Raw genomic sequence first — 52,992 nt, 5'->3', positions numbered from 1 at the left:
GGAAGTGATCGGCACGTTCACGCTGCACGGCGTGACGAAGCCGCTGAACCTGAAGATCGACTCGTTCAAGTGCTTCCAGAACCCGATGCTCAAGCGTGAAGTGTGCGGCGCAGACGCATCGGCGCAATTCGACCGCGCGGATTACGGCGTGAACTGGGGCCAGTCGTATGGCTTCAAGACGGCAACGACGCTGCAGATCCAGGTGGAAGGCGTCAAGGCAGACTGAGTTGGCGCGCGGCATGGGCCGCGCCTCGCTCGATGCGAAAAAGCCCGTGCGTTGTTGGCGCACGGGCTTTTTTGTTGCATGCAGCGATAAGGATGACGAAGTATCGTCAGTGAATGGGCGACGTTGCATGCGTGCTGCGCGGCGACAGTGCGATATCGACGACGTGCGAATGCCAGATACCGCAGGTGGCCTTCACGGGGACCCAGGCGTACTTGCCGCGTACCTTGGCGAAGGCGTGCAGGTGGATCAACGTGTCGACGGATGTGACAGGCGTGAGCGCATCGCTTGCGGCGGGCGCGGGCGTGACATTGCCGGGCGCGGGCTGCTCGATCTTCGCCGAGAGCGCGCGGCGGTCGGGCACGAGCAGCGAATCGTAGCGCTGCGCTTTGCGCACCCACTGATCGAGCGCGGAGACGCAATTGACGACGGCGTCCGGCACGCGAATGCGGCGCAGGTATTCGTAGTCTTCGGGTTGCGGTTGGACTTGCGCATGAACGCGCAGACTGAGCCAGAAAAGCGCGAGCAGGGCGCAGGCAAGGGTCGTGAACTTCATGAGGACGTGGCCTGTGCAGCAGGGGATGGGACGGCGAGGGAGGGGGGAGTATACATGCTGGGCCGGTGGCCGCGCGCTGAGGCTCTCAAGGCCAGTTGCCTGCGAATTGCCATGCGCTGCAAAGCAAAAAGCCCAGTCCGGAGACTGGGCTTTTCGTTTGATTCTTTGGTAGGCCGTACGGGATTCGAACCTGTGACCAACGGATTAAAAGCCAAACCAAGCAGCTTGTACGTTATCGCTAATCACTTGAATTTACAAGAGATTTTATGACTGGCGATCACTGGGCATCATAAGATCTCACTCCCCGATTCCGGCAAAATTCCGGCAGAGGAATAGCGTCCCTTGGATCCCAGCAGTTGCTGGAGAGTATTCAACTGTTCGATCAGATCTTCGGGCCAAACCGTCGGAATGATCGGCAGGGTACCGGCCGGGGCATCACAGATTGCTCGAAAGTCCTCCGAAAGCCTTTCGCGACTTCGCTGCCAGCCCTCGGGAGAAGTTCTTTTGCGCTCGTCCTGAATGCGTCGTTGCCAAGTCAATAGCCAATTCCTTTGCGCATCAATGTCGAACCCTTTGGCAGAGCTGAGTTGACCAGCCCGAACCAGCGAGGGCCACATTTCGGCATGCGAGATCAGGTCGCGCAGATAGGTGCTCTCGAGTTGGGGGTAGTAAAGCTCTATGTGATTTGACCTGATTCCGCGCATCTTCACCTTGCCTGGTTCGCCGAAGGGCTGAAAATCCCGCGGAGGCGCGCCTACCCATAACGGATCTGTATCAGCGTCGGCAAGCTCGGAGAAATTCCAGATAACGACTGTCTCACGTGGTCGCCCGACAATGTCTGCAACCCTGTTTTCTAAGGCCTGGATTCGTTCCGCGAGCATTCCACGGGACTGAGGGTGGTCCGGTGCACGCAGGTACTTCTTATATGCATCGGAAGAGAAGCACAAACCACTGCCTTGCGATACGAGCTCGCTGTGCAGCCTCTTGTGAGTCCATCCGGTTCTTGCTCTGGCCTCGCGCAGCAACATTGCTGTAAAGCGCACCAGCTCGGTGCGGAGGGCTTGCTCACGATCGTTTACCAAACTGTCCCCTAGCGCGTGCATTTCCCTAATTCTAAATTCACTGCAAATCAATCTCAATGATTGGAGGTTTGCATGAAACCGCCGGAAATGGACTTTAGGGTGCAGTTTGGAAAAATGCCGGGGAACGCCGTAATCAGTAGGACCGAGCTTGCGCAGTTGCTTTGTACGACCCCGGGGTCCATCTCTCAGCTGGCGTACAGGGGGCTGCTGCCAAAGAGAGCATTTCCGAATCTGCGGCGGGCGTGCTGGTTTGTCAGCGACGTCCGCGACTGGCTGGCTGTGCAGGCTTCGCGTGCCGGGCAGAACATGCCAGTGGCCACGTCCGCTGATGAGGCCGGAGGAGCGGAGCGTCGCCGCATTGGCCGCCCTCGTGTTCAAGCCTGATGGTCCCGGAGACATCAGTATGAGCACAAATCTGGCGTCGCTGGTTCCCGATGGAATCGCTGGGGATTCCAAGGTTGAGGCTGATCTGTGGTGGCTGCGAATCATGCGCGAGCTAGTCGCAAATGGCACATGGAAAGAAATGAAGCCGTACGCCGCAGCAATCTATGTTGTGGTGAAAGCTTACGCCAATGGGAAAACCGGTGAGTGCAGCCTGAGCCAAGAGAAACTGGCTGACTTATCCGGCATGTCGCTTGCGCAAGGAAAAAGAGCGCTCACCAAGCTGGTTGAACTGGGTTTGCTCAAAGTCAGGAATGTCGGCCGTTACCGGCGATACGTGGTCGTTGAGCGTGTGTCATTGCGGGGGGCGGATGGTGTCGTTGCTACCGCGACGTGGCCATACATCCCGACTATCGCTGAGGCCGCAATCCGTGAAGTCAAGCGACTCGTGGAGGCAGAGAGTTTCCAGGGGGCCGGTACGTTCGTGAAGATCGAGCAGCTACAGGTGGTTATTGGTAACAACAACATTGTGGCTGGAGGCCACATTATGCTCAGCACCACGGAGCAGGGTAGTCAAGCATCTGCAGCTCTGGTCGAATTTGTTCACAGCTCCAAGGGAGCTAGATAATACACAGCTCCTGCTGAGCTATATGGCGATTTGATATGGCTCAGATTGAGCTAGATCGAGCCGCCGAACCCGGGGCATACAGCTCCAATGTAGCTACCAAAGAGAAGTTAGATATTTATAGAGATTCGGTCGCCGTTGGGCGAGCCGGATCGTCCGCTCTGCGGGCGGCCGGCGCTCTCACCAGGTCTACGGCTCGGGTGCCTCTGCTTGTACTCATCGAATGACCGGCACAGTTCGACCCACTTCAGCAGTTAGCGCGTTTCGCCGGCAACGCCGTTTGCAAATGCGTAGCGCCATTCGACACCATTCGCGAGTTCCGCGATCAGCATCCCTGCCGCGGTGTGCCCGACCACGCGTTGGCGCTGTTCGGCCACGATGGAGGCGGCCAGCTTAGGGTCATTCCGTGCGATCAGGTGGCAGAGCGCACGGAATCCACTAGCGGGCGAAGTGCATGCGGCGCGCATAGCACATGATGAATCCAGTCATTCACGCATCCCGGTGTTGCTGGCATCGCCGGGTCCTCCGCGTGCAGTTCCCGCCCCCACACTATGACGCGCGTTCTCGTGCGTTCGGTCATCATAGCCAACGGCTAGTAGGCAGGGTCGACGAGCTACATACAATATTTGGAGCATTCCTGAACAAGGCGAGGGCCATAATGATAAAACCCTTCAACTTGAAAGCACTCGTGGTCGGCGCGTTGCTGGCGATTGCTGCCGTAGGCACGCACGCACAATCCGTCGTCGTGCAGTACGGAAACCTTGTCTACCAGAACGCCTCAGGCGCAACCGAAACGCTCACGGAGACGGGTGCCGACGGGAATCCGGTGATCTCCCCGGATGGAAATCTGATCGTCTTCACGCGACTTCGCCTGGGTGAGCAGGAGAACTCGGCGGATGCGGGGAGCGGACCGCTGCGCGACGTGTATGTGATGCGCCTCTCGGATCATGCGGTGACGAGGATCGTTTCCGCGGCGCACGCGTCTAAGCCGGAGGACGAACTTTCTGGCATCAACTCGTTGGCGTTTTCGCCCGACGGCTCGATGGTCTACTTCAACACCGCTGCGTGGGCAACATCCGAGGCTATCCATGCCGTTCCGGTCCAGGGCGGTCGCGAGCGGTATGTAACGAACGGCAATGGCTTCGCGGTTGTGAAGCACGGCAAATATGCGGGCTACCTAGTGACGCGACAGCACCGATATATGGAAGGCCATGGATCATGGAATCCATACGTACTGGTGAGCCCAGAAGGCAAGGAAATCAAGGTGCTGGGGGAGTTCGGCGACGACGAGCCGCGCGCGGAGACGGCCGCACTTCAGAGCGTGGAGGGTAAGGCTGCGCCTCGTCCAGCAGCGGCGGCGGTCAATGCTGCTGGGTCAGGCTATTTGGACAAGGTGCGCCGACGCGTGCGCCCGAACATCACTTGGTCCGGCGAGATGTCGGGCCTTGAAACGGAGATCGCGGTGCGATGCTCGCCGACCGGCACGCTGCTTTCGGCGACGATTTCGCGCAGCAGTGGCAACTCGTCGTGGGACGACGCTGCGTTGCGCGCGGTCCAGCGCTCGGATCCGATGCCGGTCGACACCGACGGCAAGGCGCCTTCGAGCTTCAAGGTTGTCTTGCGCCCGGCGCGCTAACGGCGACCACGAAGCGCTGTTAGGTTGAGGAAAGCCAGCCGTTGGATGGCCGGATATTCGTTGCGGATTGCGTGGGCTTCGCGTGCTTGGTCACCTTGGGCAATGTTCAACGGCGGGCGCATCTCGACCCAACATAGATAGTCCGTTCCCGGCATAACGAATTCAAGCACTACTAGGTCTGCCTCTGGAGCTTAAATCTGATGCCTATATCGCTGATGGGAACTGTCCACGCCGAAAGTGGACGCGCCAACGTAGCAGAATTGCTGACGATCCTTGAACGCCTTCAGCCGGACGTCATCTTTGCTGAAATTCCCACTGCCAATCTTGCTGACTATCTCGACGGCTCTCACGGCAATCTCGAGTCCGCTGCCGTTGCCCTCTATCGCACGCGCCGTTCAGTCAACGTTGTGCCGGTGGACTTGAACAAACCAGGCGATGAGTTCTTCAGCAAATCTGAGGAGATGTTCAAAAAGGTCGAAAGGACGAGCCCTGAATATCGCCGTCTGATGGACCAGAACAGCCTCGACACGCGAGATCACGGTTTTCCATACCTCAACAGCGATCGCTGCGCCCAAGCATGGGCAGCCATCTACGATGAGGTGCGTGCAACCGTCGAATGGATCGGCGACGACGGATTGCGACAGATCTACGCTCTATGGAGCGAGACAAATGACCGTCGCGAGACGGGAATGCTAGAGAACATCAATGGCTATTGCATCCGCGGCGCGCTCTCTCATGGAGTGCTTCTGCTTGGCGCTGGACACAGGAAAGCCATGGTGGAGAAGGTGCAGGAGCAACGAGGCGTCGGTGCACCAGGAGTCTCATGGAAGCTTGAAAGTTCTCTGGATTAGGCGATGCGAGGAAATGTCCGCTTCTGGGCGGTAACCGGTCCGACGATGAGTCGACGGAGTGCCCGGTCGGCAGTGGTGGCGGTACCGACGAATACACTGTTGCTGTCGGCGGCGTGGTGGTCGGTGGTCAATGGCGTCGCGCTACGATAGCCACCATGCGGAAGTTCCGCTATCGTGTCAACTCGCTTTTCTTGTAATGAAGCGTCAATGCATCTTTGCTGGGGCGGTTCTTGAGATCGGAAGGAAGGCGCAGCTTCTTTCCATGCAGTGCATCATATTCGGTCGAGCGCAATGCTTCCGCGACCACCACAATTTCGGCGCTCGGTTCGATAGCCAACAGTCCCAGATCGAAGAGAGTGTGCAAGTCTGTGCGTAGTAGAAGGCCGTTGCTGACATGGTTGGTTTCTGGTCCTTTGTAGGGAACAATGTGCGCCGCCTCCAAGACTTCCGGCACATCACAGCCGCTGATCGCACAACGATTGCCATATGCTCGCAGCAGATTGCTTCTGAATGCTGGCTGGCCTTGTCGTCGAACGATAGCCGCCAAGGTCTTCCTTCGCGCATCCTCGACACTGTGCGGATCGAATGCACCTTCTGCTTGCGCCTCGTCTTGTGCATCGTGCACTTCGACACTTATTGTCTCGTTGTGCTTCTCGCTGCTTAGTCTTTCAATTCGAAACCCCATCGCTTCAAGCTTTCTCTCAACGGTCTTCTCTCCACCGGAAAATTCCTGCGGAGTCAACGGCCCGAGGTCGGGGAATTGATAGCCGTGAGCCCTTCCGATGATGGCCTTGGAGTCGTATCGCTTGCCATCGACGACGAGAAAGTAGCCTGTGGCCTTGCCAAAGCCATATTTCTTGAGGAATTCGTCTCGACCAATACGGTCGTACTCCCGTACCGCCTCTAGCACAGCAGCGCGGTTATTCACATCAGCGAACGCCATTTTGCTCCCCTTGATGACGACGTTATCCCATTAGGATAGCCCAGAGGGTCGGTCAGTTTTTCGTTGAGTCGCCGGGAATCGTTTGGACGCCCGACACTACCGGGCTGACGCCATGCACAATTTTCTGTCTGTCGGTTCGAACCGGGCATGGTGTCATCGAATCTGCCCTGTGTGGTTTCGGTTCCGAAAGCGTAATCTTCCGGCCCTAACCGAACCGGATCATGCAAACTACTCAATCAGAGATGGGCGTCGCTACCGAGCCAGACTGGCTAGCCGCGTCTTCGGCAGGTTGCGACAACTGAAAATCCTCCCATCGGTCGGACAGTGCGGCCAGATCGGGACCAGATGTGCCATTTAGGAAAAGGGGCTTGCCGTCAAATTCCTCGTAGCCCGCTGCTAGCACGTCGGCATGCAACTTGACGGTCAGGTTCGAGGGATCGATAGCCAGTAGGTCGAGATCGAACAGGGTGTGCAGGTCACTTCTCAGTAGCAGTCCGTTGTGCGCTCCGTTGTCATTCGTCTCGGCATACGGCCGAATGTGAGCGGCTTCTACCAGCCCCGGGAAAGCGCAACGGCTTATCTGACAGGCGGCGCCGTATCGGGCAATAAGCCGATTTCGAAACTTCACCTGTCCGCGTCTCTGATTCACTTCCCGAAGTACCCGTCTCCGCGCTTCGATGACCGAGTGCGGTGGATCATCGTCCGCAGCATTGCCCACGGTATCAATGTCGATGCCGGTGACGAACTTTTTCACCAACGCGTTGCAATCGGGATCATCTCGTAGCCACGGTTCTATCCGTGCCAAGTCGATTTCTTTGATCGACATCTGGTCGTTGGGTCGAACTACCGCGGCAGCCAACCGGTCCAGCGTCAGACCGGATGGTGCGGGCCGGAACGTCTCACCGTAATGCGCAGCGAATGTTTCGACTGTCACTTTTTCACGCGCCGGTTCCACGAATTCGTGCCGGTTCCGGCAGATCCACGGCGGTTCGATTGTCGTCCGGCGCTTGATGTCGCTGACGGCACAGATTGGACAACGCTGCCGCTCCTTCTCACCCTTTCCCAGTTCAATGTCGGTGATCTGCGCAACGCCAAGCACCCCCGACGATGACCGAATGACGATCACGTCTTTTTTTGCGACTTGCTGATGGTTTGCGACGAAGCTGTCGTATCGATACACCTGCGACGGATCGTCTTGGTAGCCGGAGTTGCCCCCGTATTGTCGGGCGCCATCAACGGCGAGTAGGGACCATGCGCGTGGATTACTCATTGATTTTATCTTCATTGTTCGCGGAATGATGGCGCACTCGTGGTAGCGCTCGACTTACCGTTCGTCTTCGTCAGACTGAGGTAGCGGGCATTCCACCGAGATCAGCCGCTTCCTCGCAACCGCAAGCTGTTCCTCCGTGAACAGATCGCGCCATGGCGTCTGAAGAACGAGATATTCAACGCTCAGGCGGAGATTCTCTCGGCCTCGGAGAAAAAGCTCAGTGAAACCCTCTGACGGCTTGTTCGTCGCGAGCAGCCGATTAGCCGTTTCCTTCCCGCCGTGTTCGTTCACCATCCGCAGGAAGTAGGCTGCGCGGTATGGTGGCTTCAGCTTTAGGGCCGCGTCGTAAATGCCGCGCATCGCTTGGTCGAATTGTTCGAGGGTCCGGTCGGTCATGGTCTCTCCCGCTGTTGATGGTCAGTACGATCTTATCGCGACAGGCATGCAACGACATGGCAAATCAAGTTGCTGCTGCAATGCGGAAAATCGATGTTCCGGGGAGTGCCTTCCGGGTGGTGGTGTAAGCGAACCTGTGCGGTTCCGCTTCGGAGAGCGCAATCTTTCGGCCTTGTCCGTCGTGGGAACGTACAAATCCAGTCCGATTTCAATGCGTTCGGTGCGGACGAATCCGGCGACATCATGTCCGAAATCGTTAAGGATTATTCGATGCCTACCATTGGCCGCAGGAATGTGAATGCCTCCGCGCGTGTCGGCAGGCGTCGAATAACCCTAAACGAGTGCCGCCGGATGCGATTGGCATGCGCGACCGGACGGCATTCCTGGCTGTGAGCGGCAGCACGCGACCCGTTCCCGACCCTCAGTTGGCTTCTATAAACGTCATCACCCAGCTACAAAGCGGCCGTTCCGCCTCACGCCGCCCGATCATGCTCACGAAGGACGATCCACAGGCGTTATATCAACAGTGCGGACCAGTCGATTGCGACTCGCACAACGAGGATGACAAAAAGCCAATAAGACTGCCAGTGCAATTGAGCAGCGCTACAATGAAAAGCGGCCAGATGATCGCATTGACGGGGTGTCCCTGCCCCACGCGTCGACGGAGGTACTCATGCCTGACGAGCCGAACCCGGCACCGAAACGCAGCTATCAGATGGGCGATGTTGGCGCCGGCGCCCGCGTCGCGCAGGGCGAGAACATCTCCTGGGTGGAGGGAGTCGCTCGCCTGCCGGAAGGCGAGACGCTCACCCGGCAATTCGCCTCACTGCTAGAGCGGATCGACACGGACACGTCGCTCGATGAGGACACGCGCGCGCTTGCCAAGGACAAGACGGCTGCGGTTGCGGAAGGCCTTGCCAAGGCTAAGGAATCACCCAGCGTGCTCCGTCGCGCGCTGATCGACGCCAGGTCGTGGTTCGGCAGCACCGCGTCCTGGGTTGGCAATGCGCTCGGCGACATCCTCAAAAGCGAGGCGGCGCAGAAGACCATCGGCACGGTGTCCGAGGCGGCCACCAAGGCGGCCATAGAATCGTTTGTGAAATAGCGCCATGCCCTCTGAGCTGCGGCAATACCGGATCGGCGACGTTGGCGACAGTTCGTACGTGCTCCAAGGCGAGAATCTTTCTGTTTTCGGATTCAGCGCGGCACAGGTCGCTCGGCTCATCGAGGCGGAACGCGATGGCCTTGTCCAGCAATATACGCCGCAACTTAAGGAATTAGCCGAACAACTGGGGTTGACCCGCGAGGCGGTGCGCGTGACGCTGCGCATCGCCGGGCACGGCGATGTCCCGCCGGAGCGCTGGTCAGATACGCTGATCGCCATCGCGACGCAGTATTGCGCCATGCATCAGGCGCTGACCGGCAGTGACAACTGTGACGATGGGGAGACCGCGGAACTCCGACGGCGGGCGGTGGCTGCTCTGGATGCAGGTGCGTTCGACGATGCGACACGCGTCCTCAACGACATTCGTGCGCGAAAGAGCGCGGTCACCGAGCAGAAGCGTAGCAGGGCGAAAGAAGCCCAGGATGAGTGGTTCTCCGGACTAAAGTCAGAGGCCGAAACCTGTGCCCTACTTGGCCGGGCCGCCTTGGGGCAACGCAACGTCGCCGACGCTCAAGCGCAGTTCGAGGAGGGCTTGCGCGTGCTTGCGCCCCTTGATGATCCCGAGCCGCGCTGGTCATACGCGTTGGACGCCGCAACAGCACTATGCAACTTCGGCCGTCGTGCCGGGCGCAACGATGCACTTGTCGCCGCGATTGCGAGCTGCCGCCGCGCGCTCGCCGACGCGTCGCGCGAGCGCGTCCCGCTTAACTGGGCGATGACGCAGGACAGCCTCGGCAACTCGCTTTCGCGCTTGGGCGAGCGTGAGAGCGGTACGGCCCTGCTTGAAGAAGCGGTGGTGGCATACCGTGCGGCGCTCGGCGAACGCACGCGCGAGCGCGTCCCGCTGGACTGGGCGACGACGCAGAACAACCTCGGCACTGCGCTCGTGCGCCTGGGCGAGCGCGAGAGCGGCACGGCCCGGCTGGAAGAAGCGGTGGCGGCGTACCGCGCGGCGCTCGGAGAACGCACGCGCGAGCGCGTCCCGCTGGACTGGGCGATGACGCAGAACAACCTCGGCGGTGCGCTCTCGATGCTGGGCCAGCGCGAGAGCGGCACGTCCCGGCTGAAAGAAGCGGTTGCGGCGTACCGCGCGGCGCTGTGTGAACACACGCACGTACGCGTTCCGCTGGAATGGGCGAGAGCGCAGAACAACCTCGGCGGTGCGCTCTTGCGCCTGGGCCAGCGCGAGAGCGGCACGGCCAGGCTGGAAGAAGCGGTGGCGGCGTTCCGCGCGGCGCTGGGCGAACGCACGCGCGAGCGCGTTCCGCTGGAGTGGGCGATGACGCAGAACAACCTCGCGCTCTCGCTCACCACACTGGGCCAGCGCGAGAGCGGCACGGCCCGGCTGGAAGAAGCGGTGGCGGCGTACCGCGCGGCGCTGGGCGAACATACGCGCGAGCGCGTTCCGCTGGAATGGGCGAGGGCGCAGAACAACCTCGGCGGTGCGCTCTTGCGCCTGGGCGAGCGCGAGAGCGGCACGTTCCGGCTGGAAGAAGCGGTGGCGGCGCATCGTGCGGCGCTCGGCGAACGCACGCGCGAGCGCGTCCCGCTGGACTGGGCGATGACGCAGGGCAGTCTCGGCAGCGCGCTCTTGCGCCTGGGCGAGCGCGAGAGCAGCACGGCCCGGCTGGAAGAAGCGGTGGCGGCGTTCCGCGCGGCGCTCGGCGAACATACGCGCGAGCGCGTCCCGCTGGACTGGGCGATGACGCAGGACAGTCTCGGCAGCGCGCTCTTGCGCCTGGGCGAGCGCGAGAGCAGCACGGCCCGGCTGGAAGAAGCGGTGGCGGCGTACCGCGCGGCACTCGGCGAACGCACGCGCGAGCGCGTCCCGCTGGACTGGGCGACGACGCAGAACAACCTCGGCGGTGCGCTCTTGCGCCTGGGCCAGCGCGAGAGCGGCACGGTCCGGCTGGAAGAAGCGGTGGCGGCGTACCGCGCGGCACTCGGCGAACGCACGCGGGAGCGCGTCCCGCTGGACTGGGCGGCGACGCAGAGCAACCTCGCGCTCTCGCTCACCACACTGGGCCAGCGCGAGAGCGGCACGGCCCGGCTGGAAGAAGCGGTGGCGGCGTATCGCGCGGCGCTCGGCGAACGCACGCGGGAGCGCGTCCCGCTGGACTGGGCGGCGACGCAGAGCAACCTCGGCGGTGCGCTCTTGCGCCTCGGCGAGCGCGAGAGCGGAACGGCCCGGCTGGAAGAAGCGGTGGCGGCGTTCCGCGCGGCGCTCGGCGAACGCACGCGCGAGCGCGTCCCGCTCAACTGGGCGACGACGCAGGACAGTCTCGGCAGCGCGCTCTTGCGCCTGGGCGAGCGCGAGAGCAGCACGGCCCGGCTGGAAGAAGCGGTGGCGGCGTTCCGCGCGGCGCTCGGCGAACGCACGCGCGAGCGCGTCCCACTGGACTGGGCGACGACGCAGAGCAACCTCGGCGGTGCGCTCACGATGCTGGGCGAGCGCGAGAGCGGCACGGCCCGGCTGGAAGAAGCGGTGTCGGCGTTCCGCGCGGCGCTCAGCGAACGCACGCGCGAGCGCGTCCCGCTGGACTGGGCGACGACGCAGAGCAACCTCGGCCACGCACTTTCGAGACTGGGCGAGCGCGAGAGTGGCACGACCCGCCTTGAGGAAGCAGTGAAAGCTTTCGAAATGGCCCGCAGCGAATATCACCGGGCGGACATTACAAAGTTTGACGCTTGCTTGGACGATGCACTTCGGTCGATCTCGCAATTGCTCGACGAACGCGGGCGACGGCATGACCACAAGGTCAGCACCGTAATTGCGCATTGCTTGTCCCAATTGTTTCGCATACGGGGAAAAAATCTGTAGCTAGAGGCTACGTTCACCTGGACTGATGGGAGATTCGCGCAGCCACGCGCTCTCAGGCTATGAACGGACCTTCGACTCTGGCGCGACTGTCTTGACACCCCACTATTCGACGTCGGCTGTGTGCCGGACTCCGGTCCTTCAATATCGCTGGTCAATTGTCCCATGATGGCCAATTGTGTTGAAAAACTCTGTTCTCTGCGGAGCAGGACCGGCTCGCGAAAAATCGGGCCTCTCAGATCGCCTCACAAACCGCTCGTGAGCATCGGTTAGTGGTAAGAGGACCCCTCAAAACCGGACTGAACACTTGCTCGATGAGTTTTTCAACACAATCGACCGAACTGAGTCAGCCGATCTGACGCTGCCTGTTTGATCTAGTCCAACCTTTTATAGATGATGGAATAGGTGGTGTCGGCAAGCTGGGGGTTGCCTGTAACCGACCGACATCGGCACCTAGGAGCACGACGGTCGCAAATGACGGAGCGCACCGGGCCCCAATCAGTTCGCATCACCCCGTCCCGGGCCCATCAGCCTCGACCTGCTGGAGTTGAACCGATGTCGTTTCCAGCACCCGCTCCCGGCGTATCCACAGTCGCTCCTGCCGAATACGCTCCGCGAGTTCTGGATTGCTGACGCGGAAACCATGCTCCGCGGCCAGCCTGACGCACATGGTTTTGTATTCGTCATTGCCGATCACCCGAAAGCTGCCCCACTTCTGAGCGGCCAACTGCAAGGCGGCAAGCAGGCTATCGTAGTCACGCCAATCGTGGATGTCGATCTCTCGCCCCTTGTCCACAAACGCAGCGCGTCCAGCCAGTTCGCCCGTGCCAATCCGGATGTAGTGCACCTGCTGACCGTGCACTTCCGGCACATAGGCACGAATGTCGCGCGGCGTCGGCGACTCGGACTCGTCGCCCTCAATCCGCGGTATCTTGCCTGCGGACTGCCATCGTTGGTTCACGGAATCTCTAAGACCGTACTGCGTTTGCCATACGGCCAGATCCGGAAAAGGTCGATACTGATCACGTAATCGCTGACGCTCCCGTTTGTGACGCTCCTTCAGGGCAGCTTTCTCCGCCGCCTGTTCAGCGGCAAGCATGCTTTGCGCGGCGTTTCGAAGCGCGCCCCAGCCTTTCCAGTCTCCCTTCAGAGTCGCTTCCCTCCGCACTTTCTGACGCCCGGCCAATTGCATACGCTCGGCGTCCTGACGCTGTTTCTGCAGAGCCATGGCGGCCACCCTGGCAGCATGATGGGCTTTCCGGTCCGCGATGTAGCGCTCCCAACCCGGCTCGTCCGCCGTGACCGGCAGTGGTACTCGCGCGGCGATCTGCTGAAGTTCGGAGGAGGGCTCGTAGGCACCGAGCCGCTTTTGCAATTGGATGAGACTCGCACTACGGTCAGCGCGGCTGGCCTTCACCCCGATGTCACCGACGAAGAGGGTAGCGCCGCTTCCGGTTTTCTCGTATCTCATGCCCAAATCGGCCAACTGCTGGTGCAGATCCTGCCAGCCGGTCGCGCGACGGATAATGGGCGCCGCCTCCTCGATCGCAATGCGCTCGGCCGACTTTTCGCCGGTTCGATGCTCCATGCCGCAACTCAGTTGGTCTGGTTGTTGTCGCCGGTCCGAGTCTGGGCGTGTCCGCCGGACCCCTTCGGCAAGCACCTGATACCGCCCGTTGTGCTCACGGCGCCAGCCCTGTCGATTTTCAATGATGGCGACCGCCTCATGCACGGCCTCAATGTCAAACCCGCGATTGGGTTTTATGACCTTCAGATGGTCCGGGTGCACCCGGTTGACCACCAGATGCAGGTGGATATTGTCGGTGTCGGTATGAAGCGCGTAGATGACCTGATGGCCCTTCAGCCCAAGTTTGTCCATGAAAAGGCCGACGGCCTCCTCCACCTGCTCCGGGCTGGGATGTTCGCCTTCCTGCCAGCTCAGCACATAGTGGCTGATGGTGTCCGCGCTCCGCACGGCCTCCTGCGACAACGCCAGCATCTCAGCTGTCTGGCTCTCAGGAGCATCCGTCAGGAACCCGCGTGCACCAGCGTAGCTACATTTTTCGCTTCCACCTTTGGTCTCCGGGCAGCGCACATAGGCGACAAGCGTGTAGATACGGGTGGCTTTGGAGGCAGATTTCCGCGGATTCTTAACCTTTTTGCCGATCACAGCTCAATCTCTCGATGTAGGCCGTCACGGCGCGGAGCGCTCCTGCTGTTGCCTGACTGTGAGCACCACCGCTCTCGTTATGAATGTGTTTCAGCTGACCTCCAAGCCGACGCAACTCCTTGATCGTCACGACGTCCGCGTTGGCAATAATTGGCCGGCCAAAATAACGTCGTCGCACCAGCGCCGACATACTGATTCCCGCAAAGTCGGCATCTTCCTGCAGCCTGACTTTCTCGGACACAGTCAGACGAACATTGATAACCGCATCCAGCGGCTCCACAGCTGATTTCTGAAATGGCATTTTTTCTCCAGTTGGACATGCGACAGATGTTCATGGAAATCAGGAAAGCATCGGCACGGAGCAACCCGGGGCACGCTAAGCCCCCGGCAGGATGGGATGAGCCAGATTGTGAGAAGCGCAGCGCCGAACGGGCCGGCGTCCCTTGACTCCACATGCGGCAGCATGTGTGTGACAAGGGCCATCCTGTATTAAAAAGAATATCGTTGATTCGATTGCTTGTCGGTAACTTTAAATTATGAGTAATATTTTCTATCGAATCTCAATGTTCCGTATCGTTGCGCAATATTGCCGTTTAATTCGCAATGTTTCGTAGTGAAGTCTCCCGTGAGACTTCAGCGTCCCAAACGGTCTGCACGACGTCGAATAGGAGCCGTCGAAAAGAATGGTCCGCAAAGGCCTGCTGCTATTCCCGCCCGCCGTGGACAACCCCGCTATCCACACCACACGGGTGTGGATAGCCGCTGTCGCGGTGCCGGGGTATGCCCACCGCTCCCCGGCCTTGCCTTCGGCCTGACGCGGCCCCTGCGGACCTTGCCTGTTTGAGAGAGACAACCTTATTTCCCATTGCGGCTGAAGCCGACGGCCACAGTGCCTGATGCGGAGTAGGGCAAAGGTATCCTTTATAGTTTCCCCGTATGAGCTGCAACCATCGTGAACGCTCCCGCGAGGAAACCAACGCACTGCGCCGGGCCTTCTATGAACGGCTCGACCTGGGCGAACTCACGCTGCAGGATGCCGCGAGGCCGATGCGCGGGATGTCGGCATGACACAGGCCGCGTTTGCTGCGCATCGGGGCGTGAGCGTGCGGACCATTCAGGATCTGGAACGGGGTGGCGACGCCTCGATCGAATCGCTTAACCGCATCGTGAGCCGCTTCGGGCTGGAGGCTCGGCCCGTGCCAGGCGGCATGCCTGCGCTCGCCCGCAGCCCGCGTGAGGCGGCGCCGGCATCGCATGTTCCCAGCCCGATACCGGGCCTGCGAAACCGGCGCGCAGAAGACTGCACGTGCCCGATACGGACCTTCGTGAGCCTGTCCAGCGGTACGCGCTCAATACCCATGGCCGGGACTTCGTGGTGGGTGACGTTCACGGCTGCTTTTCAATGCTTGACGCCGAGCTCGCCGCTCGCGGGTTCGATCTTGCACGCGATCGCCTCTTTAGTGTAGGAGACCTGATTGATCGTGGCGCGGAGTCTCCCGCCGTACTCGATGCCGTTCGGCATCACGACATCAGGGCGGTGCGTGGCAACCATGAGCAGGGCATCCTCGAATGGGCGCTGCGTGAAGACATCGACCCGGTGCACATTCAGGCCATGGGCAACCATCCCGACCAGGCGCTCGCGGAGTGGGCCTTTGCCGATGGCCGCACAAGCGAACTGGTGTACAACGGCGGCGAGTGGTTCGTTGAGCTGTATTGCGCCGAAGACAGCGCGGTGAGGGCCCGCGAAATCGTGAGCTACTTCTCCGCGCTGCCCTACGCGATCGAGGTCGAAACCCTGCACGGCCTGATCGGCATCGTGCACGCCGAAGTGCCCGGCGCGCAGTGGCCGGACGTGACGCGTACCCAGCAGGCGCATCGATCCAGCGCGGTACGCGAGACCGTGCTGTGGGATCGCAGCCGCTGGACGGGCGCTCACGTACCCGAACGCATCGAGGGGATCCGTGCCGTGATCGTCGGGCATACCCCGCATCGCGAGATCCGCCGGCATGGCAATGTGATCAACATCGACACGGGCGCGGTGTACCGCTACCTCGGCAACCGGCTCACGGTGCTCGATCTGGCCGACATTGCGCAATGGCTCGGCTGACCAGTCCTGCAGGGCAGCGCTACCTCCGCCCCACAATCCGGTCGACAACCGCCTGCTGACGCTTGGTGGGCCTGTCGGTCAGGCAGGGCTCGGCATCGAGTTCGCACTCGAAGCACTGCCAGACCGAGCCGGGTATCACGCCTGACCCGTTCGGTGAAAGAAACACACGGATCTGGTTCGCGCGCGAGATCGTGGCGCGCATCCGGTGGATTTCCCAGAGCAGTGCGAGCACGACCGGCTCGGGGTGCTCGTCCCAGATCTGCGCCAGACGCTCGGCGGTAAGGGGTGGGCGATGTGGCATGGAAACCGGAAATACTGTATAAAAACACAGTATAACGAAGCCACAGCTTACCCCCGTGCGGATCTTTGCCGGGGATGCCTCCCGGGTGATTTCCTCTCCGATGCACACGGGTAACGGCTCCCGGGAATTCTCACCTCACACAAAAGGCTGGACATTTGGAAAACTGGCGGCCAGAATGTCCGTCAAAATACCCAGCGAGAACAAGCAATATGACAACGGCGGATTCGCACGACCTGCTCACGCAGGCGCTGAAGCTCTATACACAAGGCGAAATTGCCGAACGGATCGGAAAAAACGTACGGACCATCCGCCGCTGGGAAGCGGACAAGGCGCGCTGTCCCGTCATCGCAGAAGCCGCCTTGCGCGAGATGCTGGACGCGAAGACGCGGAAGGCCGATCTGGCGCGCGAGCCCGAATTCCGGTTCATCGACCTGTTCGCAGGCATCGGTGGTATCCGGCGGGGTTTCGAGGCGTTCGGTGGTCAATGCGTCTTCACCAGCGAGTGGAACGAGTTCTCGAAAAAGACGTACCAGCATAACTATGGCGATAGCGACGACCGCCACCAGTTCATCGGCGACATCGTGTCCTTTTCCGAGCGCGCCGTCCCGGCGCACGATGTGCTGCTTGCCGGTTTTCCCTGCCAGCCGTTCAGCATTGCTGGCGTCAGCAAGAAGAACTCGCTCGGCCGTCCGCACGGCTTCGAATGTACGACGCAGGGCACCCTGTTTTATGACGTTGCACGCATCATCGAGGCGAAGCGTCCCGCAGCGTTCCTGCTGGAGAACGTGAAGAACCTCGTTTCGCATGATCGGGGCAACACCTTCAAGACGATCCTGACGGTGCTGCGCGACGAACTGAAGTACGACGTCAAGTTCAAGGTCATCGACGGGCAGCATTTCACGCCGCAGCATCGTGAGCGCATCGTGATCGTTGGCTTCCGGGAGAAAACGGATTTCAGTTTTGATGATCTCCGGCTTCCGGCTGAAGGGCCGCGCCTCGGGAAGATCCTGCACAAGACTGATGGGTCCGAACCTGTCCTTGAGCACGACGGCGACCGTTTTTTCGATCACGAGACGGGCAAGGTACAGTCCAAATACACCCTTACCCCCAAGCTGTGGGCGTATCTGCAGGCCTACGCCGAAAAGCATCGCGCAGCGGGAAATGGCTTCGGCTTCGGACTGGTGACGCCGGACAGTGTCACCCGCACCTTGTCCGCCCGCTACTACAAGGATGGTTCGGAGATCCTGCTTTCACAGGGCAAGGGAAAGCGTCCACGGCGCCTCACCCCGCGTGAGTGCGCGCGACTGATGGGATTTCCGGACGACTTCGAGATCCCGGTGAGCGACACGCAGGCCTATCGTCAGTTTGGCAACAGCGTCGTGGTTCCCGTGATGCAGGAAGTGGCCCGCGCCATGACGCCGTTTGTGAAAGAGCTCCTTGAGCAGGAGCGCAACGGGGCACAGCAAAGGCTTCCGCTGCGGGTCGAGTGATCGACGTCGTTGACAGCGCGACCCGCAGCCGGATGATGTCCGGCATCCGGGCGCGCAACACACGGCCCGAGCTGCTGATACGCAGCCTGTTGCATCGGCGTGGTTACCGGTTCCGCGTGCATGTCGCGGACCTGCCAGGCAAACCTGATATCGTGTTGCCGCGCTTTCGTGCGGTCGTTTTCGTACATGGCTGTTTCTGGCACGGGCACGACTGCGCGCTGTTCAAGTGGCCGGGAACACGTGCGGAATTCTGGCGGGAAAAGATCGGGCGCAATCGCGGCCGCGATCAGGAGGTGCGCGAAGCACTGCTCGCGAGCGGGTGGCGGGTGGCGGTGGTGTGGGAATGCGCGATCAGGGGCAAAGCCAGAGAGCCAGCCGCAGTCGCCGACGCGCTTGTCGCGTGGCTGGAATCTGATTCGAACAAATGGGAGACCAGGGCGTGAAGCGCGGGTATCTGTCCGAATACTTCGAGGGGGTCGCGGCAAAGCGGTTACGCGCCGTCGAGGCAGACGTCATCCACTCGAACCAGCATGAATTCAATGGCGTGGAAGCGCTGAGGGGGATCCTTGGCGAACCGGATGGCAAGGTCCGCTACGACGCCAAGCTGCTTTACCTGTCGGATCAGGACGACGATCCGATCATGGAAGATGCGGTATTCACGTGGTACGACGCGCGACAGCGAGCCCGCGAACAGCGCAACGTGCAGCGCTGGGAGTATCGCCTCTACTTTCCGACGACCAATGTTTCCTTGAATGCGGCGGTCGATGATCTGCTTGTCATCGCCAAACGTCGGGACGGCGGGTTGCTCGTCATCATTGCGGAGAACGGGTCCAGCATCGCACGGCAGATCGAATGGCTTTTTGGATTTGACGATCTCGCCCATCCCGGGTTTTCCGTCAAGGCCGAGCTGGAGACGGAACAGGACCGCATCGAGTTCGCGTCGCGGTTCATCCTGGAGAGCATCGGCATTGCGGTCGAGGCGTCGGAGGAAACGTACCTCGAAAAAATGCTCGACCGCTTCGAAGGCAAGTTTCCGACGACCCGCATTTTTTCCGAATACGCCCGATCCACGTTACCGGACCTCAGTGCCCGCGATGATCCCGATGCAGTGCTCATGGCATGGATGGAGCGCGAAGAAATTCTGTTCCGTACGCTGGAGCGCTACCTGATCGCCGACCGCCTTTCGGCCGGATTCGCGGCAGACGCGCAGAAAAAGGTGGATGTAGACGGATTCCTCGCGTTTTCCCTCTCGGTGCAGAATCGACGCAAGAGCCGGGTAGGCCTGGCGCTCGAAAACCATCTTGAGGTGCTGTTCGCCGCCAACGATATCCGGTATGCCCGCACTGCCGCTACCGAAAACAAGTCAAAGCCCGATTTCCTGTTTCCCGGCAGCAAGGAATATCACGACGCGGCTTTTGATCCTGTGCGCCTGACCATGCTTGGCGTGAAATCAACGTGCAAGGACCGCTGGCGTCAGGTATTGGCCGAAGCGGACCGGATTCCCGAGAAGCATCTGCTCACGCTGGAAACGGCCATCTCCCTGACGCAAACAAACGAGATGCGCGCCAAGCATCTGCAACTGGTCCTGCCCACGAAGCTGCATGAGAGTTATACCCAGGAGCAGCGGGGATGGCTTAAAAGCGTTGCCGAGTTCATGGCAACGGTTCAGGCCAAACAATCTGCCCAATGATGCGATCTTGAGGGGCACACGCGGGCGCGTTTCGCGCGTGCTCGCTTGCGGCGCCTTGCGGCTCTGTTCTATAATTCGCCCAGCCGTTCACTCGGCAAGCAGGACAGGAAGTTCGATCAAAAAGTTGTTGTTGCGGCAACGGCCAGGCAGGTTCAGGCCAGCACCGCACACAATGAGTCGTTTGCGACCAGCAGGTCCGGTCAAGAACGCACTCAGCAAAAGTCGTTCGCGGCAGGCAGTTTTCGGTCCGCGACGAACTATCAAACGTCGTTTCCGGCCGGCAGTTTCGGCTCAAGGGACGATATCAATGTAGCTCATGACCGGCAGGTTGCGGTCCGGGCGATCAAGACTGCTGCAGTCGAGAAGGTTTCGACCCAGCCAGGTCACATAAAACGTTACCAGCATAGAAGGCACCTCGGCTTCGCGACAGGTCTCAGTCGTGCGTCCCGCTGTGGCAGGGCCCTGGTGTTCGTCGTACCGCAGTACCGCAGTACCGATTTACAGCTGTACCGGCAACCTGGCTCGTCCAGTTGCCTGTATTACCCGTCTTCACACTGACCGGGCGTTTCTGCCCGGGGGCGCAGTGAGGGAGCGGAGCGCATTCCAGCGAGAGCCCGGCAAGCCCTGCCGGGGGCAGCCTCGCGCGTTCCGTTTCCAAGGTCGGCTGTGTTTGCGTCATCTCAAAACCGGAGAGACCACATGGTCGGAAGTTCGCACCCGCATCAGAGCAAGCGGCCTCACCAGGGGCCGGGCACGTCGGCTGTCTTTGCGCTCACCACGATTGCCCAGACAGCGCATCCGTCGCAGGCGGTCCTGGCGCTCATCGTCGTGGCGATTGTCACGGTGGGGGTTTTCGCGCAACGGCGCTAGACACCCACTGTCACACCGCAGGCGAAGTCGTTCGCGCGGGCCCTCTGTGTGGGGCCCGCGTGCTGCTGCTCGCCTTCAGAGTTCATCGGGCCGGCGGTTACGGCCCGCACAGCCTCCGTGCGCATCCAGTTATGCACGGACCTTGCGCCCGGGCGTCTTCACGATCGCGGCCGGGTGGTCCACGCCGGCGACCTCCGCTGCATCGGCCAGTGCGTTGCGCCGCTTCATGTGTTCTTTCTGGTCTGGCCGCGTCCAGGCCGGAGCCTTCGGTGCGCGCGTGTCCCACTCCGCGATCGCGAAACGGCCAGTCGTCACGCCGAGCTCGCGCACGACCTTGAGCGCGGCGCCCGGATCACGGAAGGGGCGACGCTCGCGGCCATTCGACGTCACGAGCTCGGCGATCCCCGCCTCACGGGTTTCGAGCTCGACATAGAAAGCGCCTTTCTCGGCACGCAGGATCGCCGAGAACACGCCGCCCGCCTCGACGGCGGCGCGGGCCTGTGCGACATCAAAGGAAACACGTGGCATGGCTGATCACTTGATGAGGATTCCGTAACAAATACTCAACCGTTCACCGGCCGGGGCGTTTGCGTGCCAGCTGCGCGTCCTGCACGGCCTTGAAATGCCCGTTGGTCGCGTCCGACAGCGCATTGATCCCGTCGGACAGGGGGGAGTACGCGCAGGCGAGGCCCATGCGGTACAGCAGGTTGATCATGGCGATCGACTGGTGGTGATGGACGAACGCCATGCGGTAGTCCTGCTCGGGATCGTCGCTCTCGTGGGCGGCCTGCTGCAGGTGCCAGTCGATTTCCTTCTCCACGAGCTCGCGCAGCTGCGGGTAGGTGAGGGCGTGGCCGGGGGAAGGCGTCGGGTCGGACATGGGGTCTCCGGGGGTGGGGAAATTCTCACGAAATATTGTATTCGGTTCCACGCAATTTGGTATTGCGTTGTTTTCAGGGGTAAGATGCATTATCAGTTCGCAGTGAAAGCCTTGCCAGGCAAGGGTTTGCGGCCGGTATTTGACATAACACCTGTTGTCAGTCGGTCTGTCCCTCGCCTCGCCCGCGCCGTCTGCACCGGGCACGACGTACCAGGGTAAACCCCTAGTCGATTTCGACCGGATTTTCGCTTCGCACGCTGCGCGCAACCATAAATAAACATACCCCTCACCCTTCCCCGTTTTCGGGTCGGGCCGCGATTCACGCTGAGGGCGTCACTCTATAGGAGAACAAAATGAAAACGAAACAAGCTCATCACGCTATCACCTCACCCCTGACAGGCACCATCGTGCGCTTCGATCCGAACGGCCTGCCGTTCATCAGCAACGAGAACGCCGTGTGCCTGTTGTGGACGCCGCGCGTCTGCTACGTGCGCCTGCGCTGAGCATGACAGGCTGAGCCAGCTGGCCCGATCGGGCCAGCGCCGGCACCGCGACCCGGTGCCGGTCATCTTCTGGCAAGTGCCTGATTTCATGCGCTACAAAAGTTTTGTAGCCGCACAACACCGGCCCGGTGCCGGCAACATGGACACGATACGATAGGGTGTGGCTCACCCGGTGAGCCACCCACGCTGCGATACTGCCGGACATCATGACGGTTGACGGAGGACAGCATGCAGCGCAGCCAGGCATACCGCGACGGCTATCGCGGCTATTACGACGGCGAAGCCCAGCAGGACAATCCCCATGCCGAGTTCACGCCCGGCTGGTCCGACTGGAACAGCGGCTGGCGTGAGGCCTCGGCAGACCACGAGGACAGCAAGGCCCGCGAACGCTGGCCGGATGATGACGCGTAACGCCACGTTCTCCACGTCCGGAGTACGCCCCAAGGAGCCCCACGCCATGAGCCCGGAACTGACCACGCAGCTGTACGAGCGCTACCCGCTGATCCTTGCGCGCCGCCCGCGCCTGGGCTGCGGGGATGGCTGGTTCGACCTGCTCGACACGCTGTGCTGGAGCCTGCAGAACGAGACCACGCACAACGGCGGCCCGCAGGTCATCGCCAGCGAGATCAGGGAAAAAATCGGCGGCCTGCGCTTTGGCGCGGGTCCCGCCAACGAGTACCAGCGCGGCATGATCCAGATGGCCGAAGCCACCAGCAGCCGGATCTGCGAGGTATGCGGCGACCGGGGAAAGACCATCGGGCCGGAGTGGTTCCGGACCCGCTGCGAAGCTCACGCGCACAGCGAGATTCACCATGACCACGCGTCACCCGGGCTTTCATAGGCCCGTCCCCGCGCGAAGCCCTGATCATTGTTTTAGCCCGCCATGCTGCTCTTTCTCGACACGGAATACACCGGCCTCGGCCAGTCGCACCCGAAACTCATCAGCCTCGCGCTCGTGGCCGAAGACGGCGCGCGCGAGTTCTATGTCGAGCTGGCCGATACCTGGACACCCGCCGACTGCACCCCGTTCGTGCAGCGCGAAGTGCTGCCGCTGCTCACCGGGCCGCGCCTGCAGCGCGCAGAGGCCTGCGCAGCGCTGCGCGAATGGTTCAGCCACGCACCGCGCGCCGTGCAGGCCGCCTGCGATTCGGAAACCGACTGGCGTTTCCTGCTCGATCTGCTCGGCCAGCCGCTGCCGGCGAACCTGGCCGCACAGTACTGCGATCTGCGCCCGCTGGTCGACACCACGGTCTACGATCGCACGGTGGCCGCGTACTACGGGACGCACGCCCGCGAGCACCATGCCCTCGCCGACGCGCAGGCTTACCGGCACGGCTGGCTCGCCTGGATGGATGCCCGCAAGGCTGCCACGGCGAACGCAAAACCGTAAATCATTGATTTTTCGGACTGATATAGTATGGCAAGATGCCTCCGCTGCGGATCGCTTCGCGGAACCTGACCATTCGCAGTACAGAATAAACCCCACGCATCATGAGCCGAAGCCGACGCAAAACTCCGATCTTCGGGCACACCACACACGAGAGCGAGCGCGACGACAAGAAGCGCTGGCATCAACGCTGGCGAGCCCGTGAACGTGCCACCCTGGCGAGCGCGGCGCCCGAGGCGCTGGCCGATCATGTGACGCTGCTACTTAATGAAGCGGGTAACGTCTGGAGCATGAGCAAGGACGGTAAGACCTGGTGGCCGCCCGGCAGCCAGGTGCTGACGGCGGAGCGGATCGCCCGCGAACTGGGCCGCACTCCGCGCGAACGGGCTGCGCTGAAAAAGCGCCTGCTGCGTAGGTGGATGACGAAGTAACGGACGTTGCACCTGCTGGGCACGCGCCACACATGCACGTGCGATCTCCGTTCCGGCAGGTGCCGGATGTCACGCGTCGGGATAGTATGGAAGGCCAGGGGCGCGGCCCGTATCGGGCCACCCTCGCGGCTGCGTGTGATGGGGGCAATGATGGACAGGCTGACTGATCTGCGTGATGAACTGATGCGCGACGACGCGTTTCGCAAAAGCTATGAAGCACGCACAAGGCTGGTTGAGTACGGACACAGGGTTCGCCATGTACGTGAAATGAGGCAGCTGACTCGGGCACAACTGGCCGCGCAGCTGAACATGACCGAATCCGGGATCACCCGTCTCGAAAATGGCGAGGGTGTTGACGGACCGACCGCCGGGATGAGACAGGCGCTGGCCCAAGTGCTGGGCACGCCGGATCTGAACGACACACCATAGGGAATGCTCACCATGCAAGCTGCACCGACTGCACGCCAGTGGGACCAGGCGCGCCTTCGCATCAAGAACGTGATCGAGGGGCCCAATACCGACATCGACCGCATGATCGCGGCCGTGCTGGAAACCGGAGCGCTCACACCCGCGCTGAAAACGGAATTTCCGCTGCTCGCGCGCAACGAACTGGCCCAGCGCGTGGAGGCCGCGGTGCGCGCGGCCATTCCATTGCAGGCACATCACTGAGCGTTAGGCACCGGGAGAGCGCCCCGTGCCGGTCGAAGCGATGAACGAGGCCATTGCAGCGGCCACCGTTGCGGGCGCACTACCCGCTCGCGCGGGATGTGAAATTCTGAAAAAACATCCTTTCCAATCAGGGACTTCGAAGTTTGAATTCCCGGGATCGGACCGTCGATCACGCGGCCTCTTTCGCGGCCGCGATGGCGTGAGCGGCAGGATTACAAAAAAAAAGAGCCTTCAAAACATGGGCTTAATAGTTTTAAGTCACACGATCATGCGCGTTTTCGTCGACTGCGAGTTCACTGATTTCATTGAGTGCGAGCTCATCAGTCTCGCGCTCGTGGCCGATGACGGCCGCGAGTTCTACGGCGAGCGCTCGGACTGTTGCGCGGCGACAATCATTTTGGCCGACCGGCCAAGCTGCTTGACGCTATCTAATTGGTCTCACGACTAGCTACATCCGGGGATGTACGGCGTCAACTATAGGTGCTTGCGGTCACCCTAGTTGACGTCGTTCAGACAGGTTCGCTATCCAAGTTTCACGAGCAGGTCGGCGGGGTTCAGGTGGGTGTAACGCTTGAGCATTTGCATGGACCGGTGGCCGGTGACGCTGGCGACTTCGAGCGGGTGTAACCCCTTCTCGAAGAGCCGGCTCGCAGCTTCATGACGCAAGTCGTGCCAGCGTAGGTTGGGGAAACCGTTGTCGCTTTTCACAACACGCTTCCAGACCAGCAGGACGGCATTGCATGTTGTGCCGAAAACTGGACCGGTCAGCTCGCCTAGATCGACGTTCACTGGGCCGAATCGGCACAGTTCGGGATTGGTAAGCCTGTCACGTTGCCAGAGGGCAGTAAGGGCGCGCAGCACGTCCACTGCGCGACGAGTTAGCGGTAGCCGAGCTGGCACGCCCTTGTTTTCGGCGCCACGCGCCTCGGGCGGGAATTCGATCATGCGAGCCGGAAGCTTGATCCATTCCCAGCGCAGGATGAATAGCGTGCCTTGGCGCAGACTCGTTTCGATCGCCAGTTCGAACGCAGGGGCGGCCCATGGGTTCAGACTGGCCGCAAGCCGTGAACGGAGGGCCTCGAATTCGCCAGGGAGAAGGCGGCGATCCCGTGCGCGGCTGCCAGATGGCTTTCGAATGTTCTTCAGGGGATTCATGAGCGTCTCAAATCCCCATTCCTTTCGCGCAATCTCGAACAGGTGGCTGATGATTTGGAGTTCGAGGCGGATCGTGTTTTCGGCTCGGCCGGCTGCCCGGCGGGCGTCCCGATATTTCGCGAAGTCAGTGCCACGCAGCACGGCCAGCGGTCGCCACGCTAGGTCGTTTTTCTTCCAGCGCGCGATGCGGGTTCGTTCTTGGCCGGGGTAGCGTTTGGTCGGCACGATCTCCCGGGCGTATCTGTCGAGTGCATCGCCCAGTGTCGTGCGCTCGGCTTCGGAGCGGTCGACAAAGATGCCGATGGAGATTTCGGCCTCGATTCGCTGGGCCCACTCCCGGGCTTGCTGCTTGGTGTCGAACGTGCGGTAGATCGGTTTGTGTCCGCGCTTGCGGACTTCGGCGCGCCAGTAGGCGCCACGCTGGCTGATGTATGCCATTCTGGAGACTCCATGCGAAAGATTGGTTTCGCTTGGTCTGGATTCTCCGCTCCGGCAAATTTCCGGCAAAGGGGACAGTTAACGCACTGACCGCCCAGGTTCGAGACGAAAAAAAAGCACCCCGATTACTCGGAAGTGCTTGATTTTCCTTTCTAACCTGCCCGAAAGGGGAGGTGGTAGGCCGTACGGGATTCGAACCTGTGACCAACGGATTAAAAGTCCGCTGCTCTACCAGCTGAGCTAACGACCCAAAAGAGAAGCGGGATTATAGCGGCGTATGGTCGATGCGTCAACTACTGCGCCACGAAACCAAAGGAAAGTGCAAAGGAAAAGGCCCGGAGCACGCCGTGCCCCGGGCCTTCCTTGTACGCGAGAGGCGCATTTCGCGGCATCGGCAATACGCCAGTGCCACATCACGCCAAAACCAGCCAGCAGCGCTTATTTGAGCTGTGAAAGCTTGCTCTGCGCCGTCTGGGCGACATCCGAGTTGCCGTATTGCGAAACGACCTGCTCGAGCGTGCGCTTGGCTGCAGCCTTTTGCCCCTGCTCGATCTGATTGTTCGCAATGGCCAGCAGCGCCTCCGGCGCGCGCGGATGCTGCGGGTACTTGCTGACGACGTTCTGCCACGTCGCGGTCGACCCCTTGTAGTCCCTCAGCGCATAGAGCGCGTTGCCGAGCCAGTACTGCGCGGTCGGCTGGTAAGGACTCTGCGGGAACTTCGCGATGAAGCTGCGAAACGATGCTGCCGCGTTCTTGAAGTCGCCGTTGCGGAACTGCTGCGAAGCGGCGTTGAACGCTTCCATTTCACCCGGCTGAACCGTGCCTTGCACGCCGTCTACGGTCTCCTGCTGCGGCTCGAACTTCTTGAGTCGCGTGTCGAGATCCGTGTAGTAGTCCTTCTGTTGCTTCTGCAGGGTTGCCAACTGGTTCGCCATGTCCTCGTTCTGTCCGCGCAACGTGGCGACCTGCTGGTTGAGCTGGTCGAGTCGGTTGGACTGGTCGAGGATCGTGCGTTGAGCGGCGGACAGCTGGTTGGACAAGCTGTCCGTTTTCGCGCGCAGGTCGAGAATCGCCTGGCGCGCCTGATCGTCATCGAAGATACCCGCGTGAGCCGGCAGCGCCGCAAAGGCGACGCCAGCCACGCAGGCGGCTGCGGCTACGCGCAGCGGGGAGAAACGGTGCGACATACGCCCCTTCATCCAATGCTCAATTACTGTTGATACACGAGGTCAGCACGGCGGTTTTGCGCCCACGATGCTTCGTCGTGGCCCGTTGCGACCGGCTTTTCCTTACCGAGGCTGACAGCTTCCATTTGCGAATCGGGCACGCCCATCAGCGAGAGGGCGCGACGGACTGCTTCAGCACGCTTTTGACCCAGCGCCAGGTTGTATTCGCTCGTGCCGCGCTCGTCGGTGTTGCCCTGGATCAGGACGTGACGTTCCGGGTGCGTCTTGAGGTACTGTGCGTGAGCTTGCAGCAGCGACTGGTAGTCGTCCTTGACGGCGTAGCTGTCGAAATCGAAGTACACGCTGCGCTTGGCGAGCGGGCTGTTCGGGTTGTTCAGCTCATCGACGTTCACCTGGGCGACCGCGTTCGGGTTCGGCTGGGTGTTCATCGCGCCTGCGTTCGGGTTCGTTTCCTTGACACCCGACTTACACGCTGCCAGGGCACCGATCATCAAAACGGCCAAGGCCAGGCGTACTTTCTTCGACATCATTTTTGCTCTCCTGAAGTGTTATTGCATAAAAGGACCCCAGGACGGCTCGCGTACGCTGCCGCCCTGAACGGACAGGATTTGCCGCGTACGACCGTCGGTCGATACAGCAGCCAGCACGCCACGGCCGTTCACCTGTGTGGCGTAAAGAATGTACTGACCGTTCGCCGCGAAGCTGGGCGATTCGTCATGTGTCGTGTCAGTGAGCGCCGTGGCGACACCGGACTGCAGATCTTGAATGTACAGCTTAAATCCGCCACCCGTGCGTGAGATGTACGCCAGTTGCTTGCCGTCCGGGCTGACCTTCGGGCTCGTATTGTAGTTGCCGGTGAACGTCACACGCTGTGCCGCTCCGGTGCTTTCGCCCTGGGCCGGCATCCTGTAAATCTGAGGCTGGCCGCCGCGGTCGCTCGTGAAATAAATCGAGCGTCCGTCAGGAGAGAAGTTGGGTTCGGTGTCGATCGTCGTGCCTTGCGTGAGGCGGTGCAGGCCGGAGCCGTCGGCATTGACGGCGAAGATCTGCGTGTTGCCCGTGCGCGACAGTGCTACCGCGAGCGTGCGGCCATCGGGAGACCATGCCGGCGCCGAATTGTTGCCCTTCTGGTCCGAAATGATTACGCGGCGACCCGTAGGCAGGTCATGCACGTAGACGATCGGCTTCTTCTTTTCGAAAGAGACGTAAGCGACCTTGGTGCCGTCGGGCGACCAGGCCGGCGAGATGATCGGCTCGGGGCTCGAGAGCGCGATGTGCGCGTCTTGTCCATCGGAGTCCGAAACCTGCAGTTGGAAGCGGCCGCCCGTTTTGATGACGTACGAAAGACGCGTGGCGAACACGCCGCGGTCGCCGAGCAGCTTTTGATAGATGTAGTCCGAAACCTTGTGCGCGCTCATGCGCAGGCCGCTTGCGGGGCTCGTGAGCACGAGGCCGCCGAGGCTTTCGCCCTTCACGGTGTCGTAGAGCTTGAAGCGAACTTCGTACTGGCCGTTGGCGAGCTTGTTCACGCTGCCCGCCACGAACGCATTGGCGCCCTTGGCCTTCCAGCTGCCGAGGTCGACGGAGTCGTTTTCCGAAATCGGCGCGCTGCCGGCGTCGATGTTGGTGAATTTCCCGCTGCGTTGCAGGTCGGCGCGCACGATGGCCGCGACCTGTTCGGGCGAATTCGCTTCACCGGCAAAATTAGCCGTGGCGATCGGGAACTGGGTGGAGCCCACGCCGGTGACGAGGACGTTGAGTTGTGCGTTCGCCGCGCCGCCCGCCGTGATCAGGCAGGACGCGACGAGGGTCCGCAGGCCAAGCTTCGTCATCAATGTCATGCTGTGATATTTCCTGAAAAAAGCAATTTTGTCATACCGCGCAACAGCAGACTGACCCGAGATTGTTCGAATCGTTCCTTGTTCCGCTGCTTGTTCTGCTGTTGCGCGCCGGCTTTCCTCAACCTTTCTGTGATTTGCGCTCGCTGTTAGCCCGCCGGGCGCAAGGTGATCTTGAAGCTCGAAGGCGCCTTGCCGTCGGTATCGACAGGCATCGGATCCGAGCGCTGGACCGCTCGCAACGCGGCGGCATCCCACGACTGGTTGCCGCTGCTGCGCGTGATCGTAGCGCCAAGCAGCGTACCGCTCGGCGCGCATCGCACCGCGATCTCAGTTTCGAGGCCTGACGTTTCGCCTGACCAGACGATGTTCGGCCGAACGGCGCGGCGCACCTTGTCTGCATAGCCTGGCGACGTCGCATTACCGCCCGAACCGCTGCCGGTGCCGCTCTTCGCGAGACCATTGCCGCTCGTGCCTTCGCCGCCGCCCATCGAGCCTTGCATCTGTGCGATGCGGGCGCGGCGGTCCGCGTCAAGCTTCTTCGCGTTGGCATCGGCTTGAGCCTTCGCCTTGGCCGCCTTCTCGGCGTCGGCCTTCTTCTGTGCGTCGAGCTTCGCCTGCTTCTGCTGCTCTTCTTCCTGCTGCTGCTTCTTCAGCGCGTCCTGCTGCTGTTGCTGCTGCTTTTGCTTCTCTGCCGCGGCCTGTTGCTGTTCCTGCTGCTGCTTGAGCTTCTGCGCCTTTTGCTGCGCGGCGAGCTGCGCAGCCTGCTGGGCCGCGAGCTGCTGCTGGCGTTTCGCGTCGGCTTCCTGCTGCGCTTTCAGACGCTGCTGCTCGGCCAGTTGCGCCTCGCGCTGCGCTTCCTGCTGCTTACGCTTTTGCTGTTGCAGCGCGATGTCGGCGTCCTCGGTTTGCGGCGGCGGCGGGGCAGGGGCGACCGGCGCGGGCGGCGGCAGCGGCTTCGGCGCCGACAGGTCCGGCACTTCGGTCCACAGTTCCGCCTCTTCACCCGCCGGCGTGCTGTTCTGCCAGTGGATGCCGTGATAGAGGAACAGACCGAGCAGCGCGTGCATGATCACCGCGAGGGCGATAGCACGTCCCGTGCCACGCTCGCGCGGAGGCTGCAGCGGATACGAATCTTTCTTCCGGGTCATTGCGATTTGACGAGCAGTCCGACACGTTTGACGCCGTGCGACTTCAGGTCGGACATCACGTTCATCACCGTCTCGTATTTGACGGACTTGTCGGCGGCGATCACGACGGGCTGGTCGGGATGGCTCTGCTCGCGATCGGCGACGAAGCCGTTGAGATCGGCGCGCGTCATGGTTTCCTGCTGCGTGGCGCCGGAGTCATCCTTGTAGCGTACGCTCAGATTGCCGTCGGGGCGAATGTTGACCACGACGGGCGGCACCTGCTGCTGCTGCGACGCGCCGCCGACGGTCGGCAGATTGACGATGGACGGCGCCACGAGCGGCGCGGTCACCATGAAGATCACGAGCAACACCAGCATCACGTCGATGTACGGCACGACGTTGATGTCGGCCATCGCACGGCGCGAGCGGCTGCCTCGCATGCTCGAACGGACTGAGCCTCCCATCTTCGACTCCTTGCTTCGTGACGATTAGTGGGCCTGACGCTGCAGGATGTTCGAAAACTCTTCGATGAAGGTTTCGAAGCGGATCGCCAGACGGTCGATGTCGTGTGCGTAGCTGTTGTACGCGACCACCGCCGGAATGGCGGCGAACAGACCGATCGCGGTCGCCGTCAGCGCTTCGGCAATGCCGGGCGCCACGTTCGCGAGCGTGGCCTGCTGCACGTTGGCGAGGCCGCGGAACGCGTTCATGATCCCCCAGACCGTGCCGAAAAGACCGATGTACGGACTGACCGAGCCGACCGAGGCGAGGAACGAGAGATTCGCCTCGAGCGCGTCCATCTCGCGCTGGAAGGCGGCGCGCATCGCGCGGCGGGCGCCGTCGAGCACGAGGCTCGGATCATTCAGGCGCTTTTCTTTCGCCTTCAGAAATTCGCGCATGCCCGACTCGAAGATACGCTCGAGCGCGCCGATCGTGTGGCGGTTGTTGGCTGCGCTCTGATAGAGCGCCTGCAGGTCGCCGCCTGACCAGAAGTCGCGCTCGAAGCGCTCTGTCTGGGAGCGCGCCCGGCGGATCGCAAACCACTTGCGGAAGATGAAGGTCCAGGAAATCAGCGACATGAGCAGAAGAAGCCCCATCACCGCCTGTGCCAGTATGCTCGCATTAAGAACGAGAGAAATGATCGACAGATCTTGTGTAGTGTTCATATAGGTTCGTTGTGACGTCCCGAAAGGGGCGAGCGGCTGCAAGACAACGCAAGGCTTCCTGTAGGCGGTTGGGAAGCTCTCGCGCCGTCGCGGCCGAACCCTGCTTGGTCCTGCATTGACCGGCGCGAGTTCACTGGCGTCGTATCAACGGTAATTACTGCACTGCCGTTGACACGGCGTACAGGTCTTTCTGTGGCCCACGTAGCAAGGCTTCATGAACGGGGGCCGGAATGGGCGCGGGGCGCATGGCTGTGCTGTCGACGCAGGCGACACGAATGGTGCCCGTGGCGAGCAGCGTGTTCTCGCGCCACGCTTCCTGCATGAAGTCGACCGAGGCGCGGCCAAGCTTCTCGACGCGGCTGACGGTGGTCACGACGTCGTCGAGGCGCGCGGGTGAACGGTAGTCGAGCGCAGTGCTGCGCACGACGAAGAGCACGCCCGTTTCCTCGGCGAGCCGACGCTGATCGACGCCGCACGCGCGCAGCCATTCGGTGCGCGCGCGTTCGAAGAACTTCAGATAATTCGCGTAAAACACGATGCCACCGGCGTCGGTGTCCTCGTAATAGACGCGTATCGGCCACGTAAAACCGCGCCCGGCCGGTGACGATGCGGCGTCCGGCTTGCTGGTCGAATTTTCCATGCCGCGCATTCTACCGGAACGCGCGGCCCCAACGTCTTTCGTACGACTGACGTAAGTATAAAATTTGTAAGGTAATTTTAGCCGCGATGGATGCTGAGGCCGGCGAATGTCTGGGCAACGGGCATCAATTCGATCGTGTTGATGTTCACGTGCGCTGGGCGTGTGGCGATCCAGTAGATCGAGTCGGCGATGTCCTCGGCCGTGAGCGGTTGCACGTCCTTGTAGACGTTGGCCGCCTTGGTGTCGTCGCCGCGAAAGCGCACGTTCGAGAACTCGGTGCCGCCGCACAGGCCCGGCTCGATGTCGGTCACGCGCAGCGCGGTGCCCGCGAGGTCCGCGCGCAGGTTCAGGCTGAACTGGCGCACGAAGGCCTTGGTCGCGCCGTAGACGTTGCCGCCCGCATACGGCCAGCGGCCCGCCACGGAACCGAGGTTGAAGATGTGGCCGCGGTTGCGCGCGATCATGCCGGGCAGAAACGCGTGGGTGACCTGCACGAGGCCCGTGCAGTTGGTGTCGATCATGGTTTCCCACTCGTCGAGGTCGGCCTTCTGCGCCGGTTCTACGCCGAGCGCGAGGCCGGCGTTGTTGACCAGCACGTCGACGCCGGCGAACTCGGGCGGCAGCGCGGCGGGCGCGGCTTCGACCGCGGCGCGGTCGCGTACGTCGAGCTCGATGGGCAGAAGGGCGTCGCCGAGTTCGGCGGCGAGCGCGTCGAGACGGTCCTTGCGGCGGGCCGTGGCGACGACGCGATGTCCGCCCGTGACAAAGGCCCGCGCAATGGCGGCGCCGAATCCTGCGGATGCGCCGGTGACGAAAACGATCATGGTGGCTCCCTGGTCGGTAGAAGGCGAGGAAAGCGGAAAGCCTACTTCCAATGCCGCGTTGCGGCAAGGAAGGGACAGAACGCGCGAGGGCCGCATCGCCGGTACCACCGGCCGTCGCGCCAGCAGGCGCGGGGCGCCCGGCCGCATGGGGCGCGGGCGGTTGCCTATTCCCTGCCGTTCCAATACACTAACGCGCTCAATCCCTGCGTGACTGGCGATAGGGTTCCAAAATAGCGGCGATGGCGGTAGCAATCTGCCCGCAATGAGGGACTCAAGGTGGAACGACCCACCGTGAAGCGCAGGGTGCCGTTTTGCCGTTCGCCTGGGCAGCCTGATTTCGCGCGCTTTCGTTAGCGCTGCGGGGCCTTTACCGGCCGTGGCTGTCCAGCCTCGCGTGTGCGGCACCTCCTTCCGCCACGTCAAGGCTGGCCTCTTCGCCAGCAGCGCCGCGTACCCGCTACGCGTTCCGCGCGAGACCCGGTCAACCTGAACACACTTAACGGAATCCGTATGTTTGACAGAGCCGAAAGCACCATCGCCAACGTCGATCCCGAACTCTTCAAGGCGATCGAACTCGAAAACCGCCGCCAGGAAGAGCACATCGAGCTCATCGCGTCGGAAAACTACACCTCGCCCGCAGTCATGGCCGCGCAGGGTTCGCAGCTCACCAACAAGTACGCCGAAGGCTACCCCGGTAAGCGCTATTACGGCGGCTGCGAATACGTGGATATCGTCGAGCAGCTCGCGATCGACCGCGTGAAGCAGCTGTTCGGCGCCGAAGCCGCGAACGTTCAGCCGAACTCGGGCTCGCAGGCCAACCAGGGCGTGTTCTTCGCCGTGCTCAAGCCGGGCGACACGATCATGGGCATGAGCCTCGCCGAAGGCGGCCACCTCACGCACGGCATGGCGCTGAACATGAGCGGCAAGTGGTTCAATGTCGTGAGCTACGGCCTCGACGCCAAGGAAGACATCGACTACGAAGCGCTCGAAAAGCGCGCGCACGAAACGAAGCCGAAGCTGATCATCGCTGGCGCTTCGGCGTTCGCGCTGCGTATCGACTTCGAGCGCATCGCCAAGGTCGCCAAGGCGGTTGGCGCGTACTTCATGGTCGACATGGCGCACTACGCGGGCCTGATCGCCGCGGGCGTCTACCCGAACCCGGTGCCGCACGCCGACTTCGTCACCACGACCACGCACAAGAGCCTGCGCGGCCCGCGCGGCGGCGTGATCCTGATGAAGGCGGAGTTCGAGAAGCAGATCAACTCGGCCATCTTCCCGGGCATTCAGGGCGGTCCGCTCATGCACGTCATCGCCGGTAAGGCCGTGGCGTTCAAGGAAGCGCTCTCGCCGGAATTCAAGACCTACCAGCAGCAAGTGGTCGAGAACGCTCGCGTGCTGGCGGAAACGCTGGTCAAGCGCGGTCTGCGCATCGTTTCGGGCCGCACGGAAAGCCACGTGATGCTGGTGGACCTGCGCGCGAAGAACATTACCGGCAAGGCAGCTGAAGCCGTGCTTGGCAGCGCGCACATCACGGTGAACAAGAACGCAATTCCGAACGATCCGGAAAAGCCGTTTGTGACGAGCGGCATCCGCCTCGGTTCGCCGGCCATGACAACGCGCGGCTTCGGCGTAAAGGAAGCCGAGCAGGTGGGCAACCTGATTGCCGACGTGCTCGACAATCCGGAAGACGCCGCCACGATCGAGCGCGTGAAGGCGCAGGTCGCTGAGCTGACGAAGCGCTTCCCGGTCTACCGCTAAGCCACGCGATAGGCCATGCGCTGCCCCTTTTGCCGGCACGAAGACACGCAGGTCGTCGACTCGCGCGTGTCCGAAGACGGCGCCGCGATCCGGCGCCGCCGCCGCTGCCCGGCCTGCGACAAGCGTTTCACGACGTACGAGCGGGTCGAGCTGGCGATGCCGTCTATCGTCAAGAAGGATGGCAGCCGCACGGAATTCGACCGCCGCAAGATCATGGCGAGCATGCAACTGGCGCTGCGCAAGCGCCCGGTTGCGGCCGATGCGATCGACGCGGCGGTTGCCCGTATCGAATATCAATTGCTCGGCAGCGGCGAGCGCGAAGTGCGCAGCGAGCGCCTTGGCGAGCTCGTGATGGGCGAATTGCGCGAGCTCGACAAGGTCGCGTTTGTCCGGTTTGCTTCGGTGTACCGACGCTTCGAAGACGTCTCCGAATTCGAAGACGTGATCGAGGAATTCCGCCGTGCGGGTGCTGCCAACAACCCCACGAAAAAGCGCTGAGCGCATTCGCATTTTTCTTCCCTCCCGCTTTGCCGCTGTCGTAACGCTTGCATTCTCGCGAGCCGACGCTGCGCGCACCAGCTAGCCGTTCGGCTAATTGTTTCGTTTCCCGTTCGTCCGTAGATTGGTGGCAATCCGCTCAAACTAAGGATTGCTGATGAAGCACGGAGGATTCACACTCGTCGAGACGATGGTCGTCATCGTCTTGCTGGCGATCTGCGCAACGCTTTCCACGCCTGTTTTCACCGCGTGGCGCGTGCGCGACCAGGTCGACGCACGCGCCAACGCCATGCTCGGCACGCTTGCCTACGCGCGCAACGAGGCGATACGGCGCAAGGCGCGCATTACCGTTTGCCGCGTCGATACTGCGCGCAATTGCCTGGCGGCGGCTAAGGCGTGTCCGTCCGGTAGCGCCGACTGGTCATGCGGTTGGGCCGTCATGATCGAGCGCGCGGGCGCGTATATCCCTTTGCGCATCCAGCCGGCGCTCGACTCGATCACCGTGGCTTCGGGGCTCACCGCCATCACGTTTTCGCCGCCGGCGGGGCAAACCATTGGTAGCTTGCGCAACTTCGAGTTCGCCCCGCGGACCACATCGGCTGCGCAGCGCGGCGCGAGCTGGCGGCGCTGCATACGCATCGCGGCGGGCGGCCGGGCACGAGTGAGCGACGGCGCATGCACGGGTGCGTCGTGAGCCGGGCCAGTGAGCGTGGCGTGCGCGGATCGACGCTGCTCGAAGTTGCCATTGCGCTCGGCGTCATGGCGATGTGCGGGCTCGGCCTGATGAGCACGCAGCTCGGGGTGGCCCGGCATGCGCAGCTGGCAGCGGCGCGCGAACGCGCGGTGTTTACCGCTGACGCCATTGCCGAAGCCGCACGCGTGGCAGGCGCATCTGGCTCCCCGATCGATCGATGGAAGGCGCTGACGGCGAGCGTTGTGCCGGAAGGGCAGCTGACCACGTCGAGTGCGGGCGGAGACGCATCGATCGCGTCTGTGAGTTGGGCGGCGACACCGTTCGGCGCAGCGTCAGGTTCGGCTGCGGCCTCGCGGGTCGCGCCATGTCTCGATGCAACGGCGCCCGCAGGGCGCGCCTGCGTCGCCTTGGCATTTCTGCGATGAGTAAGCGTCTCGCGTATGCACGCCGGCATGCTGGCCACACACTGCTCGAACTGACGATTGCCGTGGCGCTCGGTCTCGTGGTGACGCTGGGTGCGCTCTCGGCCTACCGCACGCAGCGCCAGGCCTACGCGCTGGCGAGCGATGCCGTGCGTATCCACGAGGCCGGCATGAACGCATTGATGTTGATCGGCGAGCAGATCCAGATGGCCGGCTTTACCGCAGCCGATGCGCGCTCGCCGCTTGCCGGTCCTGCAATTTTCGGCTGCGCTGCCGGGCGACCGAGCGGTGCCGACGCCGCGCTTGCCTGCGAGTCGCTGTCGAGCCGCTCCGATGGGCTGGCGGTGCGCTACCTAGGCGACGGAGTCTCGACGTGGCCCGCCGCGAACGGCCAGGTCACCGACTGCCTCGGGCAGGCGGTGGGCGCAGCGGGCGTCGAAATCGTGAACCGCTATCACGCCAAGGTGAGCGGCTCGACCGGCGAGACCGAGCTTTATTGCGAGGGCTCCGGCAAGGTCGGCACGGCGCAGCCGCTTGTCGAGGGCGTCGAGCGGTTGCGCTTGCGCTACTGGACGGCGGCCGCGGCGCAGGCGGTCGAAGCTTCGGCGCTCACGCGCGACCAATGGGCTGCGGTCGTCGCGGTCGATCTCTGCGTGCTGGTGCGCGGGGCGCTCCTTTCCCGGCGCGTGCGCTATGTCGATTGCGATGGCGTGCAGGCAGTCGGCGCCGATGGGCGAGCGCGACAAACGTTCTGGCGGCACGTCGTGCTGCGCAACGTTCTGCCGGCGGCGTCATGAGCACGCGCCTTTGTGTGACGCATCGCCCATGCGCCGCTCGTCGCGGCGTCGCGCTGCCGGTCGTGCTGCTCATTGTCGCGATGATGCTCGTGACTTCGGCGGCATGGTTCGAGGCAGCGTTGTTCGCGCGGCGCAACGCAGATGCTGTAGCCGATCATCTGCAGTCCTTCCATGCCGCTGACGCCGCGCTCGTGTTGTGCTCGCGTGCGCTGGCGAATGGCTCGCTCGCCGCGCCTGCGGCCGCCACGCAGCCCGGCGAGCCGCAAGCCTGGCGAAAGCAGGACAGCTTCGAGCGGCTGGCCATTGCGCCCGTTGCCGCCTGGCCCGGGTCCGGGCGCGCGCCGCAATGCTTCGTCGAAGCCTGGCGCATCGAGAGCCGCCCGCTGGCGCGCGCGTATCTCGTCACGGCGCGAGGGTTTGGCGCATCGGAAGACACACAAAGCTGGCTGCAGAACCAGCTGACCATCGAAGCCGAGGGCGATGAGACGCGCGTCGAGCATCACTGGCGTCACGTCGTCGCGAGGCCGTTTTGACAAGTCAAGCGGGAGGGAAGGTGAAGAGCAACCGCTTCAGCGCGTTCACACTGCTGGAGCTGCTCATCGCGCTGGCGGTGGCCGCAATCGTCGCGGCCTTCGCGCTGCCGGGATGGAGCGCGCAGATCGCGCGGGGACATCGCATCGACGCTGTCGCCGCGCTCTATCGGGCGGCGCAGTTCGTCGATACGCAGAGCGCGTCGATGGCGTCGTTGCCCGCGGGATTCGACCAGGCGCCGCCGACGGGTACGCCCATCTACCGCTTGCGCGTGTTGCCCGCAGACGAGTCCAACGGCGGCTACGCCATCGCGGCCGATCCTGTGGAAACCGGCCCGATGCGCGGCGACGCTTGCGGCGCGTTCGTACTCGACGCAACCGGCGCGCGTAGCAACCACGCTGCAGGCGGCGGCGCTGTCGCGGCGGCTATCCAAACGTGCTGGCGGGACAGGTGAAGGCCTGGGAACTGCGCAACGCCCGGCAGTCAGCCGGTGAGATCGTCTTCGTCGGACCTGGAGCGGGCGGGCGGGTTCGAAGAGGTGTCGCGCTGGCGCCGCACCTGCTGCCACACGCGGTACGCCTCCCAGGCCGTAAAGGCGAGGCCGCCCCACTTGATGACGGGGCGCGCCGCCGAAACGATGCTTGTGCGCAGCGGTTTCGCCACAATGAGCGAGACGAGCGAGCTGACCAGCGGATATTCCTTGAGCAGGCTGCCGAGGCCGGAAGCCACGCCGCCGCCGGAGCCGCCGCCGGAGCCGGAGCGACCGAAGCCGGGCACCACGAAGCGCAGCCAGCTGAAATTCGTGACTGTCGCGCGGATGTCGACGAGCGCTTCAGCCATTTCGGCGCGCTCGACGCTAGCTCGCACGAGCAGCAGTTCCTTGCGCAGCGCGCGCAGTTGTGGCGTCGAGAGGTCGTGTGCACGACCGCCGCGAGGGCGAAAAGCGGTGTCCGGTCGGGGTTGGTTCATGGCGTCGGCTCGCGGCTAGGGGTTGCGCAGGGCATCTCGGTCTTTCTCGAATTCTTCGAGCGTCGCCTGGAACACGAGTGGCGCGGTGTGCAGGCCGCGTCGCGCCTTCAGGCCGCAGAAAATCGCCGCGACCGCATAGAGGATCGTGAGACCGGCGAGCGCCTCCCAGCGGTACGTGTCCCAGAAGGCGATCGCAACGAGCGCCGTGAGCGCGATTAGCGCAAGCATCGCGAACATCATTCCCGCGAGGCCGAGGAAGAGCACGCCGATGAGGCGGTCTTTCTCCTCGGCGAGTTCGATGCCGATCAGTTCTAGCCGCGTCTGTAGCATCGCGGACGCGGAGCCGAGCAGTCGGCGCAACGGCCCGTGTTCGTGTCGCTGCGAGTGGGTGTCTGTCGTCATGGCGATGGCAGGTGGCGCAGGCGTGTGCCCGAGCAATGCGCAGGAAAAAGCGCAAAAAGAAACAGCGGGCGGAATCGCTCGGCAAAACCAATGGGCGCGGCGGGGCGCGCCCGAGAAAAGCCGTCAGGCAAGCGCCGCCAGCGGGCTGTACGACCGCGCCGAACGAGCGGCCCTGAGACCGCCCGCGTGGCGAAGGATGCGCCGCTTTACTTGCGGTTGATCAGCAGACCGACCAGCACGCCCACGCCGGCGGCGATGCCGATCGACGCCCACGGATGCTCGTGGACGTAATCGTCGGTTGCGCGCGCCGCTTTCTTGCCTTTCTCGACCACGACCACCTGGACGTCGGCGGCCTTCTCCTTCGCCTGCTTCAGACGCGAGAGTGCCGTTTCGCGCAATTCCGAAGCGCGCTCGCCCGTAGCGCTCGCAGCCTGCTTGAGCAGGTCCTCTGCATCCGCGAGGACGGTTTTGATATCGGACATCAGCCTCTCCTTGTTGACTTCTGACATTGACTGGCTCCCATCGTGTCACATCACGCGTGAATCGTAACAAAGATACGGGCGCTGGCAAGCGTGACGCGCCGCCACGACCCTGAATTCGCACGATCCGTTCCCGCGAACGCGTGTGGAACGGGTTGTGGATGGCGCGCGCGAAAGCAGCGCGCGGTGAGAGTCATGGATCTGATCCGGCACCTAAAGTTTCCCTCAACTCGCTCAAAATTACAAAAACTCATACCGGTGTGAGCCGATGTTCGTTCGCGGGGCACGATCAGGGCCTGTATGCTTGGGTGTTGTAAACGTCTACCGGATCAACGCGCCGCGTGCGCCGTGTCGATCAAACTCCGTTCATCTCGTTCAAAGGAACCGCACCATGAGTCTACGTCTTGGCGATATCGCACCCGACTTCGAGCAGGATTCGAGCGTTGGCCGCATCAAGTTTCACGAGTGGCTCGGCAATAGCTGGGGCGTGCTGTTTTCGCACCCGGCCGACTTCACGCCGGTCTGCACGACCGAACTTGGCCTGACCGCGAAGCTCAAGGACGAATTCGAGAGGCGCAACGTGAAGACGATTGCACTTTCGGTCGATAGCGCCCAGTCGCACAACGAATGGATCAAGGACATCAACGAGACGCAGGCGGCGAGTGTCGGTTTCCCGATTCTCGCGGACGGCGACCGCAAGGTGTCCACGCTGTACGACATGATCCATCCGAACGCGAACGAGACGTTCACGGTTCGCTCGCTCTTCGTGATCGACCCGAACAAGAAGGTGCGCCTCATCATCACCTATCCGGCGAGTACGGGTCGCAACTTCGACGAAGTGCTGCGCGTGATCGACTCGCTGCAGCTCACCGACCACTATCAGGTCGCGACGCCCGGCAACTGGAAGCAGGGCGACGACGTCGTGATCGTCCCGTCGCTGAAGGACGAAGAGGTCATCAAGCAGAAGTTCCCGAAGGGCTACAAGGCGCTGCGTCCGTATCTGCGCTTGACGCCGCAGCCGAACAAGTAAGCCGTTCGGCTAACGCCAAAACAAAAGCGCCGCACGAAACCCATCGTGCGGCGCTTTTTTATGAGCAGATGATGCCGAGCGGGGCGGCGATCAGAAGAACGCCTGGATACCCGTCTGTGCGCGGCCGAGGATCAGCGCGTGAATGTCGTGCGTGCCTTCGTACGTGTTCACCACTTCGAGGTTCACGAGGTGGCGCGCCACGCCGAATTCGTCGGAGATGCCGTTGCCGCCCAGCATGTCGCGGGCGAGACGCGCGATATCGAGCGACTTGCCGCACGAATTGCGCTTCATGATCGACGTGATCTCGACAGCGGCCGTGCCTTCGTCCTTCATGCGGCCGAGACGCAGGCAGCCCTGCAGGCCGAGCGTGATTTCCGTTTGCATGTCGGCGAGCTTCTTCTGGATCAGCTGGTTTGCCGCGAGCGGGCGGCCGAACTGTTTGCGGTCGAGCACATATTGGCGCGCCGTGTGCCAGCACGACTCCGCTGCGCCGAGCGCGCCCCAGGCGATGCCGTAGCGCGCCGAATTCAGGCAGGTGAACGGACCGCGCAGGCCCTTCACACCCGGCATGATGTTTTCTTCCGGCACGAACACTTCGTCGAGCACGATTTCGCCGGTGATCGAGGCGCGCAGGCCGACCTTGCCGTGGATGGCGGGCGCCGAGAGACCCTTCCAGCCTTTCTCGAGGATGAAGCCGCGAATGTCGTCCTTGCCGTCTTCCTCGAGCTTCGCCCAGACGACGAAGACGTCGGCGATCGGCGAGTTCGTGATCCACATCTTCGCGCCCGAGAGCGAGTAGCCGCCGTTCACTTTCTTCGCGCGCGTGACCATGCTGCCCGGGTCCGAGCCGTGGTTCGGCTCCGTAAGACCGAAGCAGCCGATCCACTCGCCGCTGGCGAGCTTGGGCAGGTACTTCTGCTTTTGCGCTTCCGAGCCGAATTCGAAGATCGGCACCATCACGAGCGACGACTGCACCGACATCATCGAGCGATAGCCCGAGTCGACGCGCTCCACTTCGCGCGCAATCAGGCCATAGCTCACGTAGTTCAGGCCCGGGCCGCCGTATTGCTCGGGAATCGTCGGGCCGAGCAGGCCGACTTCGCCCATCTCGCGGAAGATCGAGGCGTCCGTCTTCTCGTGGCGGAACGCTTCCAGCACGCGCGGCGCAAGCTTGTCCTGGGCGTACGCGGCGGCGGCGTCGCGCACCATGCGCTCCTCTTCGGTGAGCTGCTGGTCGAGCAGAAGCGGGTCTTCCCAATGGAACTGGGCGTGTGCGGCCATGGTGTCTCTCCTTTCCTCAAATCCTTTAGATGGGCGAATTTGCGCTTGACTCTGGTTCCGCTATGCGGAACAATGTTTTGCAAATTAACTTTAGTGTAGCACCAGGGCGCCCATGTCTGCATCCGGAATGACTACGACTTCCTCTTTTTCTTCTTCGCTGGCTGAGGGTCCGATCGACGAGCGCAAGTTCGTCGTGGCGCTCGCCCGCGGGCTCGACCTGCTGCGGGCGTTCCGCCCAGGCGAGACGCTGCTCGGCAATCGCGACTTCGTTGAGCGCACGGGCTTGCCGAAGGCAACCGTGAACCGGCTCGCGTACACGCTCACCGTGCTCGGTTATCTGCGTTTTGACGAATCGCTCGGCAAATATGCGCTCGACGCCGGGGTGCTGTCACTCGGCTTTGCGCTGCTGTCCGGCACGGACACGCTCGAACTCGCCCGCCCGCATATGCGCGCGTTCGCGCGCGAGGTGGGCGCCGCGGTGTCGCTCGGTTGTCGCGACGGTCTGGACGTGATCTATCTGGATACCATCCGCAGCGAGACGGCGCTCACGCTGGGCCTCGCCTCAGGCTCGCGGCTGTCGATGCTCACGAGTTCGATGGGCCGCGCGTATCTGGCCGTGCAGCCTATCGATGTGCGCATGGCGCTGTTCGCGGAACTGGAGAAGGCGGCGGGCGCTGAAGGACCGGCGCTGGTCGAGGCCGCAAAGCGCGAGATCGAAGTGTTTGGCAAGGAAGGGTGCTGCTATTCGTTTCGCGATTGGCACGAAGACGTCAACGCCGTGGCGGTGCCGTTTCGCGAGCCGCGCGAGCGCCGCTGGCTCGTGCTCAGCTGCAGCGGGCCGGCTTCGTCGATGGGGCCCGACGTGTTTCGCGAGCGTGTGGCACCGCTCCTGAAGTCGCTGGCGCGGCGGCTTGGCGAAACGGTCTGACGCGCGAGCCGCGCGCAGCGGGCACAAAAAAGCCGACCTGCGGGTCGGCTTTTTCATGGCGACGTGCGGCGAGATTCAGTGGTTCAAGCGGCCGAGCAGCAGGAACTCCATCAGCGCCTTCTGCACGTGCAGGCGGTTTTCCGCTTCGTCCCAAACCACGCTCTGCGGGCCGTCGATCACCTCGGCGCTCACTTCCTCGCCGCGATGCGCGGGCAAGCAGTGCATGAAGAGCGCGTCGGCGTTGGCGCGAGCCATCATCGGCGCGTCCACGCACCAGTCGGCGAACGCTTGCTTGCGTGCTTCGTTTTCGGCCTCGAAGCCCATGCTCGTCCAGACGTCGGTCGTCACGAGGTCGGCGCCGTCGCAGGCGTCGTGCGGGTCTTCGAACACTTCGTAGAACGGCTTGCTTTCCGGTGCGACCAGCGCCGGATCGAGCGGATAGCCCGGCGGCGTGGAAATCCGCAGCTTGAAGCCGAGGATCTGCGCGGCTTCGATCCACGTGTAGAGCATGTTGTTGGCGTCGCCGACCCACGCCACGGTCTTGCCGCGGATCGGGCCGCGATGCTCGTAGTACGTGAAGATGTCGGCCAGCACCTGGCAGGGGTGGTACTCGTTCGTCAGACCGTTGATGACCGGCACGCGCGAGCTTTCGGCAAAGCGCTGGAGGATGTCCTGGCCGAACGTGCGGATCATGATGATGTCGACCATGCGCGAGATGACCTGCGCCGAATCTTCGATCGGCTCGCCGCGGCCGAGCTGCGTATCGCGCGTGTTCATGAACACGGCGTGGCCGCCCAGCTGGAAGATACCCGCTTCGAACGAGAGGCGCGTGCGCGTGGAGCTCTTCTCGAAGATCATCGCCAGCGTGCGGTCGTGCAGCGGGTGATAGGTCTCGTAGTTCTTGAACTTGCGCTTCAGGATGCGCGCGCGCTCCAGCACATATTCATATTCGTCAAGGGAGAAATCCTTGAACTGCAGGTAATGGCGTATGGTCCGGGAGGTCATGAAACAAAAACGGCGCCCGATCCGGCCTCGAACTGCAGGATTGGGCCGGCGACGCCGCTGCGGTTGGTGGTAAGTCAAAGCAGCATAAAGGATTTTGCGCATTTTGACGAGTTGCCCAAAAATTAGGCAGGGTGCCCTGACGTGGGGAGGGTGGCGCTTTCGGGGTAGCTTTCGCGGCGGTTTCGCGAGCATCGAGAGGGCCCGGATTTAGCCTTTCAAGTGCCTTGTGTGCACTGCGTCAAAACGGTCGGTGCGCTATAATCCCAGAGATTTCTTAGGCACGACAAACGGGCCCTGGACGTGTGGTGGCAACACCTGCGGCAAGGTGGCGACACCTCGCGGCAACGGCAGGCAAGCCCGCGGGAGCGGCCTGTGCGCTGACTGGCAGTGCGCCGCGAAATCGTCCCGTCGATCCCGTTGCGAGACCTGCTTGTGACGTTTGGCGGCGGCGATTTTCGAGACTGAACGCCAGGCGGGGTGCGCGGCAGCCGTTTCCTATCCATCGGACTGTCCATGCGCGTGGCGGCGGGCGATCCCCGCAGCCGGCGTTGCGCGGTACCAGCGAGGTACCAGCGCAGGCGCAGCGCTCGTGCCGCCGTTACATGCTGCAAACGCACCCAGCAGCTACACACACAGGTACTCCTGCATGGCCGACGAAGCTCCAACCGAATACTTCATTCAAGGCATCACCAGCGCGGGGAAGAAGTTTCGTCCGAGCGACTGGTCGGAGCGCCTCGCCGGGGTCATGTCGAGCTTCGGTCCGAAAGCGTCGGCCAATGCGCGCGGCCCGAACGCCTATCTGCGCTACTCGCTCTATGTGCGCCCGACAATGATCGGCGACCTCAAAGTCGTCGTGCTGGACTCGCGTTTGAAGGACGTCGAGCCGATGGCCTTCAATTTCGTCATGAACTTCGCGAAGGACAACGACCTCGTCGTGACCGAGGCGTGCGAACTGCCGCACGATCACGCCACGCAGCAAGCCACGGTGCGCTAACGGCGCAGCCGCGGCAACGAATGGACCCGCTTCGGCGGGTTTTTTTGTGCCGGCGGTGTTGCCCGTCGTGTGCCGGGCAGAAACAAAAAAACCCGCCGAAGCGGGTTTTTTGTCGTGCAGCTCGAAGAGAGCGCTGCCAGCGTGGCCGGCAGTTCGAATCTCTTACTGAGCGGCTTGCATGGCCTTGACGGCAGCAGCCAGGCGGCTCTTATGGCGAGCGGCCTTGTTCTTGTGAACGATCTTCTTGTCGGCGATGATGTCGAGCGTCTTGCCCGATGCCTTCAGAACTTCAGCAGCCTTTGCCTGGTCGCCGGCGTCGATTGCCTTGCGAACAGCCTTGATGGCGGTGCGGAACTTCGAGCGCAGTGCCGAGTTGTGCGAGTTTGCCTTAGCGGCCTGACGGGCGCGCTTGCGTGCTTGTGCGGAGTTTGCCATTGCGATTCCTTGTGATTGCGGAGCGTGGGCTTGGCCAGCGCTCTTTGCCTGGATTTGAACCTTCGGCAGCGCTGCCGGGGAGTTCAAAACGGTATTTGCCAGTTGAGTGTTTGTTCAACTGACCGCGCCTTTTGTGCCAGAGCAGCTTCCTGCCCCCTTTCCAAGACGCGCTTCGGGTCCTCTGGGAGAACTCGAATCTGCGATTATAGCAACAGACTCGTAAGCGTGGCAATCCACGACAATTGCGGCCTTTCGGCCAGGACAAGCGCCACAGGAGGTGAACGCCTTTAACGCGACGCGGTCACAATCAGCGCGCTTTGTCTTTGCCTACCTTTTATCGGTGCGTTTGCCTGCGCCATTGCGTGGGTTTTTGCGTCGACCGTTGCGCCGCGCATCCGCGATTGAGCGGAAGGCGCCCGTATAATAGCCGCCCCATGAATCTATTCCGAGCCCTGCTGACAGTCAGCGGCTTCACGCTGCTGTCGCGCGTGACCGGTCTGGCCCGAGAAACGCTGATTGCGCGCGCGTTTGGCGCGAGCCAGTACACCGACGCCTTCTACGTCGCGTTTCGCATTCCCAACCTGCTGCGCCGCATCTCGGCGGAAGGCGCCTTTTCGCAGGCGTTCGTGCCGATTCTCGCGGAATTCAAGAACCAGAAGGGCCACGACGCCACGCGCGCACTCGTCGACGCCACGTCGACGGTGCTCGCCTGGGCGCTCGCGATCCTCTCGCTGCTGGGCATTTTCGGCGCGTCGTTCGTCGTGATCGTGGTCGCTTCGGGCTTGAAGAGCGACGGCCAAGCTTTTCCGCTCGCCGTCACGATGACGCGCATCATGTTCCCCTATATCGTGTTCATCTCGCTGACGTCGCTCGCGTCCGGCGTGCTGAACACGTACAAGCAGTTCTCGCTGCCCGCGTTCGCGCCGGTGCTGCTCAACGTCTCGTTCATTACGGCGGCCGTGGCGTTCGCGCCGCACATGAAGCAGCCCGTCTACGCGCTCGCGTGGGCCGTGATCGTGGGCGGCGTGCTGCAGTTCCTCGTGCAATTGCCGGGCTTGAAGCGCATCGACATGATGCCGCGCATCGGCCTGAATCCGCTCAAGGCGCTCGCGCACCGGGGCGTGAAGCGCGTGCTCGCGAAGATGGTGCCCGCCATGTTCGCCGTCTCGGTCGCGCAGATCAGCCTCATCATCAACACCAATATCGCCTCGCGTCTCGGCCCCGGCGCGGTGTCGTGGATCAACTACGCCGACCGTCTGATGGAGTTCCCCACGGCGCTGCTCGGCGTGGCGCTCGGCACGATCCTGCTGCCGAGCCTCTCGAAAGCGCACGTCGATGCCGATCCGCACGAGTACTCGGCGCTGCTCGACTGGGGCCTGCGCGTCACGTTCCTGCTTGCCGCGCCTTCGGCCGTCGCGCTTTTTTTCTTCGCCGAGCCGCTCACGGCCACGCTGTTCCACTACGGCAAGTTCGACGCCACTTCCGTCATCATGACGGGCCGCGCGCTCGCGGCGTACGGTGTGGGGCTGGTCGGCCTCATTCTCATCAAGATCCTCGCGCCCGGCTTCTACGCGCGCCAGGACATCAAAACGCCGGTCAAGATCGGTGTGGGCGTGCTCATCGCCACGCAGATCAGCAACTACGTCTTCGTGCCGATCTTCTCGCACGCGGGCCTGACGCTCTCGGTCGGCCTTGGCGCCTGCATGAACGCGCTGCTGCTTTTCATCGGGCTGCGCCGCCGCGGCATCTACATGCCGTCCTCGGGCTGGACGACGTTCTTCGTGCAATTGTTCGGGGCATGCCTCGTGCTGGCAGGGGCGATGCACTGGTGCGCCATCAGCTACGACTGGATCGCGCTGCGGCATGAACCGCTTGCGCGCATCGCCTTGCTCGGTGCGTGCCTCGTCCTGTTCGCGGCGCTATATTTCGGTATGCTTTGGCTCATGGGCTTCAAATACGCGTACTTCAAGAGGCGGGCGAAGTGACCACGATGACTACGCGGGTTCTGGATTATTTCAGCGCGCTCGTTGCCGACGACGAGAGCCTGCCGCTCACCGAGGCGGCGCTGGCAATCGCGCAGGACGCGTATCCCGATCTCGATCTGCAAGGCACGCTCGCCGAGATCGACGAACTCGCGTTGCGGGTGCGACGCCGCATGCACGAAGGGGCGGACGTGCGTCAGCGAGTCGCCGTGCTGAACCGCTGCTTTTTCCGCGAGCTGGGCTTCGCGGCCAACCTCAACGACTTTCTCGACCCCGAAAACAGCCACCTGAACGTCGTGCTCAAGCGCCGTCGCGGCATCCCCATTTCGCTGGCGGTGCTGTATCTGGAAATGGCGACCCAGCTCGGACTGCCGGTGAAGGGCGTGTCGTTTCCGGGGCATTTTCTGCTGCGCGTCGCGCTGCCCGAAGGCGACGAGATGCTCGATCCCACCACGGGCCGCACGCTCACCGAGTCCGACATGGTGGAGATGCTCGAACCGTTCGTGGCCAACGCGGGCGACTCCGTGGCGCGTGCGCTGCGCATGTTGCTCGAACCGGCCACGCGCCGCGAGATCGTCGCGCGTATGCTGCGCAACCTGAAGTCGGTGTATCTGCAGACCGAACGCTGGCAGCGCCTGCTGGCCATCCAGCAGCGGCTCGTGATTCTGCTGCCGGAGAACATCGAGGAAGTGCGCGACCGCGGGTTCGCTTATGCGCGGCTCGACTATCTGCGGCCTGCGCTCGAAGACCTCGAACACTACCTTGACGAGCGCCCCGACGCGGAAGACGCGACCGTGGTCGAGTCGCAGTTGCATGAGCTGCGCCAACGCACGCTCGACAACGACTGAAGCGCCTCGTTGAAAAGCGCAGACAAAAAAGCCCGCGACGAATCTCGCGGGCTTTTTTTATCGCGCGGGTGAGGGCGCGCCGTTACTTCGGCTGCATGCGGATCGCGCCGTCCAGACGGATCACTTCGCCATTGAGCATCGGATTCTCGACGATCTGCTTGACGAGCATCGCGTATTCATCCGGCTTGCCGAGGCGCGGGGGGAACGGAACCATCGCGCCGAGCGCATCCTGTACCTCCTTGGGCATGCCGAGCAGCATTGGCGTTTCGAAGATGCCGGGCGCGATCGTCATCACGCGGATGCCGCTGCGCGAAAGGTCGCGCGCGATCGGCAGCGTCATGGCGACGACGCCGCCTTTTGATGCCGCGTAGGCCGCCTGGCCGATCTGGCCGTCATACGCGGCCACCGAAGCCGTGTTGACGATCACGCCGCGCTCGCCGCCTTCGCCCGCCGCCGTCTGGGCGATCGCGGCGGCCGCGAGGCGGATCATGTTGAAGGTGCCGATCAGATTGACCGAGATGGTCTTCGAGAACGTGTCGAGCGGATGCGGGCCGTCCTTGCCCACGGTCTTGACGGCGGGCGCGATGCCCGCGCAGTTCACGAGGCCGCGCAGCGTGCCGAGCGCGGTTGCCGCGGCCACGGCACGCGCGCCGTCGTCTTCGCTCGCGACGTTGCATTTCACGAAAGCACCGCCCAGTTCCTTCGCGAGCGCGTTGCCTGCGTCCTCGTTGAGGTCGGCGATGACGACCTTGCCGCCTTCGGCCGCGATCAGACGCGCGCTGGCCGCGCCGAGCCCCGACGCGCCGCCGGTGATGAGAAATACGTTGCCGCGGATCTGCATGTTTCGTCTCCTGTCATTGGGCTATGCCTCACGTAGAGCGGAAGCCCTCGCAAGGCTATGCAAAACAAAGCGGGCCGGCTGGCGTCGCGTCCCGAGTCATCTCAGGAGTGCGGCGCCAGCCGGCCCGCAGGCAAACCAGCATGAAAGCCGAAAAAAACCGGCTTCGAATCGTGCGTTTAACGGGGCGGCGAAGCGCTTACTTGAGCGCTTCGAATGCGCGTTCGCGAATCTCGTCGACGCTGCCGAGGCCCGAGATGGCGCGATACTGCGGCGCCTTCAGGCCGTTTTCCTCACCGCGCTTGGCCCAGTCGCTGTAGTAGGCGATGAGCGGCTTGGTCTGGGCGACGTACACGTCCAGGCGCTTGCGCACCGTTTCTTCCTTGTCGTCGTCGCGCTGGACGAGCGGTTCGCCCGTCACGTCGTCCGTCATCTCGACCTTGGGCGGATTGAACTTGACGTGATACGTGCGGCCCGAACCCGGGTGCATGCGGCGGCCGCTCATGCGCGTGATGATCTCGTCGAACGGCACGTCGATCTCGAGCACGTAGTCGATCGCGACGCCTGCCTGCTTCATCGCTTCCGCTTGCGGCAGCGTGCGCGGGAAGCCGTCGAACAGGTAGCCGTTCTTGCAGTCGGGCTCCTGAAGGCGTTCCTTCACGAGATTGATGATGAGTTCGTCGGTGACGAGCTCGCCGGCGTCCATGAATCGCTTCGCTTCGAGGCCAAGCGGCGTGCCAGCCTTGACGGCCGCGCGCAGCATGTCGCCCGTCGAGATTTGCGGAATGCCGAACTTTTCCTTGATGAAGCTTGCCTGGGTTCCCTTGCCCGCGCCCGGGGCGCCCAACAGGATCAAACGCATGTGAACAATCTCCGATCTGTGTGAATTCTTGCGGCGCGGCGGCTGCACCACGTGGGGTGGGACAGCGTCGTTAGCGTCGTGCGTCTCCTCGCCCGTTCGCTCACGGCCGTCGAGGCAGTGCTGGCGGGGGCGACGGCCCGTCCCGCGCGGCTTTCGCCCGGTGTCTACGACGTGCTCTGGACACGGGGCGGCGCTGCAAGACGGTGCCGAAAAGCGGGGAAACCCCGACGCACAAAGGCTTTAGACGGCTCGCGCAAACAATTGATTATGCCATGGGATTTTTGCCCCACGGACGGAATTAAGGCCGGTATAACGCCTGCACGCGGGCGAGGTCGGCGGGCGTGTCGACGCCCGGCGAGGGTGCTTCGGCCGTCACGAGCACCGCGATGCGCTCGCCGTGCCACATCGCGCGCAGCTGCTCGAGCGCCTCGACCTGCTCGATCGGCGAATGCGCGAGCGAGGGGTAGCTGCGCAGGAATTTCGCGCGGTACGCGTACAGGCCGATGTGCCGATAAACGGTCGCGGGAGCCGGTGGGGCGGGCATTGCGCCGAGATCGAGGCGCGCCGGCGACCAGTGCGGCTGCCAGGCGTCGCGGGCCCAGGGAATGGGCGCGCGCGAGAAGTAGAGCGCCACACCGCGCGCGTCCAGTACGACCTTCACGACGTTCGGGCTGAAGATCTCCTCGGGCGCCGTGATGGGATGCGCTGCGGTCGCGATGGCGCATTCGGGGTGCGCAGCAAGGTGCGACGCAACGTCGCACACGAGCGCAGGGTCGATCAGCGGCTCGTCGCCCTGGACGTTGACCACGATCGTGTCGTCGCTCCAGCCGTAGTGTTCCGCGACCTCGGCGAGGCGGTCGGTGCCCGACGGGTGGTCGGCGCGCGTGAGCACAGCTTCGAAACCGTGCTCGCGTGCGGCGTCGAGCACGCTCTGGGCGTCCGAGGCGATCAGCACCTTCTGGGCGCCCGAGTCGCGCGCGCGCTCGGCCACACGCACCACCATCGGCTTGCCGCCGATGTCGGCGAGCGGTTTGTTGGGCAGCCGCGTGGACGCGAGGCGCGCCGGGACGACGGCGATGAAGGGTTGCACGGGAGCGGTCATGGCCAGTTGGGGCAAGGACAGGAAACGGGATTGGGATAACCGGTTCTGGAAACCGTCTCTGGAGACGACAGCGCGCCGGGTGCGGCGCGCGTGACCTGGCTTCCAGCCGGGAATGCGAAATGAACGAAATGAGCGGGGTGAGTGAGCACGGCCGCCTGGCGGCGCGCGACGCGCCGCCCGCGCGCCTTACGCGGCGCCCGGCCCGTGCGGGTCGACCGGCGTGCCTTCGACGGTTTGACGTGCTTCGTCGACGAGCATGACCGGGATGCCGTCGCGGATCGGGTAGGCGAGCTTGTCGGCATTGCAGATCAGCTCCTGCGCGGCGCGGTCATAGCTGAGCGGGCCCTTGCAGATCGGGCAGACCAGGATTTCAAGCAGACGAGCGTCCACGGAGTTTCTCCACAACCAGGGTAATGAGGCGATGATCGAGCGCGGCTTCGACGGGGACGACCCAGATGCGCGCGTCGTTCCAGGCCCCCAATTTTACTGCATCCTTTTCGGTGACCAGGATCGCGTCGGCGGCGACGTCGGCGAACGGGTTGGTTGCGTACGCGTAGTGGTCGGGCAGCGGCAGGGTTTGCGGCGCCAGGCCGGCCGCGCGCAGCGTCGCAAAAAAGCGCTCCGGCGAACCGATGCCTGCCGCCGCCACGATGCGCAGCGCGGGCTGCGACGCTTTCCCGTCCGGCGTCAGCCGGGCGCCTTGCCCCGGCGCGTCCGCGCCAGCGGCAAATTGCGCGAGCGGACGACGCAGCGCCGGATTGGCGAGATGCCAGGCGTCGCCGGGTTCGAGTTTGAGCGCGAACGTATTGGGCCAGGGCGGCAGCGTGCGCTCGAACGGATTGTTGATCAGCGTGGCGTCGCGGCTGCGCGAAAGCGGCTCGCGCAGCGGGCCCGCGGGCAGCAGAAAGCCATTGCCGCCCAGGCGATGGTCGAACACCACGATCTCGACGTCGCGCACGAGGCGGTAGTGCTGGAGGCCGTCGTCGCTCACGATCACGTCGACGTCGCTGTGTGCGCCGCACAGCGCCGTGGCCGCCGCGACGCGGTCGGGCGAGACCCACACGGGCACACCCGTGCGGCGCGCGATCAGCAAGGGCTCGTCGCCGCAAAGGCGCGCAGGCGTGTCCGCCGTGACGGGTGTCGGGCGTGCGATTTTCGCGCCGTATCCGCGCGAGACCACGCCGGGCGAGAAGCCCGCTGCGCGCAGCGCCTCGACGAGTGCGATCACCGTGGGCGTCTTGCCCGTGCCGCCCACGGTCACGTTACCGACCACGACCACCGGCACGCCCACGCGCACGCGCTTGAGCCAGCCCGCCGCGAAGGCGGCGCGGCGCGCGCCGCTCACGGCGGCGAACACGGCGGCGAGCGGCATAAGCGCCCAGGCGAGCGCGCCGCGGCGTTGCCAGGCGTGCGCAAACTGCGCTTCGGCGCGCGCCTTCAGACGGGAGACAGGGCCGCTCATCGGCAATTTGCGCGCGAAGCGCCGCACGCGGCATGCGGGGAGCAGTCAGGCAGGGCGGGCATCGGGTCGGTTCTCCGGTTCGAGGTGAGCGACAAACAAGACGGCAGACGATTGACCTGCGTAGGCGAGCGCCCGGCGCTTCGCGCGGCGCGGCGCAGGCGGTCGTGAACCCGGCACTCTAGCGCGGGTAGGCGCCACGCGGCAAGTTGGCTGGCGCACGTAATTGTCGGTTGCGTGCAAGGTGTGTGAAACGCCCGAAAAATCGCCGCCTGTGGATAACTTTGTGGAGAAGTCGGTCCCGGGAAGGCTGAAAGGCCCATTCTTCGGCCTCTCCATCGGCATGTAAGGATGTTATAGGGATAAAAAACGTATAGAAATCAATGGGATGGGATATTTTTGCGGCGTTTGCGGGCCGGGCGCGGTCATCTTGCCGCATGACAGCGTCGATGTGGACACTTCACGGGGCTTGCGAGCCGGTTCTCATTCGTGCTGGACTGCCGCCCCCCGAACGGTCTATCGTCTGTCCGGCCGACGTTTCTCCACATCCTTTCGCATGCTATCCGACCGATTCTCCGCTTCTTCCGCGCCCTCGGGCGACGTCGTCGTGCCGGTTTCGGCGCTCAACCGGGCGATTGCCTCGATGCTCGAGCGCACGTTCCCGCTTGCCTGGATTTCCGGCGAAGTGTCGAACTTTACGCGCGCTGCGAGCGGCCACTGGTACTTCTCGATCAAGGACGCGCAGGCGCAGATTCGCTGCGTGATGTTCCGCGGCCGCGCGCAGTACGCGGAATTCACGCCGCGCGAAGGCGACCGCATCGAAGTGCGCGCACTCGTCACGATGTACGAGCCGCG

The 52,992-nt window shown here is 62.9% G+C and carries 63 protein-coding genes, 1 tRNA gene and 1 riboswitch (2 of these 65 cut by a window edge); of the genes, 33 read left to right on the top strand and 31 right to left on the bottom strand.

What is annotated here, in order from left to right; all coding sequences use genetic code 11:
* Nucleotides 1-226, top strand: the 3' end of a protein-coding gene (locus U5A65_RS20930) for a YceI family protein (protein ID WP_321913781.1). 365 nt of this gene lie to the left of the window's left edge; the window shows 226 of its 591 coding nt (coding positions 366-591); its start codon lies beyond the left edge, outside the window; its stop codon occupies nucleotides 224-226.
* 106 nt (nucleotides 227-332) lie between these two features.
* Here the strand turns inward: U5A65_RS20930 and U5A65_RS20925 are convergent, their stop codons facing one another.
* Together U5A65_RS20925 and U5A65_RS20920 are read right to left on the bottom strand one after the other, a co-directional pair.
* The gene (locus U5A65_RS20925) at nucleotides 333-779 is read right to left on the bottom strand and encodes a BspC domain-containing protein (protein ID WP_321935068.1); all 447 of its coding nucleotides are present in this window, start codon (nucleotides 777-779) and stop codon (nucleotides 333-335) included.
* A 287-nt stretch (nucleotides 780-1,066) separates the two neighbouring features.
* Nucleotides 1,067-1,861: a hypothetical protein gene (locus U5A65_RS20920; RefSeq protein WP_321947218.1), complete on the bottom strand. Its 795-nt coding sequence runs from the start codon at nucleotides 1,859-1,861 to the stop codon at nucleotides 1,067-1,069.
* Between the two features lie 403 nt (nucleotides 1,862-2,264).
* Here U5A65_RS20920 and U5A65_RS20915 point away from each other — a divergent pair, with 403 nt between their 5' ends.
* The 3 genes from U5A65_RS20915 (at nucleotide 2,265) to U5A65_RS20905 (ending at nucleotide 5,354) form a co-directional block, all read left to right on the top strand.
* A complete protein-coding gene (locus U5A65_RS20915) occupies nucleotides 2,265-2,870 on the top strand; it encodes a helix-turn-helix domain-containing protein (protein ID WP_321947216.1) in 606 nt (201 codons plus the stop codon).
* Between the two features lie 655 nt (nucleotides 2,871-3,525).
* Nucleotides 3,526-4,503 (top strand): TonB C-terminal domain-containing protein, encoded by a 978-nt coding sequence (locus U5A65_RS20910; RefSeq protein WP_321947214.1) that lies wholly within the window; start codon nucleotides 3,526-3,528, stop codon nucleotides 4,501-4,503.
* A 200-nt stretch (nucleotides 4,504-4,703) separates the two neighbouring features.
* Nucleotides 4,704-5,354, top strand: a complete 651-nt coding sequence (locus tag U5A65_RS20905; protein ID WP_321947212.1) for a hypothetical protein — start codon at nucleotides 4,704-4,706, stop codon at nucleotides 5,352-5,354.
* A gap of 169 nt (nucleotides 5,355-5,523) precedes the next feature.
* On the opposite strand, the gene U5A65_RS20900 is transcribed toward U5A65_RS20905, so the two are convergent.
* The 3 genes from U5A65_RS20900 to U5A65_RS20890 form a co-directional block, all read right to left on the bottom strand.
* A complete protein-coding gene (locus tag U5A65_RS20900) occupies nucleotides 5,524-6,297 on the bottom strand; it encodes an HNH endonuclease (RefSeq protein ID WP_321947211.1) in 774 nt (257 codons plus the stop codon).
* A gap of 232 nt (nucleotides 6,298-6,529) precedes the next feature.
* A complete protein-coding gene (locus U5A65_RS20895; RefSeq protein WP_321947209.1) occupies nucleotides 6,530-7,567 on the bottom strand; it encodes an HNH endonuclease signature motif containing protein in 1,038 nt (345 codons plus the stop codon).
* Nucleotides 7,568-7,621: 54 nt separating this feature from the next.
* Nucleotides 7,622-7,963, bottom strand: a complete 342-nt coding sequence (locus tag U5A65_RS20890; RefSeq protein ID WP_028227244.1) for a hypothetical protein — start codon at nucleotides 7,961-7,963, stop codon at nucleotides 7,622-7,624.
* Nucleotides 7,964-8,636: 673 nt separating this feature from the next.
* On the opposite strand from U5A65_RS20890, the gene U5A65_RS20885 reads away from it, so the two are divergent.
* Both U5A65_RS20885 and U5A65_RS20880 read left to right on the top strand, forming a co-directional pair.
* A complete protein-coding gene (locus U5A65_RS20885; RefSeq protein ID WP_321947203.1) occupies nucleotides 8,637-9,068 on the top strand; it encodes a hypothetical protein in 432 nt (143 codons plus the stop codon).
* Between the two features lie 4 nt (nucleotides 9,069-9,072).
* On the top strand, nucleotides 9,073-11,949 hold the full coding sequence (locus tag U5A65_RS20880; protein ID WP_321947201.1) for a tetratricopeptide repeat protein: 2,877 nt from the start codon (nucleotides 9,073-9,075) through the stop codon (nucleotides 11,947-11,949).
* Nucleotides 11,950-12,454: 505 nt separating this feature from the next.
* On the opposite strand, the gene traI is transcribed toward U5A65_RS20880, so the two are convergent.
* Complete coding sequence (gene traI / locus U5A65_RS20875; RefSeq protein WP_321947199.1) at nucleotides 12,455-14,116, bottom strand: TraI/MobA(P) family conjugative relaxase; 1,662 nt, start codon at nucleotides 14,114-14,116, stop codon at nucleotides 12,455-12,457.
* Nucleotides 14,097-14,417, bottom strand: coding sequence for a plasmid mobilization protein (locus U5A65_RS20870; RefSeq protein WP_321947197.1), 321 nt, complete (start codon nucleotides 14,415-14,417; stop codon nucleotides 14,097-14,099). Before U5A65_RS20870 ends, traI begins: the two co-directional genes overlap by 20 nt.
* Nucleotides 14,418-15,180: 763 nt before the next feature.
* On the opposite strand from U5A65_RS20870, the gene U5A65_RS40970 reads away from it, so the two are divergent.
* On the top strand, nucleotides 15,181-15,582 hold the full coding sequence (locus U5A65_RS40970; RefSeq protein WP_415765285.1) for a hypothetical protein: 402 nt from the start codon (nucleotides 15,181-15,183) through the stop codon (nucleotides 15,580-15,582).
* The gene (locus tag U5A65_RS20865; protein WP_321947195.1) at nucleotides 15,519-16,223 is read left to right on the top strand and encodes a metallophosphoesterase; all 705 of its coding nucleotides are present in this window, start codon (nucleotides 15,519-15,521) and stop codon (nucleotides 16,221-16,223) included. The genes U5A65_RS40970 and U5A65_RS20865 overlap by 64 nt, the downstream gene beginning before the upstream one ends.
* Before the next feature lie 19 nt (nucleotides 16,224-16,242).
* Here U5A65_RS20865 and U5A65_RS20860 read toward each other — a convergent pair whose 3' ends face one another.
* Nucleotides 16,243-16,524 (bottom strand): hypothetical protein, encoded by a 282-nt coding sequence (locus U5A65_RS20860; RefSeq protein WP_321947194.1) that lies wholly within the window; start codon nucleotides 16,522-16,524, stop codon nucleotides 16,243-16,245.
* 209 nt (nucleotides 16,525-16,733) lie between these two features.
* Between U5A65_RS20860 and dcm the strand changes: the two genes are divergently transcribed.
* The 4 genes from dcm to U5A65_RS20840 all read left to right on the top strand — a co-directional run bounded on the left by dcm (nucleotide 16,734) and on the right by U5A65_RS20840 (nucleotide 20,574).
* Nucleotides 16,734-18,014, top strand: coding sequence for a DNA (cytosine-5-)-methyltransferase (dcm, locus tag U5A65_RS20855; RefSeq protein ID WP_321947192.1), 1,281 nt, complete (start codon nucleotides 16,734-16,736; stop codon nucleotides 18,012-18,014).
* Nucleotides 18,011-18,457, top strand: coding sequence for a very short patch repair endonuclease (locus U5A65_RS20850; RefSeq protein WP_321947190.1), 447 nt, complete (start codon nucleotides 18,011-18,013; stop codon nucleotides 18,455-18,457). Before dcm ends, U5A65_RS20850 begins: the two co-directional genes overlap by 4 nt.
* Nucleotides 18,439-19,704 carry a type II restriction endonuclease gene (locus U5A65_RS20845; protein WP_321947189.1) on the top strand — a complete coding sequence of 422 codons (1,266 nt, stop codon included), beginning with the start codon at nucleotides 18,439-18,441 and terminating at the stop codon, nucleotides 19,702-19,704. Before U5A65_RS20850 ends, U5A65_RS20845 begins: the two co-directional genes overlap by 19 nt.
* A 699-nt stretch (nucleotides 19,705-20,403) precedes the next feature.
* Entirely contained in the window at nucleotides 20,404-20,574 is a 171-nt protein-coding gene (locus tag U5A65_RS20840) for a hypothetical protein (RefSeq protein WP_321947187.1), read from the top strand.
* A 129-nt stretch (nucleotides 20,575-20,703) separates the two neighbouring features.
* Here the strand turns inward: U5A65_RS20840 and U5A65_RS20835 are convergent, their stop codons facing one another.
* Both U5A65_RS20835 and U5A65_RS20830 read right to left on the bottom strand, forming a co-directional pair.
* On the bottom strand, nucleotides 20,704-21,102 hold the full coding sequence (locus U5A65_RS20835; protein ID WP_321947186.1) for a hypothetical protein: 399 nt from the start codon (nucleotides 21,100-21,102) through the stop codon (nucleotides 20,704-20,706).
* Between the two features lie 43 nt (nucleotides 21,103-21,145).
* Nucleotides 21,146-21,454 (bottom strand): hypothetical protein, encoded by a 309-nt coding sequence (locus U5A65_RS20830; protein ID WP_321947184.1) that lies wholly within the window; start codon nucleotides 21,452-21,454, stop codon nucleotides 21,146-21,148.
* Nucleotides 21,455-21,807: 353 nt separating this feature from the next.
* On the opposite strand from U5A65_RS20830, the gene U5A65_RS20825 reads away from it, so the two are divergent.
* The 8 genes from U5A65_RS20825 (at nucleotide 21,808) to U5A65_RS20790 (ending at nucleotide 24,892) form a co-directional block, all read left to right on the top strand.
* Nucleotides 21,808-21,957 (top strand): hypothetical protein, encoded by a 150-nt coding sequence (locus U5A65_RS20825; protein WP_321947182.1) that lies wholly within the window; start codon nucleotides 21,808-21,810, stop codon nucleotides 21,955-21,957.
* Nucleotides 21,958-22,185: 228 nt separating this feature from the next.
* A complete protein-coding gene (locus tag U5A65_RS20820) occupies nucleotides 22,186-22,368 on the top strand; it encodes a hypothetical protein (protein WP_321947180.1) in 183 nt (60 codons plus the stop codon).
* Between the two features lie 46 nt (nucleotides 22,369-22,414).
* Complete coding sequence (locus tag U5A65_RS20815) at nucleotides 22,415-22,798, top strand: hypothetical protein (RefSeq protein ID WP_321947178.1); 384 nt, start codon at nucleotides 22,415-22,417, stop codon at nucleotides 22,796-22,798.
* A gap of 42 nt (nucleotides 22,799-22,840) precedes the next feature.
* Nucleotides 22,841-23,347, top strand: coding sequence for a hypothetical protein (locus tag U5A65_RS20810; RefSeq protein ID WP_321947176.1), 507 nt, complete (start codon nucleotides 22,841-22,843; stop codon nucleotides 23,345-23,347).
* A 101-nt stretch (nucleotides 23,348-23,448) separates the two neighbouring features.
* Entirely contained in the window at nucleotides 23,449-23,775 is a 327-nt protein-coding gene (locus U5A65_RS20805) for a hypothetical protein (protein WP_321947174.1), read from the top strand.
* A 147-nt stretch (nucleotides 23,776-23,922) separates the two neighbouring features.
* Nucleotides 23,923-24,204, top strand: coding sequence for a helix-turn-helix transcriptional regulator (locus U5A65_RS20800; RefSeq protein ID WP_321947172.1), 282 nt, complete (start codon nucleotides 23,923-23,925; stop codon nucleotides 24,202-24,204).
* Nucleotides 24,205-24,216: 12 nt separating this feature from the next.
* Nucleotides 24,217-24,444, top strand: a complete 228-nt coding sequence (locus U5A65_RS20795; RefSeq protein WP_321947171.1) for a hypothetical protein — start codon at nucleotides 24,217-24,219, stop codon at nucleotides 24,442-24,444.
* Nucleotides 24,445-24,469: 25 nt separating this feature from the next.
* Nucleotides 24,470-24,892, top strand: a complete 423-nt coding sequence (locus tag U5A65_RS20790) for a hypothetical protein (protein WP_321947170.1) — start codon at nucleotides 24,470-24,472, stop codon at nucleotides 24,890-24,892.
* 74 nt (nucleotides 24,893-24,966) lie between these two features.
* Here the strand turns inward: U5A65_RS20790 and U5A65_RS20785 are convergent, their stop codons facing one another.
* The 10 genes from U5A65_RS20785 to ydfG all read right to left on the bottom strand — a co-directional run bounded on the left by U5A65_RS20785 (nucleotide 24,967) and on the right by ydfG (nucleotide 32,823).
* Entirely contained in the window at nucleotides 24,967-26,037 is a 1,071-nt protein-coding gene (locus tag U5A65_RS20785; protein ID WP_321947168.1) for a site-specific integrase, read from the bottom strand.
* Nucleotides 26,038-26,211: 174 nt separating this feature from the next.
* Nucleotides 26,212-26,287, bottom strand: a tRNA-Lys gene (locus U5A65_RS20780).
* 188 nt (nucleotides 26,288-26,475) lie between these two features.
* Entirely contained in the window at nucleotides 26,476-27,225 is a 750-nt protein-coding gene (gene ybgF / locus U5A65_RS20775; RefSeq protein ID WP_321913786.1) for a tol-pal system protein YbgF, read from the bottom strand.
* 23 nt (nucleotides 27,226-27,248) lie between these two features.
* Nucleotides 27,249-27,755 (bottom strand): peptidoglycan-associated lipoprotein Pal, encoded by a 507-nt coding sequence (gene pal, locus U5A65_RS20770; protein ID WP_042266217.1) that lies wholly within the window; start codon nucleotides 27,753-27,755, stop codon nucleotides 27,249-27,251.
* Between the two features lie 18 nt (nucleotides 27,756-27,773).
* Nucleotides 27,774-29,066, bottom strand: coding sequence for a Tol-Pal system beta propeller repeat protein TolB (gene tolB / locus U5A65_RS20765; protein ID WP_321913787.1), 1,293 nt, complete (start codon nucleotides 29,064-29,066; stop codon nucleotides 27,774-27,776).
* 146 nt (nucleotides 29,067-29,212) lie between these two features.
* Nucleotides 29,213-30,214 carry a cell envelope integrity protein TolA gene (gene tolA / locus U5A65_RS20760; RefSeq protein ID WP_321935069.1) on the bottom strand — a complete coding sequence of 334 codons (1,002 nt, stop codon included), beginning with the start codon at nucleotides 30,212-30,214 and terminating at the stop codon, nucleotides 29,213-29,215.
* On the bottom strand, nucleotides 30,211-30,657 hold the full coding sequence (tolR, locus tag U5A65_RS20755; protein WP_158758513.1) for a protein TolR: 447 nt from the start codon (nucleotides 30,655-30,657) through the stop codon (nucleotides 30,211-30,213). The genes tolA and tolR overlap by 4 nt, the downstream gene beginning before the upstream one ends.
* 24 nt (nucleotides 30,658-30,681) lie before the next feature.
* Nucleotides 30,682-31,359: a protein TolQ gene (gene tolQ, locus U5A65_RS20750; RefSeq protein ID WP_028205324.1), complete on the bottom strand. Its 678-nt coding sequence runs from the start codon at nucleotides 31,357-31,359 to the stop codon at nucleotides 30,682-30,684.
* A gap of 154 nt (nucleotides 31,360-31,513) precedes the next feature.
* Nucleotides 31,514-32,008, bottom strand: a complete 495-nt coding sequence (ybgC, locus tag U5A65_RS20745) for a tol-pal system-associated acyl-CoA thioesterase (protein WP_321913789.1) — start codon at nucleotides 32,006-32,008, stop codon at nucleotides 31,514-31,516.
* Nucleotides 32,009-32,076: 68 nt separating this feature from the next.
* Nucleotides 32,077-32,823 (bottom strand): bifunctional NADP-dependent 3-hydroxy acid dehydrogenase/3-hydroxypropionate dehydrogenase YdfG, encoded by a 747-nt coding sequence (gene ydfG, locus U5A65_RS20740; RefSeq protein WP_321935070.1) that lies wholly within the window; start codon nucleotides 32,821-32,823, stop codon nucleotides 32,077-32,079.
* A gap of 197 nt (nucleotides 32,824-33,020) precedes the next feature.
* Nucleotides 33,021-33,158, top strand: a riboswitch (ZMP/ZTP riboswitch).
* A 175-nt stretch (nucleotides 33,159-33,333) separates the two neighbouring features.
* On the opposite strand from ydfG, the gene glyA reads away from it, so the two are divergent.
* The 7 genes from glyA to U5A65_RS20705 all read left to right on the top strand — a co-directional run bounded on the left by glyA (nucleotide 33,334) and on the right by U5A65_RS20705 (nucleotide 37,977).
* Nucleotides 33,334-34,581: a serine hydroxymethyltransferase gene (gene glyA, locus U5A65_RS20735; RefSeq protein ID WP_321913791.1), complete on the top strand. Its 1,248-nt coding sequence runs from the start codon at nucleotides 33,334-33,336 to the stop codon at nucleotides 34,579-34,581.
* Nucleotides 34,582-34,596: 15 nt separating this feature from the next.
* Complete coding sequence (nrdR, locus tag U5A65_RS20730) at nucleotides 34,597-35,079, top strand: transcriptional regulator NrdR (RefSeq protein ID WP_321913792.1); 483 nt, start codon at nucleotides 34,597-34,599, stop codon at nucleotides 35,077-35,079.
* Between the two features lie 157 nt (nucleotides 35,080-35,236).
* Complete coding sequence (locus tag U5A65_RS20725) at nucleotides 35,237-35,773, top strand: GspH/FimT family pseudopilin (protein WP_321913793.1); 537 nt, start codon at nucleotides 35,237-35,239, stop codon at nucleotides 35,771-35,773.
* On the top strand, nucleotides 35,770-36,198 hold the full coding sequence (locus tag U5A65_RS20720; RefSeq protein WP_321947166.1) for a hypothetical protein: 429 nt from the start codon (nucleotides 35,770-35,772) through the stop codon (nucleotides 36,196-36,198). Before U5A65_RS20725 ends, U5A65_RS20720 begins: the two co-directional genes overlap by 4 nt.
* Nucleotides 36,195-36,992, top strand: a complete 798-nt coding sequence (locus U5A65_RS20715) for a PilW family protein (RefSeq protein WP_321947164.1) — start codon at nucleotides 36,195-36,197, stop codon at nucleotides 36,990-36,992. Before U5A65_RS20720 ends, U5A65_RS20715 begins: the two co-directional genes overlap by 4 nt.
* On the top strand, nucleotides 36,989-37,525 hold the full coding sequence (locus tag U5A65_RS20710) for a hypothetical protein (protein ID WP_321913796.1): 537 nt from the start codon (nucleotides 36,989-36,991) through the stop codon (nucleotides 37,523-37,525). The genes U5A65_RS20715 and U5A65_RS20710 overlap by 4 nt, the downstream gene beginning before the upstream one ends.
* 20 nt (nucleotides 37,526-37,545) lie before the next feature.
* A complete protein-coding gene (locus U5A65_RS20705; protein WP_321947162.1) occupies nucleotides 37,546-37,977 on the top strand; it encodes a type IV pilin protein in 432 nt (143 codons plus the stop codon).
* A gap of 29 nt (nucleotides 37,978-38,006) precedes the next feature.
* Here the strand turns inward: U5A65_RS20705 and U5A65_RS20700 are convergent, their stop codons facing one another.
* The 3 genes from U5A65_RS20700 to U5A65_RS20690 all read right to left on the bottom strand — a co-directional run bounded on the left by U5A65_RS20700 (nucleotide 38,007) and on the right by U5A65_RS20690 (nucleotide 39,403).
* Entirely contained in the window at nucleotides 38,007-38,492 is a 486-nt protein-coding gene (locus U5A65_RS20700; RefSeq protein WP_321913798.1) for a DUF3318 domain-containing protein, read from the bottom strand.
* Nucleotides 38,493-38,507: 15 nt separating this feature from the next.
* Nucleotides 38,508-38,894 (bottom strand): phage holin family protein, encoded by a 387-nt coding sequence (locus U5A65_RS20695; RefSeq protein WP_321913799.1) that lies wholly within the window; start codon nucleotides 38,892-38,894, stop codon nucleotides 38,508-38,510.
* A gap of 206 nt (nucleotides 38,895-39,100) precedes the next feature.
* Nucleotides 39,101-39,403: a DUF883 family protein gene (locus U5A65_RS20690; protein ID WP_007584918.1), complete on the bottom strand. Its 303-nt coding sequence runs from the start codon at nucleotides 39,401-39,403 to the stop codon at nucleotides 39,101-39,103.
* A gap of 361 nt (nucleotides 39,404-39,764) precedes the next feature.
* On the opposite strand from U5A65_RS20690, the gene U5A65_RS20685 reads away from it, so the two are divergent.
* The gene (locus U5A65_RS20685) at nucleotides 39,765-40,403 is read left to right on the top strand and encodes a peroxiredoxin (protein WP_321947160.1); all 639 of its coding nucleotides are present in this window, start codon (nucleotides 39,765-39,767) and stop codon (nucleotides 40,401-40,403) included.
* A 90-nt stretch (nucleotides 40,404-40,493) separates the two neighbouring features.
* Here U5A65_RS20685 and U5A65_RS20680 read toward each other — a convergent pair whose 3' ends face one another.
* Complete coding sequence (locus U5A65_RS20680; RefSeq protein ID WP_091996231.1) at nucleotides 40,494-41,684, bottom strand: acyl-CoA dehydrogenase; 1,191 nt, start codon at nucleotides 41,682-41,684, stop codon at nucleotides 40,494-40,496.
* Nucleotides 41,685-41,811: 127 nt separating this feature from the next.
* On the opposite strand from U5A65_RS20680, the gene U5A65_RS20675 reads away from it, so the two are divergent.
* The gene (locus U5A65_RS20675; RefSeq protein ID WP_321913801.1) at nucleotides 41,812-42,612 is read left to right on the top strand and encodes an IclR family transcriptional regulator; all 801 of its coding nucleotides are present in this window, start codon (nucleotides 41,812-41,814) and stop codon (nucleotides 42,610-42,612) included.
* Nucleotides 42,613-42,687: 75 nt separating this feature from the next.
* Here U5A65_RS20675 and argF read toward each other — a convergent pair whose 3' ends face one another.
* Nucleotides 42,688-43,617, bottom strand: coding sequence for an ornithine carbamoyltransferase (argF, locus tag U5A65_RS20670; protein WP_042266191.1), 930 nt, complete (start codon nucleotides 43,615-43,617; stop codon nucleotides 42,688-42,690).
* A 646-nt stretch (nucleotides 43,618-44,263) separates the two neighbouring features.
* On the opposite strand from argF, the gene U5A65_RS20665 reads away from it, so the two are divergent.
* Complete coding sequence (locus U5A65_RS20665; protein WP_133182706.1) at nucleotides 44,264-44,611, top strand: DUF3579 domain-containing protein; 348 nt, start codon at nucleotides 44,264-44,266, stop codon at nucleotides 44,609-44,611.
* Nucleotides 44,612-44,773: 162 nt separating this feature from the next.
* Here the strand turns inward: U5A65_RS20665 and rpsT are convergent, their stop codons facing one another.
* Nucleotides 44,774-45,046 (bottom strand): 30S ribosomal protein S20, encoded by a 273-nt coding sequence (rpsT, locus tag U5A65_RS20660; RefSeq protein WP_069262794.1) that lies wholly within the window; start codon nucleotides 45,044-45,046, stop codon nucleotides 44,774-44,776.
* A gap of 434 nt (nucleotides 45,047-45,480) precedes the next feature.
* Here rpsT and murJ point away from each other — a divergent pair, with 434 nt between their 5' ends.
* Nucleotides 45,481-47,031, top strand: coding sequence for a murein biosynthesis integral membrane protein MurJ (murJ, locus tag U5A65_RS20655; protein ID WP_321913803.1), 1,551 nt, complete (start codon nucleotides 45,481-45,483; stop codon nucleotides 47,029-47,031).
* A 5-nt stretch (nucleotides 47,032-47,036) separates the two neighbouring features.
* A complete protein-coding gene (locus tag U5A65_RS20650) occupies nucleotides 47,037-47,876 on the top strand; it encodes a SirB1 family protein (RefSeq protein WP_321947313.1) in 840 nt (279 codons plus the stop codon).
* Nucleotides 47,877-47,958: 82 nt separating this feature from the next.
* On the opposite strand, the gene U5A65_RS20645 is transcribed toward U5A65_RS20650, so the two are convergent.
* The 5 genes from U5A65_RS20645 to lpxK all read right to left on the bottom strand — a co-directional run bounded on the left by U5A65_RS20645 (nucleotide 47,959) and on the right by lpxK (nucleotide 52,140).
* Nucleotides 47,959-48,717 (bottom strand): SDR family NAD(P)-dependent oxidoreductase, encoded by a 759-nt coding sequence (locus tag U5A65_RS20645; RefSeq protein WP_321913805.1) that lies wholly within the window; start codon nucleotides 48,715-48,717, stop codon nucleotides 47,959-47,961.
* Nucleotides 48,718-48,913: 196 nt separating this feature from the next.
* Nucleotides 48,914-49,576, bottom strand: a complete 663-nt coding sequence (adk, locus tag U5A65_RS20640; RefSeq protein ID WP_321947158.1) for an adenylate kinase — start codon at nucleotides 49,574-49,576, stop codon at nucleotides 48,914-48,916.
* A gap of 298 nt (nucleotides 49,577-49,874) precedes the next feature.
* Nucleotides 49,875-50,678, bottom strand: coding sequence for a 3-deoxy-manno-octulosonate cytidylyltransferase (kdsB, locus tag U5A65_RS20635; RefSeq protein ID WP_321913807.1), 804 nt, complete (start codon nucleotides 50,676-50,678; stop codon nucleotides 49,875-49,877).
* A 186-nt stretch (nucleotides 50,679-50,864) separates the two neighbouring features.
* Entirely contained in the window at nucleotides 50,865-51,068 is a 204-nt protein-coding gene (locus U5A65_RS20630; protein ID WP_028205303.1) for a Trm112 family protein, read from the bottom strand.
* Entirely contained in the window at nucleotides 51,049-52,140 is a 1,092-nt protein-coding gene (lpxK, locus tag U5A65_RS20625; RefSeq protein WP_321947157.1) for a tetraacyldisaccharide 4'-kinase, read from the bottom strand. Before lpxK ends, U5A65_RS20630 begins: the two co-directional genes overlap by 20 nt.
* A 553-nt stretch (nucleotides 52,141-52,693) precedes the next feature.
* Between lpxK and xseA the strand changes: the two genes are divergently transcribed.
* Nucleotides 52,694-52,992: the 5' end (the start) of an exodeoxyribonuclease VII large subunit gene (gene xseA, locus U5A65_RS20620; RefSeq protein ID WP_321947155.1), read on the top strand. The gene runs 1,078 nt beyond the window's last position; the window shows 299 of its 1,377 coding nt (coding positions 1-299); the start codon lies at nucleotides 52,694-52,696; the stop codon falls past the right edge of the window.

Source organism: Paraburkholderia sp. J10-1, from assembly GCF_905220165.1.
Taxonomy (GTDB): Bacteria; Pseudomonadota; Gammaproteobacteria; order Burkholderiales; family Burkholderiaceae; genus Paraburkholderia.
The sequence above is the reverse complement of the archived record's forward strand: the minus strand, read 5'-3'. Positions and strand labels throughout refer to the sequence as shown.

Bases quoted from the DNA above. Each gene is read 5' to 3' on its own strand.
- dcm (WP_321947192.1), top strand. From the start codon at position 16,734: ATGACAACGGCGGATTCGCACGACCTGCTCACGCAGGCGCTGAAGCTC.
- U5A65_RS20680 (WP_091996231.1), bottom strand. From the start codon at position 41,684: ATGGCCGCACACGCCCAGTTCCATTGGGAAGACCCGCTTCTGCTCGAC.
- glyA (WP_321913791.1), top strand. From the start codon at position 33,334: ATGTTTGACAGAGCCGAAAGCACCATCGCCAACGTCGATCCCGAACTC.
- murJ (WP_321913803.1), top strand. From the start codon at position 45,481: ATGAATCTATTCCGAGCCCTGCTGACAGTCAGCGGCTTCACGCTGCTG.
- nrdR (WP_321913792.1), top strand. From the start codon at position 34,597: ATGCGCTGCCCCTTTTGCCGGCACGAAGACACGCAGGTCGTCGACTCG.
- tolQ (WP_028205324.1), bottom strand. From the start codon at position 31,359: ATGAACACTACACAAGATCTGTCGATCATTTCTCTCGTTCTTAATGCG.
- U5A65_RS20810 (WP_321947176.1), top strand. From the start codon at position 22,841: ATGCTGCTCTTTCTCGACACGGAATACACCGGCCTCGGCCAGTCGCAC.
- U5A65_RS20715 (WP_321947164.1), top strand. From the start codon at position 36,195: ATGAGTAAGCGTCTCGCGTATGCACGCCGGCATGCTGGCCACACACTG.
- tolA (WP_321935069.1), bottom strand. From the start codon at position 30,214: ATGACCCGGAAGAAAGATTCGTATCCGCTGCAGCCTCCGCGCGAGCGT.
- U5A65_RS20820 (WP_321947180.1), top strand. From the start codon at position 22,186: ATGCAGCGCAGCCAGGCATACCGCGACGGCTATCGCGGCTATTACGAC.
- U5A65_RS20865 (WP_321947195.1), top strand. From the start codon at position 15,519: ATGCTTGACGCCGAGCTCGCCGCTCGCGGGTTCGATCTTGCACGCGAT.
- U5A65_RS20885 (WP_321947203.1), top strand. From the start codon at position 8,637: ATGCCTGACGAGCCGAACCCGGCACCGAAACGCAGCTATCAGATGGGC.
- argF (WP_042266191.1), bottom strand. From the start codon at position 43,617: ATGACCTCCCGGACCATACGCCATTACCTGCAGTTCAAGGATTTCTCC.
- U5A65_RS20915 (WP_321947216.1), top strand. From the start codon at position 2,265: ATGAGCACAAATCTGGCGTCGCTGGTTCCCGATGGAATCGCTGGGGAT.
- U5A65_RS20900 (WP_321947211.1), bottom strand. From the start codon at position 6,297: ATGGCGTTCGCTGATGTGAATAACCGCGCTGCTGTGCTAGAGGCGGTA.
- U5A65_RS20645 (WP_321913805.1), bottom strand. From the start codon at position 48,717: ATGCAGATCCGCGGCAACGTATTTCTCATCACCGGCGGCGCGTCGGGG.
- U5A65_RS20845 (WP_321947189.1), top strand. From the start codon at position 18,439: ATGGGAGACCAGGGCGTGAAGCGCGGGTATCTGTCCGAATACTTCGAG.
- U5A65_RS20830 (WP_321947184.1), bottom strand. From the start codon at position 21,454: ATGTCCGACCCGACGCCTTCCCCCGGCCACGCCCTCACCTACCCGCAG.
- U5A65_RS20695 (WP_321913799.1), bottom strand. From the start codon at position 38,894: ATGACGACAGACACCCACTCGCAGCGACACGAACACGGGCCGTTGCGC.
- U5A65_RS20835 (WP_321947186.1), bottom strand. From the start codon at position 21,102: ATGCCACGTGTTTCCTTTGATGTCGCACAGGCCCGCGCCGCCGTCGAG.
- U5A65_RS20895 (WP_321947209.1), bottom strand. From the start codon at position 7,567: ATGAGTAATCCACGCGCATGGTCCCTACTCGCCGTTGATGGCGCCCGA.
- U5A65_RS20880 (WP_321947201.1), top strand. From the start codon at position 9,073: ATGCCCTCTGAGCTGCGGCAATACCGGATCGGCGACGTTGGCGACAGT.
- U5A65_RS20685 (WP_321947160.1), top strand. From the start codon at position 39,765: ATGAGTCTACGTCTTGGCGATATCGCACCCGACTTCGAGCAGGATTCG.
- U5A65_RS20815 (WP_321947178.1), top strand. From the start codon at position 22,415: ATGAGCCCGGAACTGACCACGCAGCTGTACGAGCGCTACCCGCTGATC.
- U5A65_RS20725 (WP_321913793.1), top strand. From the start codon at position 35,237: ATGAAGCACGGAGGATTCACACTCGTCGAGACGATGGTCGTCATCGTC.
- lpxK (WP_321947157.1), bottom strand. From the start codon at position 52,140: ATGAGCGGCCCTGTCTCCCGTCTGAAGGCGCGCGCCGAAGCGCAGTTT.
- U5A65_RS20785 (WP_321947168.1), bottom strand. From the start codon at position 26,037: ATGGCATACATCAGCCAGCGTGGCGCCTACTGGCGCGCCGAAGTCCGC.
- rpsT (WP_069262794.1), bottom strand. From the start codon at position 45,046: ATGGCAAACTCCGCACAAGCACGCAAGCGCGCCCGTCAGGCCGCTAAG.
- U5A65_RS20675 (WP_321913801.1), top strand. From the start codon at position 41,812: ATGACTACGACTTCCTCTTTTTCTTCTTCGCTGGCTGAGGGTCCGATC.
- adk (WP_321947158.1), bottom strand. From the start codon at position 49,576: ATGCGTTTGATCCTGTTGGGCGCCCCGGGCGCGGGCAAGGGAACCCAG.
- U5A65_RS20905 (WP_321947212.1), top strand. From the start codon at position 4,704: ATGCCTATATCGCTGATGGGAACTGTCCACGCCGAAAGTGGACGCGCC.
- U5A65_RS40970 (WP_415765285.1), top strand. From the start codon at position 15,181: ATGACACAGGCCGCGTTTGCTGCGCATCGGGGCGTGAGCGTGCGGACC.
- ybgF (WP_321913786.1), bottom strand. From the start codon at position 27,225: ATGTCGCACCGTTTCTCCCCGCTGCGCGTAGCCGCAGCCGCCTGCGTG.
- U5A65_RS20665 (WP_133182706.1), top strand. From the start codon at position 44,264: ATGGCCGACGAAGCTCCAACCGAATACTTCATTCAAGGCATCACCAGC.
- U5A65_RS20710 (WP_321913796.1), top strand. From the start codon at position 36,989: ATGAGCACGCGCCTTTGTGTGACGCATCGCCCATGCGCCGCTCGTCGC.
- U5A65_RS20840 (WP_321947187.1), top strand. From the start codon at position 20,404: ATGGTCGGAAGTTCGCACCCGCATCAGAGCAAGCGGCCTCACCAGGGG.
- U5A65_RS20870 (WP_321947197.1), bottom strand. From the start codon at position 14,417: ATGCCATTTCAGAAATCAGCTGTGGAGCCGCTGGATGCGGTTATCAAT.
- U5A65_RS20690 (WP_007584918.1), bottom strand. From the start codon at position 39,403: ATGTCAGAAGTCAACAAGGAGAGGCTGATGTCCGATATCAAAACCGTC.
- pal (WP_042266217.1), bottom strand. From the start codon at position 27,755: ATGATGTCGAAGAAAGTACGCCTGGCCTTGGCCGTTTTGATGATCGGT.
- U5A65_RS20860 (WP_321947194.1), bottom strand. From the start codon at position 16,524: ATGCCACATCGCCCACCCCTTACCGCCGAGCGTCTGGCGCAGATCTGG.
- U5A65_RS20890 (WP_028227244.1), bottom strand. From the start codon at position 7,963: ATGACCGACCGGACCCTCGAACAATTCGACCAAGCGATGCGCGGCATT.
- U5A65_RS20800 (WP_321947172.1), top strand. From the start codon at position 23,923: ATGATGGACAGGCTGACTGATCTGCGTGATGAACTGATGCGCGACGAC.
- U5A65_RS20925 (WP_321935068.1), bottom strand. From the start codon at position 779: ATGAAGTTCACGACCCTTGCCTGCGCCCTGCTCGCGCTTTTCTGGCTC.
- U5A65_RS20700 (WP_321913798.1), bottom strand. From the start codon at position 38,492: ATGAACCAACCCCGACCGGACACCGCTTTTCGCCCTCGCGGCGGTCGT.
- U5A65_RS20825 (WP_321947182.1), top strand. From the start codon at position 21,808: ATGAAAACGAAACAAGCTCATCACGCTATCACCTCACCCCTGACAGGC.
- kdsB (WP_321913807.1), bottom strand. From the start codon at position 50,678: ATGACCGCTCCCGTGCAACCCTTCATCGCCGTCGTCCCGGCGCGCCTC.
- U5A65_RS20650 (WP_321947313.1), top strand. From the start codon at position 47,037: ATGACTACGCGGGTTCTGGATTATTTCAGCGCGCTCGTTGCCGACGAC.
- U5A65_RS20795 (WP_321947171.1), top strand. From the start codon at position 24,217: ATGCAAGCTGCACCGACTGCACGCCAGTGGGACCAGGCGCGCCTTCGC.
- tolR (WP_158758513.1), bottom strand. From the start codon at position 30,657: ATGGGAGGCTCAGTCCGTTCGAGCATGCGAGGCAGCCGCTCGCGCCGT.
- ydfG (WP_321935070.1), bottom strand. From the start codon at position 32,823: ATGATCGTTTTCGTCACCGGCGCATCCGCAGGATTCGGCGCCGCCATT.
- tolB (WP_321913787.1), bottom strand. From the start codon at position 29,066: ATGACATTGATGACGAAGCTTGGCCTGCGGACCCTCGTCGCGTCCTGC.
- U5A65_RS20805 (WP_321947174.1), top strand. From the start codon at position 23,449: ATGAGCCGAAGCCGACGCAAAACTCCGATCTTCGGGCACACCACACAC.
- U5A65_RS20910 (WP_321947214.1), top strand. From the start codon at position 3,526: ATGATAAAACCCTTCAACTTGAAAGCACTCGTGGTCGGCGCGTTGCTG.
- ybgC (WP_321913789.1), bottom strand. From the start codon at position 32,008: ATGCGCGGCATGGAAAATTCGACCAGCAAGCCGGACGCCGCATCGTCA.